The sequence below is a fragment of the Mycobacterium sp. 141 genome (assembly GCF_000382405.1).
In the GTDB taxonomy this organism is placed as follows: Bacteria; Actinomycetota; Actinomycetes; order Mycobacteriales; family Mycobacteriaceae; genus Mycobacterium.
Window position 1 is genome coordinate 1 of record NZ_KB908255.1, and the last position, 55,542, is coordinate 55,542.

Annotated in this window: 59 protein-coding genes and 1 pseudogene (1 of these 60 only partly in view); 24 read left to right on the forward strand and 36 right to left on the reverse strand. The window is 65.6% G+C overall.

Translation table 11 applies throughout. The features are described 5' to 3' along the window. Positions 1-94: 94 nt before the first annotated feature. A complete protein-coding gene (gene dapA / locus H276_RS0100005; RefSeq protein ID WP_019969257.1) occupies positions 95-997 on the forward strand; it encodes a 4-hydroxy-tetrahydrodipicolinate synthase in 903 nt (300 codons plus the stop codon). 9 nt (positions 998-1,006) lie between these two features. Next, positions 1,007-2,683, forward strand: coding sequence for a ribonuclease J (locus H276_RS0100010; RefSeq protein ID WP_019969258.1), 1,677 nt, complete (start codon positions 1,007-1,009; stop codon positions 2,681-2,683). On the opposite strand, the gene H276_RS0100015 is transcribed toward H276_RS0100010, so the two are convergent. Continuing rightward, a complete protein-coding gene (locus tag H276_RS0100015) occupies positions 2,680-3,117 on the reverse strand; it encodes a hypothetical protein (protein WP_019969259.1) in 438 nt (145 codons plus the stop codon). The genes H276_RS0100010 and H276_RS0100015 overlap by 4 nt on opposite strands. Beyond that, positions 3,114-3,725, reverse strand: a complete 612-nt coding sequence (locus tag H276_RS0100020; protein ID WP_036460375.1) for a metalloregulator ArsR/SmtB family transcription factor — start codon at positions 3,723-3,725, stop codon at positions 3,114-3,116. The genes H276_RS0100015 and H276_RS0100020 overlap by 4 nt, the downstream gene beginning before the upstream one ends. A 48-nt stretch (positions 3,726-3,773) precedes the next feature. Here H276_RS0100020 and H276_RS0100025 point away from each other — a divergent pair, with 48 nt between their 5' ends. Then, positions 3,774-4,376, forward strand: a complete 603-nt coding sequence (locus tag H276_RS0100025) for a DUF2249 domain-containing protein (protein ID WP_019969261.1) — start codon at positions 3,774-3,776, stop codon at positions 4,374-4,376. A gap of 14 nt (positions 4,377-4,390) precedes the next feature. Here H276_RS0100025 and H276_RS0100030 read toward each other — a convergent pair whose 3' ends face one another. Together H276_RS0100030 and H276_RS0100035 are read right to left on the reverse strand one after the other, a co-directional pair. Further along, positions 4,391-5,263: an SAM-dependent methyltransferase gene (locus H276_RS0100030; protein WP_026356397.1), complete on the reverse strand. Its 873-nt coding sequence runs from the start codon at positions 5,261-5,263 to the stop codon at positions 4,391-4,393. 177 nt (positions 5,264-5,440) lie between these two features. Further along, positions 5,441-5,755: a putative quinol monooxygenase gene (locus H276_RS0100035; protein ID WP_019969263.1), complete on the reverse strand. Its 315-nt coding sequence runs from the start codon at positions 5,753-5,755 to the stop codon at positions 5,441-5,443. A 120-nt stretch (positions 5,756-5,875) separates the two neighbouring features. Here H276_RS0100035 and H276_RS0100040 point away from each other — a divergent pair. Next, a pseudogene (locus H276_RS0100040) lies at positions 5,876-8,485 on the forward strand (DNA translocase FtsK 4TM domain-containing protein); the annotation flags it as partial. Positions 8,486-8,632: 147 nt separating this feature from the next. Here H276_RS0100040 and H276_RS0100045 read toward each other — a convergent pair. Then, a complete protein-coding gene (locus H276_RS0100045; RefSeq protein ID WP_026356399.1) occupies positions 8,633-9,115 on the reverse strand; it encodes an amino-acid N-acetyltransferase in 483 nt (160 codons plus the stop codon). Between the two features lie 81 nt (positions 9,116-9,196). Here H276_RS0100045 and pgsA point away from each other — a divergent pair, with 81 nt between their 5' ends. The 5 genes from pgsA to H276_RS0100070 all read left to right on the forward strand — a co-directional run bounded on the left by pgsA (position 9,197) and on the right by H276_RS0100070 (position 12,454). Next, positions 9,197-9,802 carry a CDP-diacylglycerol--glycerol-3-phosphate 3-phosphatidyltransferase gene (gene pgsA / locus H276_RS0100050; RefSeq protein ID WP_026356400.1) on the forward strand — a complete coding sequence of 202 codons (606 nt, stop codon included), beginning with the start codon at positions 9,197-9,199 and terminating at the stop codon, positions 9,800-9,802. After that, entirely contained in the window at positions 9,780-10,268 is a 489-nt protein-coding gene (locus H276_RS0100055; RefSeq protein WP_019969267.1) for a CinA family protein, read from the forward strand. Before pgsA ends, H276_RS0100055 begins: the two co-directional genes overlap by 23 nt. A gap of 83 nt (positions 10,269-10,351) precedes the next feature. Continuing rightward, complete coding sequence (gene clgR / locus H276_RS0100060) at positions 10,352-10,663, forward strand: transcriptional regulator ClgR (RefSeq protein ID WP_019969268.1); 312 nt, start codon at positions 10,352-10,354, stop codon at positions 10,661-10,663. A gap of 150 nt (positions 10,664-10,813) precedes the next feature. Next, positions 10,814-11,617 (forward strand): phage shock protein PspA, encoded by an 804-nt coding sequence (pspA, locus tag H276_RS0100065; protein WP_019969269.1) that lies wholly within the window; start codon positions 10,814-10,816, stop codon positions 11,615-11,617. 18 nt (positions 11,618-11,635) lie between these two features. After that, positions 11,636-12,454 carry a phage shock envelope stress response protein PspM gene (locus H276_RS0100070; protein WP_026356401.1) on the forward strand — a complete coding sequence of 273 codons (819 nt, stop codon included), beginning with the start codon at positions 11,636-11,638 and terminating at the stop codon, positions 12,452-12,454. Positions 12,455-12,472: 18 nt separating this feature from the next. Here H276_RS0100070 and H276_RS0100075 read toward each other — a convergent pair whose 3' ends face one another. Both H276_RS0100075 and H276_RS0100080 read right to left on the reverse strand, forming a co-directional pair. Then, the gene (locus tag H276_RS0100075; RefSeq protein ID WP_019969271.1) at positions 12,473-12,889 is read right to left on the reverse strand and encodes a DUF5313 domain-containing protein; all 417 of its coding nucleotides are present in this window, start codon (positions 12,887-12,889) and stop codon (positions 12,473-12,475) included. A gap of 12 nt (positions 12,890-12,901) precedes the next feature. After that, complete coding sequence (locus tag H276_RS0100080) at positions 12,902-13,363, reverse strand: limonene-1,2-epoxide hydrolase family protein (protein WP_019969272.1); 462 nt, start codon at positions 13,361-13,363, stop codon at positions 12,902-12,904. A gap of 42 nt (positions 13,364-13,405) precedes the next feature. On the opposite strand from H276_RS0100080, the gene H276_RS0100085 reads away from it, so the two are divergent. The 3 genes from H276_RS0100085 to H276_RS0100095 are packed head-to-tail and all read left to right on the forward strand — an operon-like array spanning position 13,406 to position 15,024. Beyond that, the gene (locus H276_RS0100085) at positions 13,406-14,578 is read left to right on the forward strand and encodes a glycosyltransferase (protein WP_026356402.1); all 1,173 of its coding nucleotides are present in this window, start codon (positions 13,406-13,408) and stop codon (positions 14,576-14,578) included. Between the two features lie 9 nt (positions 14,579-14,587). Further along, positions 14,588-14,779 carry a DUF3046 domain-containing protein gene (locus tag H276_RS0100090; RefSeq protein WP_019969274.1) on the forward strand — a complete coding sequence of 64 codons (192 nt, stop codon included), beginning with the start codon at positions 14,588-14,590 and terminating at the stop codon, positions 14,777-14,779. Between the two features lie 41 nt (positions 14,780-14,820). Beyond that, positions 14,821-15,024, forward strand: a complete 204-nt coding sequence (locus H276_RS0100095) for a hypothetical protein (protein WP_019969275.1) — start codon at positions 14,821-14,823, stop codon at positions 15,022-15,024. Between the two features lies 1 nt (position 15,025). Here the strand turns inward: H276_RS0100095 and hypD are convergent, their stop codons facing one another. From hypD to H276_RS0100185, 17 genes are all read right to left on the reverse strand, one after another. Next, positions 15,026-16,150, reverse strand: a complete 1,125-nt coding sequence (gene hypD, locus H276_RS0100100) for a hydrogenase formation protein HypD (protein WP_018600635.1) — start codon at positions 16,148-16,150, stop codon at positions 15,026-15,028. A 20-nt stretch (positions 16,151-16,170) separates the two neighbouring features. Next, the gene (locus H276_RS0100105; protein ID WP_026356403.1) at positions 16,171-16,443 is read right to left on the reverse strand and encodes a HypC/HybG/HupF family hydrogenase formation chaperone; all 273 of its coding nucleotides are present in this window, start codon (positions 16,441-16,443) and stop codon (positions 16,171-16,173) included. A gap of 28 nt (positions 16,444-16,471) precedes the next feature. Then, on the reverse strand, positions 16,472-17,563 hold the full coding sequence (gene hypE / locus H276_RS0100110) for a hydrogenase expression/formation protein HypE (RefSeq protein WP_019969277.1): 1,092 nt from the start codon (positions 17,561-17,563) through the stop codon (positions 16,472-16,474). Continuing rightward, entirely contained in the window at positions 17,560-18,234 is a 675-nt protein-coding gene (locus H276_RS0100115; protein ID WP_019969278.1) for an SIS domain-containing protein, read from the reverse strand. Before H276_RS0100115 ends, hypE begins: the two co-directional genes overlap by 4 nt. Beyond that, a complete protein-coding gene (locus H276_RS0100120) occupies positions 18,231-18,962 on the reverse strand; it encodes a sedoheptulose 7-phosphate isomerase (protein WP_019969279.1) in 732 nt (243 codons plus the stop codon). Before H276_RS0100120 ends, H276_RS0100115 begins: the two co-directional genes overlap by 4 nt. Continuing rightward, positions 18,959-19,708, reverse strand: a complete 750-nt coding sequence (locus H276_RS0100125; protein ID WP_019969280.1) for a DUF6390 family protein — start codon at positions 19,706-19,708, stop codon at positions 18,959-18,961. The genes H276_RS0100120 and H276_RS0100125 overlap by 4 nt, the downstream gene beginning before the upstream one ends. A gap of 3 nt (positions 19,709-19,711) precedes the next feature. Beyond that, entirely contained in the window at positions 19,712-21,991 is a 2,280-nt protein-coding gene (gene hypF / locus H276_RS0100130; protein WP_026356405.1) for a carbamoyltransferase HypF, read from the reverse strand. Further along, the gene (locus tag H276_RS0100135) at positions 21,988-22,242 is read right to left on the reverse strand and encodes a HypC/HybG/HupF family hydrogenase formation chaperone (RefSeq protein WP_019969282.1); all 255 of its coding nucleotides are present in this window, start codon (positions 22,240-22,242) and stop codon (positions 21,988-21,990) included. The genes hypF and H276_RS0100135 overlap by 4 nt, the downstream gene beginning before the upstream one ends. A gap of 3 nt (positions 22,243-22,245) precedes the next feature. Next, positions 22,246-22,722 (reverse strand): hydrogenase maturation protease, encoded by a 477-nt coding sequence (locus H276_RS22340; protein ID WP_026356406.1) that lies wholly within the window; start codon positions 22,720-22,722, stop codon positions 22,246-22,248. Between the two features lie 144 nt (positions 22,723-22,866). Beyond that, the gene (locus tag H276_RS0100150; protein WP_019969285.1) at positions 22,867-24,189 is read right to left on the reverse strand and encodes a hypothetical protein; all 1,323 of its coding nucleotides are present in this window, start codon (positions 24,187-24,189) and stop codon (positions 22,867-22,869) included. Then, a complete protein-coding gene (locus tag H276_RS0100155) occupies positions 24,186-24,842 on the reverse strand; it encodes a DUF6084 family protein (protein WP_019969286.1) in 657 nt (218 codons plus the stop codon). The genes H276_RS0100150 and H276_RS0100155 overlap by 4 nt, the downstream gene beginning before the upstream one ends. Beyond that, a complete protein-coding gene (locus H276_RS0100160) occupies positions 24,839-25,468 on the reverse strand; it encodes a DUF5947 family protein (RefSeq protein ID WP_019969287.1) in 630 nt (209 codons plus the stop codon). The genes H276_RS0100155 and H276_RS0100160 overlap by 4 nt, the downstream gene beginning before the upstream one ends. Further along, complete coding sequence (locus H276_RS0100165) at positions 25,465-26,361, reverse strand: NifU family protein (protein WP_019969288.1); 897 nt, start codon at positions 26,359-26,361, stop codon at positions 25,465-25,467. Before H276_RS0100165 ends, H276_RS0100160 begins: the two co-directional genes overlap by 4 nt. 3 nt (positions 26,362-26,364) lie before the next feature. Then, positions 26,365-28,161: a nickel-dependent hydrogenase large subunit gene (locus H276_RS0100170; protein WP_019969289.1), complete on the reverse strand. Its 1,797-nt coding sequence runs from the start codon at positions 28,159-28,161 to the stop codon at positions 26,365-26,367. 93 nt (positions 28,162-28,254) lie between these two features. After that, positions 28,255-29,310, reverse strand: coding sequence for a hydrogenase expression protein HypE (locus H276_RS0100175; RefSeq protein ID WP_019969290.1), 1,056 nt, complete (start codon positions 29,308-29,310; stop codon positions 28,255-28,257). Positions 29,311-29,397: 87 nt separating this feature from the next. After that, positions 29,398-30,240, reverse strand: a complete 843-nt coding sequence (hypB, locus tag H276_RS0100180) for a hydrogenase nickel incorporation protein HypB (protein ID WP_019969291.1) — start codon at positions 30,238-30,240, stop codon at positions 29,398-29,400. A gap of 1 nt (position 30,241) precedes the next feature. Further along, a complete protein-coding gene (locus H276_RS0100185; protein WP_019969292.1) occupies positions 30,242-30,571 on the reverse strand; it encodes a hydrogenase maturation nickel metallochaperone HypA in 330 nt (109 codons plus the stop codon). A gap of 195 nt (positions 30,572-30,766) precedes the next feature. Between H276_RS0100185 and recA the strand changes: the two genes are divergently transcribed. Together recA and recX are read left to right on the forward strand one after the other, a co-directional pair. Beyond that, positions 30,767-31,816, forward strand: a complete 1,050-nt coding sequence (gene recA / locus H276_RS0100190; RefSeq protein WP_018600599.1) for a recombinase RecA — start codon at positions 30,767-30,769, stop codon at positions 31,814-31,816. Continuing rightward, positions 31,785-32,342 carry a recombination regulator RecX gene (gene recX, locus H276_RS0100195; protein ID WP_026356407.1) on the forward strand — a complete coding sequence of 186 codons (558 nt, stop codon included), beginning with the start codon at positions 31,785-31,787 and terminating at the stop codon, positions 32,340-32,342. Before recA ends, recX begins: the two co-directional genes overlap by 32 nt. 16 nt (positions 32,343-32,358) lie before the next feature. On the opposite strand, the gene H276_RS23745 is transcribed toward recX, so the two are convergent. The 6 genes from H276_RS23745 to H276_RS0100225 form a co-directional block, all read right to left on the reverse strand. Further along, positions 32,359-33,336, reverse strand: a complete 978-nt coding sequence (locus tag H276_RS23745; RefSeq protein ID WP_019969294.1) for a hypothetical protein — start codon at positions 33,334-33,336, stop codon at positions 32,359-32,361. Beyond that, entirely contained in the window at positions 33,329-34,318 is a 990-nt protein-coding gene (locus tag H276_RS0100205; RefSeq protein ID WP_019969295.1) for a hypothetical protein, read from the reverse strand. Before H276_RS0100205 ends, H276_RS23745 begins: the two co-directional genes overlap by 8 nt. A 211-nt stretch (positions 34,319-34,529) precedes the next feature. Beyond that, positions 34,530-35,438, reverse strand: a complete 909-nt coding sequence (locus H276_RS0100210; protein WP_019969296.1) for an amino acid ABC transporter permease — start codon at positions 35,436-35,438, stop codon at positions 34,530-34,532. Continuing rightward, positions 35,438-36,118 (reverse strand): amino acid ABC transporter permease, encoded by a 681-nt coding sequence (locus H276_RS0100215; protein WP_019969297.1) that lies wholly within the window; start codon positions 36,116-36,118, stop codon positions 35,438-35,440. Before H276_RS0100215 ends, H276_RS0100210 begins: the two co-directional genes overlap by 1 nt. Before the next feature lie 15 nt (positions 36,119-36,133). Further along, positions 36,134-36,949 carry a glutamate ABC transporter substrate-binding protein gene (locus H276_RS0100220; RefSeq protein WP_019969298.1) on the reverse strand — a complete coding sequence of 272 codons (816 nt, stop codon included), beginning with the start codon at positions 36,947-36,949 and terminating at the stop codon, positions 36,134-36,136. A 26-nt stretch (positions 36,950-36,975) separates the two neighbouring features. Further along, complete coding sequence (locus H276_RS0100225; protein ID WP_051111354.1) at positions 36,976-37,704, reverse strand: amino acid ABC transporter ATP-binding protein; 729 nt, start codon at positions 37,702-37,704, stop codon at positions 36,976-36,978. Between the two features lie 81 nt (positions 37,705-37,785). Here H276_RS0100225 and H276_RS0100230 point away from each other — a divergent pair, with 81 nt between their 5' ends. Next, positions 37,786-39,399 carry a MiaB/RimO family radical SAM methylthiotransferase gene (locus tag H276_RS0100230; RefSeq protein WP_019969300.1) on the forward strand — a complete coding sequence of 538 codons (1,614 nt, stop codon included), beginning with the start codon at positions 37,786-37,788 and terminating at the stop codon, positions 39,397-39,399. Then, a complete protein-coding gene (locus H276_RS0100235) occupies positions 39,387-39,974 on the forward strand; it encodes a hypothetical protein (protein ID WP_019969301.1) in 588 nt (195 codons plus the stop codon). The genes H276_RS0100230 and H276_RS0100235 overlap by 13 nt, the downstream gene beginning before the upstream one ends. 25 nt (positions 39,975-39,999) lie before the next feature. Here H276_RS0100235 and H276_RS0100240 read toward each other — a convergent pair whose 3' ends face one another. Then, complete coding sequence (locus H276_RS0100240) at positions 40,000-41,331, reverse strand: DUF349 domain-containing protein (RefSeq protein ID WP_051111355.1); 1,332 nt, start codon at positions 41,329-41,331, stop codon at positions 40,000-40,002. Positions 41,332-41,562: 231 nt separating this feature from the next. On the opposite strand from H276_RS0100240, the gene H276_RS0100245 reads away from it, so the two are divergent. From H276_RS0100245 to hflX, 4 genes are read left to right on the forward strand one after another with little or no spacing between them, the layout of a single operon-like run. After that, positions 41,563-42,249, forward strand: coding sequence for a hypothetical protein (locus tag H276_RS0100245; protein ID WP_026356409.1), 687 nt, complete (start codon positions 41,563-41,565; stop codon positions 42,247-42,249). Next, the gene (gene miaA / locus H276_RS0100250) at positions 42,246-43,163 is read left to right on the forward strand and encodes a tRNA (adenosine(37)-N6)-dimethylallyltransferase MiaA (RefSeq protein ID WP_026356410.1); all 918 of its coding nucleotides are present in this window, start codon (positions 42,246-42,248) and stop codon (positions 43,161-43,163) included. Before H276_RS0100245 ends, miaA begins: the two co-directional genes overlap by 4 nt. 19 nt (positions 43,164-43,182) lie before the next feature. Then, entirely contained in the window at positions 43,183-44,049 is an 867-nt protein-coding gene (dapF, locus tag H276_RS0100255) for a diaminopimelate epimerase (RefSeq protein WP_026356411.1), read from the forward strand. 45 nt (positions 44,050-44,094) lie between these two features. Beyond that, a complete protein-coding gene (gene hflX, locus H276_RS0100260; protein ID WP_019969306.1) occupies positions 44,095-45,495 on the forward strand; it encodes a GTPase HflX in 1,401 nt (466 codons plus the stop codon). A gap of 15 nt (positions 45,496-45,510) precedes the next feature. Here hflX and H276_RS0100265 read toward each other — a convergent pair whose 3' ends face one another. After that, complete coding sequence (locus tag H276_RS0100265; RefSeq protein ID WP_019969307.1) at positions 45,511-47,031, reverse strand: PE-PPE domain-containing protein; 1,521 nt, start codon at positions 47,029-47,031, stop codon at positions 45,511-45,513. A gap of 228 nt (positions 47,032-47,259) precedes the next feature. Here H276_RS0100265 and H276_RS0100270 point away from each other — a divergent pair, with 228 nt between their 5' ends. Both H276_RS0100270 and H276_RS0100275 read left to right on the forward strand, forming a co-directional pair. Continuing rightward, a complete protein-coding gene (locus tag H276_RS0100270; RefSeq protein WP_019969308.1) occupies positions 47,260-48,420 on the forward strand; it encodes an acyl-CoA dehydrogenase family protein in 1,161 nt (386 codons plus the stop codon). Between the two features lie 166 nt (positions 48,421-48,586). Continuing rightward, positions 48,587-50,830, forward strand: a complete 2,244-nt coding sequence (locus H276_RS0100275) for an LGFP repeat-containing protein (protein WP_026356413.1) — start codon at positions 48,587-48,589, stop codon at positions 50,828-50,830. Positions 50,831-50,847: 17 nt separating this feature from the next. Here the strand turns inward: H276_RS0100275 and lexA are convergent, their stop codons facing one another. Continuing rightward, positions 50,848-51,561, reverse strand: a complete 714-nt coding sequence (lexA, locus tag H276_RS0100280) for a transcriptional repressor LexA (protein ID WP_019969310.1) — start codon at positions 51,559-51,561, stop codon at positions 50,848-50,850. 217 nt (positions 51,562-51,778) lie between these two features. Here lexA and H276_RS0100285 point away from each other — a divergent pair, with 217 nt between their 5' ends. Both H276_RS0100285 and nrdR read left to right on the forward strand, forming a co-directional pair. After that, entirely contained in the window at positions 51,779-52,264 is a 486-nt protein-coding gene (locus tag H276_RS0100285) for a LysM peptidoglycan-binding domain-containing protein (RefSeq protein ID WP_155942903.1), read from the forward strand. Between the two features lie 160 nt (positions 52,265-52,424). Beyond that, positions 52,425-52,877, forward strand: a complete 453-nt coding sequence (gene nrdR, locus H276_RS0100290; RefSeq protein WP_026356415.1) for a transcriptional regulator NrdR — start codon at positions 52,425-52,427, stop codon at positions 52,875-52,877. A gap of 7 nt (positions 52,878-52,884) precedes the next feature. Here the strand turns inward: nrdR and H276_RS0100295 are convergent, their stop codons facing one another. From H276_RS0100295 to H276_RS22350, 3 genes are all read right to left on the reverse strand, one after another. Continuing rightward, complete coding sequence (locus tag H276_RS0100295; protein ID WP_019969313.1) at positions 52,885-53,571, reverse strand: PhzF family phenazine biosynthesis protein; 687 nt, start codon at positions 53,569-53,571, stop codon at positions 52,885-52,887. A gap of 63 nt (positions 53,572-53,634) precedes the next feature. Next, positions 53,635-54,657, reverse strand: coding sequence for an alpha/beta fold hydrolase (locus H276_RS0100300; protein ID WP_019969314.1), 1,023 nt, complete (start codon positions 54,655-54,657; stop codon positions 53,635-53,637). Positions 54,658-54,692: 35 nt separating this feature from the next. Next, positions 54,693-55,542 carry the 3' portion of a proteasome assembly chaperone family protein gene (locus tag H276_RS22350; RefSeq protein ID WP_036460433.1) on the reverse strand. 188 nt of this gene lie beyond the right edge of the window, so only the last 850 of its 1,038 coding nucleotides appear in the window; the start codon falls outside the window, past its right edge — the gene reads right to left on this strand; its stop codon occupies positions 54,693-54,695.

Consider the following 55,542-nt stretch of genomic DNA (forward strand, 5'->3'; position numbering starts at 1 on the left):
GGAGTGGCCCGTCTGGAATGGCCACGGGAGGCATGCCGGGGTGACCGGACGACATCGCGACGGAAGCGTGAAGGGGAGCGGGTAATCTTGGCGCGTGAGCACCAGCGGAATTGACGTCACCGCCCAGTTGGGCACTGTGTTGACCGCAATGGTGACGCCGTTCAAGTCCGACGGCTCGCTTGACCTCGATACCGCAGCCGAGCTGGCCGTTCACCTGGTCGACACCGGTTGTGACGGTCTGGTGGTGTCGGGGACCACCGGTGAATCGCCGACGACCACCGACGACGAGAAGGTGGCGCTGCTGCGCGCGGTGCTCGACGCGGTTGGTGACCGGGCCCGCATCATCGCCGGTGCCGGCAGCTACGACACCGCACATAGCGTGCACCTGGCCAAGGCCAGCGCCGACGCCGGCGCGCACGGCCTACTGGTGGTCACGCCGTATTACTCCCGGCCGCCTCAGGCGGGGCTGGTCGCGCACTTCACTGCAGTCGCCGATGCCACCGATCTGCCGATCCTGCTCTACGACATTCCACCGCGGTCCTCGATTCCGATCGAGTGGGACACCATCCGCAAGCTCGCCGAACACCCGAACATCGTGGGTGTCAAGGATGCCAAGGGCGACTTGCCGGGCGGGGCGCAGATCATCGCCGAGACGGGCCTGACGTACTACTCGGGCGACGATGCGCTCAACCTCCCGTGGCTGGCCATGGGTGCGGTCGGTTTCGTCAGTGTCTGGGGTCATCTGGCCGCGGGGCAGTTGCGGGACATGTTGTCCGCGTTCAATTCCGGTGACGTCGCCACCGCCCGCAAGATCAACGTCGCGCTGGGCCCGCTGGCCGCCGCGCAGTCCCGGCTGGGGGGTGTGACGATGTCCAAAGCAGGTCTGCGGTTGCAGGGCATCGATGTCGGTGAACCCCGGCTGCCGCAGATCCCGGCTGCGCCGGACGAGATCGAGGCGCTGGCCGCCGATATGCGTGCCGCAACGGTGCTCAGGTAGGGCGGGCCGTTGAGCACCGATCTCGCACCGCCCGAGCCGCTGGCCCCTGGAGGGCTTCGAGTCACCGCGCTGGGCGGCATCAGCGAAATCGGGCGCAACATGACCGTTTTCGAGCACTTAGGTCGGCTGCTCATCGTCGACTGCGGGGTGTTGTTCCCGGGTCATGACGAGCCGGGTGTCGACCTGATCCTGCCCGACCTGCGGCACATCGAGCATCGGCTCGACGATGTCGAGGCGCTCGTCGTCACCCATGCGCACGAGGATCACATCGGCGCTATCCCGTTCCTACTCAAGCTGCGGCCCGACATTCCGGTGGTTGGCTCGAAGTTCACCATCGCCCTGGTGCGCGAGAAATGCCGCGAACACCGGATCAAACCCGTGCTCGTGGAGGTTGCCGAACGGCAGAGCAGCACGCACGGCGTTTTCGAATGCGAGTACTTCGCCGTCAACCACTCAATTCCCGGGTGCCTGGCGGTCGCCATCCACACCGGCGCGGGCACGGTGCTGCACACCGGCGACATCAAACTCGACCAGATGCCCCTCGACGGTCGTCCCACCGACCTGCCCGGTATGTCGAGGCTGGGGGACTCCGGTGTCGACCTGTTTCTGTGCGATTCCACCAACTCCGAACAGCCGGGTGTCAGCCCGTCGGAGAGCGAGGTGGGCCCGACGCTGCACCGGTTGATCCGCGGTGCCGACGGCCGGGTGATCGTCGCGTGCTTCGCTTCGAATGTCGACCGGGTGCAGCAGATCATCGATGCGGCAGTGGCTCTGGGCCGCAAGGTGTCGTTCGTCGGCCGATCCATGGTGCGCAATATGGGCATCGCCCGTGACCTGGGCTACCTGCGGGTCGAAGACTCCGACATCCTCGATATCGCTGCGGCGGAGATGATGCCGGCGGAGAAGGTGGTGCTGATCACCACCGGAACCCAGGGCGAGCCGATGGCCGCACTGTCGCGAATGTCGCGCGGTGAGCACCGCAGCATCACGTTGACTGCGGGCGACCTGATCATCCTGTCGTCGTCGCTCATTCCGGGCAATGAGGAGGCCGTTTACGGCGTGATCGATGCGCTGGCCAAGATCGGCGCCAGAGTGGTCACCAATGCCCAAGCGCGCGTTCACGTTTCCGGGCACGCCTATGCGGGCGAGTTGCTGTTCCTGTACAACGGTGTGCGCCCGCGCAACGTGATGCCGGTGCACGGCACCTGGCGGCATCTGCGGGCCAACGCGGCGCTGGCCGCACGTACCGGGGTGCCGCGGGAGAACATCGTGATCGCCGAAAACGGCGTCAGTGTGGATCTGGTCGCCGGCAGGGCATCGATATCCGGGGCGGTGACGGTCGGCAAGATGTTCGTCGACGGGCTCATCACCGGCGATGTGGGCGACGCGACGCTCGGTGAACGACTCATTCTCTCCTCGGGTTTCGTGGCTGTGACGGTCGTCGTGCATCGGGGGACCGGGCGTCCCGCGGGGCCGGCGCATCTGCATTCCCGCGGCTTCTCCGAGGACCCCAAGGCACTGGAATCGGTTGCGCAGAAGGTCGAGCGGGAACTGGAAAGCCTTGCCGCCGATAACATCACCGATCCGACCAGGATCGCGCAGGCGGTGCGTCGCACGGTCGGCAAGTGGGTGGGCGATACCTATCGTCGGCAGCCGATGATCGTGCCGACCGTGATCGAGATCTAGCCCGCCAGGAGCAGAATTCCGCCGATAAGCAGGCCGACGATCTTGACGGCCTCCAGCGCGACGTAGACGTAGTGCACGCGGGAACGCCCGATCGGCGCTTGACCCGGGATGGCGGTGAGCACGACGTCGGAGCGTTGCGTCAGCTTGGGGCGCACCGCCAGCAGTTGCACCGCGAGCGAGGCGATGGCGATCACGAATGCGGCGGTGGCCGCAGCTGACGGTCGATCGATCGCGAGAGTGACGATGACGATTGCCGCAAAGACTATTTCGGTTGCGTTGAGAGCGCGGAACACCAGCCGTCCAATGCCGAGCCCGATCTGCAGGGTGACGCCCGGCGCGCGGAACTTCAGCGGAGCCTCCAGGAACGAGATCGCCAGCACCATGCCGATCCAGCAGTAAGTGACGGCGACTGCCACGGCTGCGGCGGTGTTCATCGGGTATCTCCTTCGGTGGTGAGGTGAACCAGACAGACGTCTGGTTCGACGAATGCGTCGAGCCGGTCCACGCTGACCGGTGACCGCCAGCTTTCCAGGGCGCCCTGCATGAGGCCTAGATGGATCGGACATACCACTGTCGCGCGGGTTTCGGCGAGCGCGAGGAATGGGCAGTGTCGCAACCGGACCTCATCACTCACGGATCGTTCAGGGGCGAAGCCGAATTCGTCGAGCAACCCCACCAGAGCGCCCGCCGGGGTATCCGACTTCGGTTGGGGGACCCCGCGTCCCCACGCACGACCGATGTCGAGAGCCCGCGCGCCGGGATCCTGCTCTGCCGCCAGGCCCTGGGTGAGGATGTCGGCAAGCACGAGGTAGCGGGTCGGACCACCGGGATCCATGCGGCGGGCCGCGCGGAACAACTGGGGTGGGCGGCCCGGTCCGCGGTGATCGGCGTCCACCCGCTCTACTTGTCCCGCATCCAGGAGCGCCTCCAGGTGGAACCGGGCGGTGTTGGGGTGCACGTCGAGCGCATCGGCAAGCTCGATGATGGTCATGGGTGCGGAAGCCGAACGGAGGATCTCGAGGACGTCGGCGCGTCGACTCATCACAGTCCTCCTGGTTTTCACAATGCTGATCTGTATAAACTTTAACTCATGACCGAGCACGAACTCGACGTCCGGGGGCTGCCCAAGCCGGACAAGCACCCCGCGATCTTCGCCGCGTACGCCAGCCTGCCGGTAGGTGCCGCGCTCATCCTGGTCAACAACCACGACCCCCGGCACCTGCACGACGAGTTCGAGGTGGACCACCCCGGGAGCTACGACTGGGAGTACGTCCAGTCGGGCCCGCAGGTCTGGCGCATCAGAATCACCAAACTGGCGGCAAACCCATTACCGCGCGTACTGACCAACACCAATGCCGCGAACCCTGCCGCCACCGATATGACCGGTGCGGTGTGGAAGCTGCAGATGCATGACCGCGGGCTCGATTCCAACATCATCGTGTTGGCTCCCGGTGCGGGCATCGATGCGCACACGGGCCCCGATCTCGACGTGCTCATCCACGTGCTGGGCGGATCCGGTCGGCTCATCACCGAGCTTGGCGGCGTCGAGTTACGCCCGGGGGATGTCGTGTGGCTGCCGAAGCGGTCCCGCAGGCAGTTCGCGGCAGGCCCGGATGGGTTGCGGTATCTGACCGTGCATCAGCGGCGGCAGGCATTGGTGTTGGAGCCCGCCGTGCCGGCGAAGGTGGGCTGAGCGAGCGCGGTCGGTTACTGTCGCAGCGCGTAAGCCGTCCACTCCACTTGTGACGCACCGAGTTTGCGTCCGGCAGGGTTGACGTAGTGCTCGATCAGATAGTCCGGGCCGGCCTGCTCGATCAGCTGCCAGCCGTACGGCTCGATGAACGGCGCGATATCTTCGGGGTTCAGCCCGAACCGCCAGATCTGCCGGCGAACGCAGAACCTGCGATACAGCGATTCGGCGCCGTAGCGGTGGGTACCGTCGATGAAATCGGCACGGACATAGGTGAACACCAACCGGCTGCCCGGTACGGCCGTGCCCAGGTAGTCGAACGTGGCCCGCACGCCGGCCTCGGTGAGGTACTGGGTCACACCCTCCCATGCGAAGAACGTGCGGTCCGACGTGTGGTGGCCGTACCTGGAGAGTTGGGTAGCGAGGTCGTCGTGTTCGAAGTCGACGGGTATCAGTCGCACCGAATCCGGAACCGCGCCGAGCGCCCGGCGCACCACGGCGCGTTTGCGGTCGATGTTGACCGGAAGGTCCACCTCGAAGACCGGGATGGCGCTGTGCCGCGCCAGTCGGTAGGCGCGGGTGTCCATGCCGGCGCCGAGGATCACCACGGCGTCGATGTCGGGAAGTGCGGCGTCGAGCTTCTCGTCGATGAATCGCTTGCGGCAGGACAAGTTTGCCCACAGACCGGGCTGGGACCGTTCCGCGGCGCGGATGGACCATTCGCGGGGCATGCGCCAGCGCATCAATCGGGTCATGGCGCGCAGCGGCGTCGGCAGAAATGACTCTGCCAGATCGTCGTCAACCAGCCGCCGTGGACCCTCGTACTGCTCAGTGGCGGCCAACACCATTGGGCCTAAAGCAGTTTGAGCTACGGGATCTGTGCGGCTCATCGCTTGTTGACGATACCCGCGGTCACCGGCACCCACGTCGATCAGCCCGGCCGCTGAGCTGATCAGGACGATCGAACCACCCTCGCCCTGCTCCACCATCGTCGGGAACGCCACCTCGACGGTGTTGTGTGCGCCGGTCTCCTCGACGAGGGTGACCGTCGCGGCCGTCGGCCACCATCAGGGCCGCAGCTGGCCCTTGGCCGGGTCCCCGGCGACGACCGGCTGCAGCACCTTGATGTCGGGCGCACCGTCGAGGAGTTCACCGACCGTGCCGAACAGGGTTCCGATCGCGGGGGCCGTGCTGTGCGTCTTCAGTGCGTCGGCGTCGGTCCACTGCTCGACGAAGACGAAGGTGCCGTCGGCCTCGTGCAGCGAGTACAGCTCACACCCCGGCTCGTTGTGCACCGCCTCGATGGCCTTCGTACAGGCGTCTCGCACGGCCTCGACCGACTCGGGCTTGGCCTTCATGGTGGCGACGACGACAACTGGCATGGGGCAGACTCCTCGGTGGCATGGCCGGACAGGTGTCCAGCCTACTCATGCCGGTGCGGTCTGGGTCATACCCGTTGTTGTCACGCCACATTGACCCAGATGACGATGGCGAAGTGTGGCCTATCTGTGACCTGTGTGGCAGATGGTGAATATGAGGCCACTGCGACTAGGCTGACAGGCATGGCTAACAAGACCGCGGCGCGATCTGGAGCCCGTTCGAGCAGGTCAAAGCCCGGCTCACGATCCGGGCGTCAGGCGTCACCCCGCCCGGCTTCAGCGCAGCGGAAGCCGGCTCGTCGCTCCCAGTCGTCTCCGGTGGCCGTCGCCGGACAGAAACTCGGCCGTGGTGCGCGAGCCGGGTGGCTGATGCTGGCCAAAGGCGCTGGTTCGACCGCACGCTCGGTCGGCCGGGCGCGCGAGATCGAACCGGGACATCGGCGTGATGGGCTGGCGCTGGCACTTCTGGGTGTCGCCGTGGTGGTCGCGGCCAGTTCTTGGTTCGATGCGGCCCGTCCGGTCGGTGCCTGGATAGACACCGCATTGCGGACCGTCGTCGGTGAGCCCGTCGTGCTCGTCCCGATCGTGCTCGCCGGTGTCGCCGTCGTGTTGATGCGCACCGAACCCGACCCGGATTCGCGCCCGCGGATGATGCTGGGCTCGGCCATGATCGCGCTGCCGGCGCTGGGTCTGTGGCACCTGTGGGCGGGGTCTCCGGAGGACCCCGCCGGACGCCGGCTGGCGGCCGGATTCGTCGGATTCGCCATCGGGGGACCGCTCTCCGACGGACTGACCGTGTGGATCGCCGCGCCGTTGCTCTTCATCGGTGTGCTGTTCGGCGTGCTCCTGATCACCGGCACAACGATCCGCGAAGTGCCAGCGACATTGCGCGCGATGTTCCGGACCCGTGCATTCGATGACGACGCCGAGTACGACGAGTACTACGACGACGAGTACGCCGATGCGGAGCCGGACGACGACTTCTCCGACGGCTACTACGACGACCCGGTGTACACCCCGGATCAGGCCAAGACCTGGCCCACCGCCGCCATCGAGGCGCCCAAGGCGCTGACCGGCACGCCGATGGAGAACTACCCGCTGGCCGAAGAGGCCGAAGCGCCAACGGTTCCCGAGCCCGCTGTCAAACCGCGCCGCAAGAAGGCTGTTGAGCCGAAGCCGGCCAAGAAAGCCGACGACACTCTCGTGGTCGACCGGGTGGTCGAGGGCCCGTACACGCTGCCGTCGCTGGATCTGTTGGTCGCCGGTGACCCGCCGAAGCTGCGCACAGCGGCCAACGATCAGATGACCGACGCCATATCGTCGGTTCTCGAACAGTTCAAGGTCGATGCTGCCGTCACCGGGTGCACCCGCGGCCCGACCGTCACGCGCTACGAGGTGGAACTCGGGCCGGGCGTCAAGGTCGAGAAAATCACCGCGCTACATCGCAACATCGCTTACGCCGTGGCCACCGAGAGCGTCCGCATGCTGGCACCGATCCCGGGCAAGTCGGCGGTGGGCATCGAGGTACCCAACACCGACCGTGAGATGGTGCGGTTGTCCGACGTGCTCACCGCGCCGTCGACACGTCGGGACCACCACCCGTTGGTGATCGGACTGGGCAAGGACATCGAGGGTGACTTCATCTCGGCCAACCTGGCCAAGATGCCGCACCTGCTGGTAGCCGGCTCGACCGGTTCGGGTAAGTCCAGTTTCGTCAACTCGATGCTGGTCTCGCTGCTTGCGCGGGCCACCCCGGACGAGGTCAGGATGATCCTGATCGACCCCAAGATGGTGGAACTCACGCCCTACGAAGGCATTCCGCACCTGATCACGCCGATCATCACCGAGCCGAAGAAGGCCGCGGCGGCGCTGGCTTGGCTGGTCGAGGAGATGGAACAGCGTTACCAGGACATGAAGTCGTCCCGGGTGCGCCACATCGACGTGTTCAACGAGAAGGTGCGCACCGGCGAGATCAGCACGCCGCTGGGCAGCGAGCGCGTGTACAAGCCCTACCCGTACATCCTTGCGATCGTCGACGAGCTCGCCGACTTGATGATGACCGCGCCGCGCGACGTTGAGGACGCCATCGTCCGCATCACGCAGAAGGCCCGTGCCGCAGGCATCCACCTGGTGCTGGCCACCCAGCGGCCGTCGGTCGACGTCGTCACCGGTCTGATCAAGACCAACGTGCCGTCCCGATTGGCGTTCGCGACTTCCTCGCTGACCGACAGCCGCGTCATCCTGGACCAGCCGGGCGCCGAGAAGCTCATCGGCATGGGTGACGGCCTGTTCCTGCCGATGGGCGCCAACAAAGCGCTGCGTATGCAGGGCGCGTTCATCACCGATGAGGAGATCCACGCCGTCGTCGAGGCCACCAAAGCTCAGGCCGAGCCGGAGTTCGTCGACGGCGTCACGGCAGTCAAGGCAGGCGAACGCAAGGATGTCGACCCCGACATCGGCGACGACCTCGACGTCTTTCTGCAGGCTGTCGAACTCGTGGTGTCCTCGCAGTTCGGGTCCACCTCGATGCTGCAGCGCAAGCTGCGCGTCGGCTTCGCGAAGGCAGGCCGCCTGATGGACCTGATGGAAACCCGTCAGATCGTCGGGCCGTCCGAGGGCTCCAAGGCCCGCGAGGTGTTGGTCAAGCCCGACGAACTGGCCGGCACGCTGGCGCTCATCCGCGGCGGAGCCGACGCCAACGGCGCCGAACCCGAGGAGGACGAGGAGTTCTGAGCGGTTGCACGGCCCTGCGCGCCGGTTTGTCACGCTGGAGTGGCGCTCGCCCCCGACGGTCACTCCAGCGTGACAAACCGCCGAAAGGACGAATCGGCCTAAAGAACGTCCGGTCGGTACTTTTCGACAGTGTCGGTCAGCGCCGCTTCACAGCGTCAACAGCATTCGGGTGTTCCCGAGGGTGTTGGGTTTGACGTAGGACAGGTCGAGGAACTCGGCGACACCGGTGTCGTATGAGCGACGCATCTCCTCGTACACCTCCGCGGTCACCGGGGTGCCGTCGATCTCCTGGAAGCCATGGCGGCCGAAGAATTCCACCTCGAAGGTCAGCACGAAGATCCGTTGCAGGTGTAGATCCCGCGCCGCGTTGAGCAACTGCTCGAGCAGAACGTGTCCGACTCCGGTTCCGCGGACCTTGGGATGCACCGCGACAGTGCGCACTTCCCCGAGGTCTGCCCACAACACGTGCAGCGCACCGCAGCCGACCAGCTCACCGTCGGCCTCCACCACCCAGAATTCCTGGACCGCCTCGTACAGCGTGACCAGGTTCTTTTCGAGGAGAATCTTGCCGGCGTAGATGTCCACGAGGTCCTTGATCCGCGGGACATCGGAGGTGCGGGCCCGGCGCACCACGGGGCTGGCCGCCGGTGGCGCGCTGGCTTCGTTCACAGCTGGAAGAGTATCGGTTTCGCCAACCGATATTCTGTTTCGGTGCCAGGCCCACCTTCTACCGATCCGGTGGTGCCGCATGCCCTGGTGGCCAGTCTCCCCAACATCCTCACCGGAGTCCGGCTGGTATTGGTGCCGGTCTTCCTGCTGCTGCTGTTCGTCGGTGACGGTCATGAAACGGTCTGGCGGTTGGCCGCTTTCGCGGTGTTTGTGGTCGCGGTGATCACCGATCGGTTCGACGGGTCGCTGGCGCGCAGCTACGGCGTGGTCACCGAGTTCGGCACCCTGGCCGACCCGATCGCCGACAAGGCCCTGATCGGTTCGGCGTTGGTCGGTCTGTCGCTGCTGGGCGACTTACCGTGGTGGGTCACCGGCGTGATCTTGGTGCGTGAGATCGGAATCACGATCCTGCGTTTCATGGTGTTGCGGCATGGTGTCATCCCGGCCAGCCGCGGTGGCAAGCTCAAGACGCTGGTGCAGGCCGTGGCGATCGGGTTGTTCGTGTTGCCGCTGCACAACTGGCCGGCGATGTGGCTGACGGTGGCGTGGGTGACAATGTGGGCGGCGGTGGTGCTGACCGTGGTCACCGGCGCTGACTATGTGGTTTCGGCGATCAGGAACTCACGTGGACGATCCACTCGTAACTGACGATGCACGCACGCTCGTCGCCGATTTGACGGTGAACGGCCAGAGCGTGGCCACCGCCGAATCACTGACCGGTGGACTGCTCGCAGCCACGCTGGCCGGCGTGCCCGGCGCCAGCGCCGTGCTGCACGGCGGTCTTGTCACCTACACCGAGAACACCAAGATCTGGCTGGCCGGCGTGGCGCCGCAGGTGCTCGACGCCGTCGGACCGGTTGCGGCACCCACCGCACGGGCACTGGCAGTCGGCGCGAGACAACGGTGCGCCGCCACGTGGGGCGTTGGCCTGACGGGGGTGGCGGGCCCCGAACCGCACGGCGGGCACGCGCCGGGAACAGTGTTTTTGGGTCTGGCCGGGCCGGTCGACACCGAGGTGGTCGAGCTCAGGCTGTCCGGTTCGCGCTGGGATATCCGGGTGGCCGCGGTCAACGAGGCGATCTCCCGGTTGCGCCGGCTCGTCGAGCAGCAGTGAGTTTTGTGCGGCGGGAACCATCCCGGTGGGTCACAGCGTTTGGCAAGTGACGACCGTCAACTAGGTACCCGAAGGAGGGCGCGATGACGGAATTGCTGCGTGAAGTGATCGGTGACGTGCTGCGTGACGCCCGCACCGAGCAGGGTCGCACCCTGCGTGAGGTCTCGGATGCCGCCAGGGTCAGCCTCGGGTATCTGTCGGAGGTGGAACGCGGCCGTAAGGAGGCGTCCAGCGAATTGCTCAGCTCCATCTGCGATGCCCTCGACATGCGGCTCTCGCGTGTGCTGACAGACGCCGGGGAGCGCATGGCTCACCGCGAACAGTCCCAGCTGGCTCATATCGACGCCGCGACCAAGGTGGTGATTCCGCAGCCGGCAGTGATGGCGGTTGCCTGAGCGGGCACGCATCCGCGCGAAACGCCCGCGGGGGCTGTGGCGGTCTGCTCGAACCCGATAAGTTGGCATCTGACGCACGATGACCCGACCGACAAGGGGTCACCCTGGCCCGGGCAGTCGGGCCCGACTCAACAAAGGCGGAACGAACCCATGGCCAATCCGTTCACCAAGGCATGGAAGTACCTGATGGCGCTGTTCAGCTCCAAGGTCGACGAATATGCCGATCCGAAGGTGCAGATTCAGCAGGCCATCGAGGATGCGCAGCGCCAGCACCAGGCGCTGACCCAACAGGCCGCCCAGGTGATCGGCAACCAGCGTCAGCTGGAGATGCGGCTGAACCGCCAGCTGGCCGACATCGAGAAGCTTCAGGTCAACGTCCGGCAGGCGCTGACGCTGGCTGACCAGGCGACTGCCGCGGGTGACGCCGCCAAGGCCACGGACTACAACAATGCCGCCGAGGCCTTCGCCGCGCAGCTCGTGACCGCCGAACAGGGCGTCGAGGATCTCAAGACCCTGCACGACCAGGCTCTGCAGGCCGCCGGTCAGGCGAAGAAGGCCGTCGAGCAGAACGCGATGATGCTGCAGCAGAAGATCGCCGAACGCACCAAGCTGCTGTCGCAGCTTGAGCAGGCCAAGATGCAGGAACAGGTCAGTGCGTCGCTGCGGTCGATGAGCGACCTCGCCGCGCCCGGCAACACCCCCAGCCTCGACGAGGTCCGCGACAAGATCGAGCGGCGCTACGCCAACGCGATCGGCTCGGCGGAGCTCGCCCAGAATTCGGTGCAGGGCCGCATGCTGGAGGTGCAGCAGGCCAGCGTGCAGATGGCCGGACACTCCCGATTGGAGCAGATCCGCGCGTCGATGCGCGGCGATGCCCTGCCTGCCGGCGGTAACACTGCTGCGCCTGCCGCCAATCCGGAACAGGCGACGCCCGAAAATCCGCTCGGCCAATAACGTGCCGGGGGTGTGATCATGGCTGTCAAGACCGGTCGAGTGGACGCCTGGTGGTCGTTGGTGCAGCGAGGTATCGACACCGCTGCCGACCTGTCCGGCGCGTTGGCCGAAAAGCTCAGTGCCGCCGCCGACCCGCGGGCGAAGCTGTTGCGCAAGCGGCGGTGGACACGGCGTCTCGGCGTGTTTTTCACGCTTGCCTGCGGGTTCTGGGTGCTGGTGACGACGGTGCTCGCGTCGTGGAGCACCCCGGTCTGGGTTCTGATCATCACCGGCGTGATCGCCGCGGGCGCGGCGTTCCCCGCGACCTTGCTGTGGCTGCGCTACCGCTGGCTGCGTTCGGAGCCGTTACCTGCCGAACGCCCGGTCGCCGGCCGACGGCTACCGCCGTGGGGTTCGGCCGCGCGCCAGCCGATGTCAACCCTGTTGGCCTCCGAGCGCGGCATGTTCTCGCTACTCGGGGTGATGGAACGCGGCCAGATGCTGCCCGCCGACGAGCTGCGCGAGCTGACCGCGGTGGCCAACCAGACCGCCCGCACCATGGCGGCCACCGCGACCGAGGTGGTGTCGATGGAACGGACCATCAGCAATGCGCCGCAGTCCCGCCGGCACCTGGTGCCCACCATCAACGCGTTCACCGCGCAACTCCACGACGGTGTTCGTCAGTACAACGAAATGGTCACTGCTGCAGCGCAACTCGTCTCCGCGGCAAACAATGGGCGGGCGTCGACGGCACCGTTGTCCCAGCAGCGCTACCGCAATGAGCTGACCGACGCCACCGACCGGCTCGGCGGGTGGGCGCAAGCGTTCGACGAACTCGGGCGGTTGCGTCAGGCCTGACGGGTCAGGCGGGTGTGCTCACACTGCGGAGCTGCTGGGCGGCCCCGACCGGGGACCGTACTTCTCGATATAGGCCTCGTGGATGTGCGCGTTCTTCTCGCGCGCGATCTTGTCGATCAGGTTGGGGTCGAGGCCGTGCACCCGCAGCATGTGACGGCGCCAGATCTTGTTCAGTGCATGCGAAAAGTAGATGAACGGGATCAGGATCGGCACGGTCATGCTCAGGTGTACGTACAGCGTCGTGTCGATCAGCCAGAATGGAGCCAGGATCAGCAACGCGGGCACGAGTACGCGCAGCATCATCCGGCGTGTGGCGCCCTTGCCGGTAAGGTCTTCGCGCACCCAGTCGAGCATCGAATCCGGCAGCCGGCGTCCGCAGCAATACTTCAGGAACTGGATGAGATTCGGCCGGGTGCGTTCGGTCGTCTTGCCCATGATCTATGTCTCCTATAGCGACGCGCGCAGCGACGGAATGAATATCCCGGCCAGACCACGGACAGTCGCCTTGGCCGTGTCCAGGAAGTCGAAGTAGTCCCGCCACAGCGTGATCCGGCCTTCGTGTACCTCGAACACCCCGCACACCCAGAACTGCAGCCGCAACGGTCCGAAGATCAGGGCGTCGGTGCGTTCGGTGAGCACCGAGGCACCATCGGCGGCGATGCGGTGGATTTTCACCTCGAAACCGACGCGGCCCTGCATGGAGCGGAACAATTTGACCGTCCGGTTGCGCCCGTAGATCGTCGGCAATCCGACGTTCTGATAAACCAGGTTCTGGGCCAGCGCGTTCTCGGCGGTGTCGAAGTCCTCGTCCTGGAGTGCGTTGAGGAAGATCTCGACCGTGCCGGCGGGGCCCTCGTGTGCTCCTCCCGTCCGCGGTGTCTGCACCGCAGCGGTTGATTGGTCAGTCATGGCCGAAGCCTAGTTCTCCTGGGCTGTGGCAGGGTAATCCGGATGCGCATAGCGGTGGTTGCCGGGCCCGATCCAGGGCACGCCTTCCCGGCCCTGGCGTTGTGTTTGAAGTTCCTGGCCGCGGGAGACGCGCCGACCCTGCTGACCGGGGTGGAATGGCTGGAGACGGCGCGCGCCGCCGGTGTCGAGGCGATCGAACTCGGCGGGCTCGACCCCACCGCGTGCGACGACGACACCGACGCCGGGGCAAAGATCCATCGACGTGCGGCCCGGATGGCGGTGCTCAACGTCCCTCGGCTCCGGGAACTTGGCCCTGACCTGGTGGTTTCTGACGTGATCACGGCCTGCGGCGGGCTGGCCGCCGAATTGCTCGGGGTGCCGTGGGTCGAGCTCAGCCCCCATCCGCTGTATCTCCCGTCGAAAGGTCTGCCGCCCGTGGGGAGTGGTCTGGCGCCAGGCGTCGGGCTGCGTGGCCGATTGCGCGACTCCGTGATGCGCGCACTGACGGCGCGGTCCTGGCGGGCCGGGCTGGCGCAGCGCGCGGAGATCAGGGTGGCCATCGGTCTGCCGCCGACCGACCCGGGACCGCTGCGCAGATTGATCGCGACGCTGCCTGCACTCGAGGTGCCGCGCCCGGACTGGCCGGTGGAGGCGGTCGTGGTCGGACCGCTGCATTTCGAGCCGACGGACGCGGTGCTGGCGGTGCCGCCCGGTCCGGGCCCGGTCGTGGTCGTGGCGCCATCCACCGCGACCACCGGGACGCAGGGGGTGGCCGAGCTGGCATTGGAATCGTTGCGGCCCGGGGAGACCCTGCCTCAGGGGTCGCGGCTGGTGGTGTCGCGGCTGGGCGGTGCCGATATCGGGGTGCCGCCGTGGGCTGTGGTCGGGCTGGGGCGACAGGACGAACTGCTCGCCCACGCCGATCTGGTCATCTGTGGTGGTGGACACGGCATGGTGTCCAAGACCCTGCTGGCCGGCGTGCCGATGGTCCTGGTACCCGGCGGTGGGGATCAGTGGGAGATCGCCAATCGCCTGGTGCGCCAGGGCAGTGCCCAGTTGGTGCGGCCGTTGACAGCCGAGGCGCTGACAACAGCTGTCGGCGAGGTGCTCGGCTCGCCGGCGTATCGCCGGGCCGCGCAGCAGGGCGGGGCGTCGGTGGTCGGTGTGGCGGATCCGGTGCGGGTGTGCCACGACGCCCTGGCTTCCGCTGGGTAGGTTGGGCACGTGCGGTTGACGGAATTCCATGAGCTGGTGGACGGCCGGTTCGGCACCATGCGGGGGCGGTCCATTCTCGTCGACCATGTGCTGAGCGGTATGGGGCACACGGCCGCTCAAGCCATCGAGGCGGGTGCGGAACCGCGTGACGTGTGGCGCGCCCTGTGCGCCGACTTCGACGTCCCACGCGATGAGTGGTAGCGATGTGTGACGTAGCTCATCTGTGCGGGTATACCGGAGTTATGCGACTAGGTGAGCACCCTCAACGCACGCCGCTCTACGGCGTGTTGCTGGTCATCGCCGCGGTTCTGTTGTGCTGGCTGGTCGCGTCGACGTTGGGTGGATGGCAGTCCGCGGTCGGGTACTTCCTGGCCATCGCCGTCGGCGCGATCGGGTTCGTCATGACGCTGCGGGATCTCGACAACTTTCCGAACTGGCGTCGCTGAGTCACCGCTGGATCAGCAGCTGTGCGGTCTCGCGGTGTAGCCGGCCGAAGTTGTAGTACGCGGCGCACGCACCTTCCGGCGACACCATGCACGTTCCGATCGGTGTCTCAGGTGTGCACGCCGTTCCGAACACCTTGCATTCCCAGGGCTTGATGACACCCTTGAGAACCTCACCGCATTGACAGGCCTTGGGGTCGGCCACCCGCACCCCCGGCATGTCGAATACCAGCTCGGCGTCGTACTCGGCGTAGTCGCGGTGAACCTTCAGCGCGCTCTGGGAGATGAATCCGAGTCCGCGCCATTCGAAATGGGGTCGCAATTCGAATGTCTCGGCCATCAACTTCAGCGCCTGGGTGTTGCCTTCGGGTCGCACCACGCGCGTGTACTGGTTCTCCACTTCGCAACGGCCGTCGCGGATCTGCTGCAACAGCATGTGCACCGAGGCCAGGATGTCGAGTGGTTCGAACCCGGCGACCACGATGGGCTTGCCGTACACCGCGGGGACGAATCGGTACGGCCGCAACCCGACCACGGTGGAGACATGTCCGGGCCCGAGGAACCCGGACAGCCGCAGATCAGGCGATTCGAGGATGGCCTTGATCGGCGGCACGATAGTGACGTGGTTACAGAAGACGCTGAAGTTGCGCACGCCCAGGGTGCGGGCCCGGACGAGCGTGACGGCCGTGGACGGCGCGGTGGTTTCGAAGCCGACCGCGAAGAACACGACGTGCCGATCGGGATTGTCACGGGCGATCTTGAGCGCGTCCAGCGGTGAGTAGACGAATCGCACGTCGGCTCCGCGGGCCTTGGCTTCGATCAGGTTCCCACGTGAACCGGGTACACGCATCATGTCGCCGAAGGTGGTGAAGATGATGCCGGGCTGCTCGGCGAGCCACATCGCGTCGTCCACCCGGCCCATCGGGATCACGCAGACCGGGCAGCCGGGGCCGTGCACCAACTCGATGGTTTCGGGGAGCAGGTGTTCGATGCCGTGGCGGTAGATCGTGTGGGTGTGTCCGCCGCACACCTCCATGAATTTGAACTCATCGCCGCCGGCCAGTTCGGTGATCGATTTGACCAGGGCTCGTGCGGCAGCCGGGTCGCGGAATTCGTCGACGAATTTCATGGCAGTTACCTTCTTGGGGTTCAGGCGATTTCGGACGAGTTGAAGGCGTCGATCTCGGTGAGGTAGTCGGCGCCCATCTTCTGCACCTGATCGAGCGTCAGGGTGGCCTCGTGTTCGTCGATCTTGGCCATCGCGAACCCGACATGGACCAGCACCCAGTCACCGACCTGCAGGTTGTCGTCCGCGAGCAGCCTTACGCTGATGATTCTGCGCACACCGTTTACGTCGACTTTGGCCAGATGAGCTTCGGCGTCGACGAGATCGACCACCTGACCGGGAATTCCAAGACACATCGTGGAAGCTCCTATCTCTCTGTTGTTCTCAGCAAATGCGTGGCAGCGGGTCGCCGACGAGCATGTCGACGATCCGGCTGCCACCGAATGATGTTCGTAACGCAACGATCCCGTGTGGCTCAGAGACGATCTCGCCCACCACGGCGGCGTGCACGCCCTGAGGGTGCGCACGCAGGGCGGCCACTGCCGCATCCGCTTCATCGGGGGCGACAACCGCGAGGAACTTGCCCTCGTTGGCCACGTACAGCGGGTCGATGCCGAGCAGATCGCAGGCGCCGAGCACCTGCGGTTCGATCGGGAGGCGGGCCTCGTCGAGAACCACCGCGAACGGACGGTCCTTGACGAGTTCGTTGCACACGGTGCCGACACCGCCGCGGGTCGCATCCCGCATCCACCGAGTCGACGGAGCCGCCTCCAACACTGCTTCGACCAGTTCGTGGACGGGTGCGGTGTCCGAGGCGATGTCGGCGTCGATGGCGAGGTCACCGCGGGCGAGCATGACTGCCATCCCGTGTTCGCCGATCGTGCCGGACAACAGCACCTTGTCGCCGGGTTGTACGCATTCGCGCGACAGCCGCCGGCCGTGCGGAATCACACCGACACCTGCGGTGCAGATGTACATGCCGTCGGCCGCACCCTTTCCGACCACCTTGGTGTCGCCGGTGACGATCTGTACTCCCGCGTGAGCGGCGGCTTCGGCCATGTCGGCGACGATCTCGCGCAGCTCGCTGATCGGGAAGCCCTCCTCGATCACGAATCCTGCCGATATCCAGTACGGCCGGGCTCCGGAGACGGCGAGGTCGTTTATGGTCCCGTGCACCGCCACGTGTCCGATGGAACCGCCTGGGAAGCGGTGCGGTGCAACCACATACGAGTCGGTAGAAAATGCAAGGCGATCACCGGACGGAGTTGTCAGCACCGCTGCGTCACCGAGCTGCTCGAGTTCGGAGTTGCGGAATGCCTCCACGAACACCGCGTCGACCAGTGCCGCAGAAGCTTTCCCGCCCGCGCCGTGGGCCAGGGTGACCACGTCGTCGAGGAGCCGTGGGCGCCGCTGACGGAACTTGTCGATCCGTTCCAGCACCCGGTCCTCGCGTTGCGTCGCCGCCGTAGTGGTCATGATGCGCGCTCCCGGATCCGGGCCAGCTGTTCCTGGGCGACCGACCAGAGCCGGTAGCCGAGCATGGCGTGGCTTTCCTGTATGCGGTGAATGCTCTGGCTGTGCACGGTGAAACAGAAGTCGAGATCCTCGGCGGTACTCATCCGACCGCCGTCGTGGCCGGCAAATCCGATGGTGAGCAGTCCGCGGTGCTTGGCCTCGGTGATCGCTGTCATGAGGTCCTCGGAGTTGCCCGATGTCGACAGTGCGATGGCGACATCGCGGTCGCGGGCATGGGCAATGATCTGGCGTTTGAAGATCAGTTCGAATCCGACATCGTTGCCCAGTGCGGTGACGACGGCTTCGTCGGCGGCCAGCGACCACGCCGGTACCGGCCGGCCGCGCGCCGGGCGGCTGAACAGCGTGGCCAGGGTGGCAGCATCGGTGGAGCTGCCCCCGTTGCCCAGCGTGTACAGCCTGCCGCCGCGGGCGAATCTGTCGGCCATGGCCTGGCCGGCCTGCACCAGTCCGGGATCGTATTCCTGCAGCGATTCCTGTTGCAGCCGAGCACTTTCGGCGGCCTTGCCGCGCGCCGAGGCCGCGAGATCGTCGAGCAGCGCCCTGGCGTCGGTCTCCTCGGACTCGATGAACGGGTAGAGGAATCCGGTGCGTTCGGATTCGTTCGTGGTCATGAGGCCTGCTCCGTTCCCAGTGTGGCGATCCCGGTGCCGGCGTGCACGAGGATCAGGTCGTCGGGTACCACCTCGCCGAGCAGTGCGACATCGACCCACTGTTCGCCATCGCAGGTACGAACGAGCGCCGGACTGTTCGAGTCTTGCGGTGCCAGAATCACTTCCGCGATTTGGCCCTCGTCACTGCATGTCACGCACACTTCTTCGGTGCACTCGCCGTCGGGACTTTTGAGCAGTCCAGGGTGTTCGAAGCACACGTGGGTGAGCTCCCACAGCAAGTGATACATCAAGACGAAACGGCCGGTCGCCGGCACCATGGGGTCATCGGACTCGATCCACAGAATGTGATGGGCGGCGCCGGCCGGTGGCCGGGGACCCGACCCGATCCAGACGGTGGTGACGCCCCATGCGGCTGCCCGTCGCATGGCATCGATGACCGCGGGTTCGTCGGCGGATGCGACGGCCAAGAGCAGGTCGCCGGGCTGGCTGGCCACCCTGGCCGCCGCCACCGGGTCCGGTTCGACGAGGGCGACGGACGGCAGTGCACGTTTGCCCATGATGACCGGGTGGACGAATTCGACGGCCACGTGATGCGCGTGCGGTTCCCATTGCGGCGCAATGACCCACAGGGTGGCGCCGTCGTGAAATCTGCGGGCGACATCCAGGGCGGCGGCCGCCAGATCGGCAGAGAGCTGGCTGTCGACGAACGGTTGTGCAGTGACGGTCATGAGTGACCTACCTTTCGGACGGCGTTTACCATGTCCAGGGTTGTGGCGGTCGCTTCGATCAGCGCCGCGCGCTGCGTGCCGGTCAGGGTGTCGCACACCCAGTCCCAATGAGCCGAGACGAGGGTGCCGGGTTCGGGTGTGGTGATGAACGACGCGCCGTCTCGGCTCCAGCGCACCCGCTCTGGACGCTCGCCCCCCAGGGCTAACACGCCGTCGTCGAGGACGAGGGGACACGCGTCGATCACCGCATATTCACCGTCGACGGATGTGACGGTGCCCCAACGTATCCGGCAACTCTGCAACACCCGCAGTGCCGTGGTGGGCTCCCGGTCGAGGAAGCGCACCCACGGGTAGACGACGAACACATGAAAGCTGTGGTGTGCCAGGACGGCCGACGAGGATCCGACATCGTCCAGCAACCCGGTCGCCTGCCCCGAAAACGTCCCGCGCAGAGTATCGAGCAGGGCGGCGGGGTCGACGCAGTGCAACTGCGGCCCGCCGACCCAGTATCCGCCGACCACGTCGGCGTCCAGCGGGTCTTTTCCCATGGCGCGCGCCATGGTGCGCAGGTATGGCCAGGCGCCGTCGAATGCCTTGGCATGGCGCGCCAGCGCGGCCGCGTCGTCCCCGTGCAACAGCACGCCGGACTCGTCCGGCCCGCAGTACCCCAGCTCGTTGGGCGGATACGCGTAACGGGCGAACAGCCGTGATCCGGCAGGCAGGGTATGCAATCCGACGACGCTCATCGCTCAACCCGCATTTCCGACCAAGAGCTGACCCAACGCGATGCCACCATCGTTCGGCGGCACGTGGCGGTGGGTGATGACCTGAAACCCTTTGGCGCGCAGACCCGCCAGCGTCAGATGCAGCAGCAGCGCATTCTGGAACACGCCCCCGGACAAGGCAACGGGTTGGCCCGGGGTCGCGCGAGCGACGGCCAACTCGACGATCAGACCGGCCACCGCGTGATGGAACCGGGCGCCGATCACCCCGACCGGTACGCCGCAGCGCATTTCATCGAGCACCGCCTCGAACACCGGCCCGGGATCGAACACCATGGGATGTCGACCGGTGTCGACGGCGAACGTGTACGGGGTCGTGCCGGGGTCGACGTTTCGCGACAAGCCTTCCAGCTCGATGGCCGCCTGTGCTTCGTAGTCCACCACCTGCCGCACACCGATCACCGCCGAGACGGCGTCGAAGAGCCGGCCCATGCTCGAGGTCGGTGTGCATCCGGTGTGCGTGCGCAACTGGTGCTCGAGCACCTTCAGCTCATCGGCCGGGCAGGCTCGCACCGGCGGAAGGTCGGTGTCCCACTCGAGTCCGGCTGCCCACAGATGTGCCAGGGCCATTCGATAGGGCCGTCGTACGCTGATGTCGCCGCCGGGCATCGGTACGTACCGCAGCTGTGCGAGCCGCTGGAAACCCTTGTAGTCCGCTTCGAGCAGTTCGCCGCCCCACACCGCACCGTCAGGGCCGTAACCGGTTCCGTCGAAGGCGAATCCGAGCACCGGACGGTCCAGGCCGTTTTCGGCCAGCACGGCCGCGATGTGGGCGTGGTGGTGTTGCACCGTCCGCACCGGTCGACCGTCGGCGTTGCGGTGCGCCCAGGCGGCCGAACGATACGCGGGATGAGCGTCGGCGACCAGGATTTCGGGTTTGACGTTGGTCAACGCCTCGAGGTGCGCGACGGCATTCCCGAAAGCGGAGAGCGTGGCCAGATCGTCCATGTCGCCGATGTGTGCGCTCAGCCAGGCGTAGCGGTGTTCGGCGACGGCGAGGGTGTTCTTCAGATCTGCCCCCACCGCGAGGGTGGCCGGTACCGATACGGGCAGGGCAACGGGCAGTGGAGCGTAACCGCGCGAGCGCCGGATCGGCAGTTCGAAGCCGTCGACGAGGCGGATCACCGAGTCGTCACAGGGCACCAGGATCGCCCTGTCGTGGGTCAGCCAACCGTCGGCCAGCGACGAAAGTCGCCCCAGTGCATCGTCATCGGTGAAGCAGATCGGTTCGCCACTGAGGTTGGCCGATGTCATGACCAGCACGTGGGGCCCCGGTTGGTCGCCGGGTAGGCCGAAGAGCAGGGTGTGCAGCGGGCTGTAGGCGAGCATCACGCCGAGATCGGGATTGCGCGGCGCGACGGATTCGGCGACCACGGCACTTCGGCGCCGGGACAGGAGCACGATCGGGCGGGCCGGCCCGCACAGCAGCCGGACTGCGGCGTCGTCGACATCGACGATCTCTTGCGCGCCGGCAAGGTCGGGAACCATCACCGCAAAAGGTTTGTCGCCGCGGCGCTTACGGCGCCGCAGTTCGGTGACAGCACGGTGATCGCCTGCGTCGCAGGCCAGGTGGTACCCACCGATTCCTTTGACGCCGAGGATGCCACCGTTGCGCAGCAGGCGACGGGCAGCCTGCAATCCGGATTCGCCGGTGGCCGTGCTGCTCCCGGCGTGAAACGCCAGGGCCGGGCCGCAGTTGGGGCAGCACACCGGTTGGGCGTGAAAGCGTCGGTCGGCAGGGTCGGCGTACTCGCGAGCACAGTCGGCGCACATGTCGAATTCGGCCATCGTCGTTGCTGCACGGTCATAGGGCAGTGACGCGATGATGGTGAAGCGGGGGCCGCAGTTGGTGCAGTTGACGAAGGCGTGCCGATATCGGCGATCGGCTGGATCCCGCTGCTCGGCGGCACATTGGGTGCACATCGCGACATCCGGCGACACCAGCGTGCGGCCACCGTCGGACCGCGAGGTGTCGGCGATGACGAATCCCGTTCCGCCGGCGACCGGGAGGCTCGCGGTCTCGATCGACTCGACGACGGCCAGCGGTGGGGGACTGTCGCGCAGACGATTCAGGAATGCGCCGATCGCGGCGGGCTCACCTTCGATCTCGATGACCGCACCCGAGCTGTCGTTGCGTACACACCCGGTCAGGCCAAGCGCTGCGGCGGTGGTGTACACGAACGGCCGGAAGCCCACCCCCTGAACCACGCCGTGGACACTTACTTCAAGCCGTCGCCGCACGCTCATGGCGACACTCCCGAGTCGCGACCGCGGCCCATGAGTTCCAGTCCCTGCATGGCCGCGTCGGCGCCCGCCGCATCGGTCTTCTCGACGACGAAGCCCATGTGGATGATCACCCAGTCGCCGGGGCTGAACGTCTCGTCGGCAAGCATGCCGACGTTGACTTTGCGATGCTCGCCCGCGACGTCGACCAGAGCGAGTTGGCCACCGTAGCCTTCCAGCATCCGTACCACCTGCCCCGGGATTCCCAGACACATGATTCAGCCCTCCCGGTTCGACAATCGCGCGGTGGCGGCTTCGACCGCCGCAACCGCGCCGGGGATTGCGGCGGTGACGGCATCTGACAGACCGATGCCGTCGGCGACAGTCTCGACTTCGCAGCCGATCACAACGGTGTAGGGCGCCGTGCCGCCGAGTGCAGTGAGGCCGGCAAACACCGCTGCCGGGTCCATCGCGTGGGCATCCAGACCCGCGGTGCCGGACAGGCTTGCGAGATCGGCTTCGAACACGTGCAGTGTTCCGGGTGAGCCCTGGCTCGGCAGCGCGTCGACCAGGATCAGCGCATCCCAATCGTCGAGCAGGTCGTATGCGAGATGCATACCGCCGATACCATAGTCGCGCAGGCGAATTCCAGCGGCATCTGGTCGTTGTGGGACATGCCGTAGCACCTCGGGGCCGAATCCATCGTCTCCGAGGAAAATGTTGCCGATACCGGCGATCAGTACTCCGGACGTGATCGCACCGGCTACATGCGACGCATCTTCAGATACCGCCGCGCATCGGGAATCGACCTCAGGCCGACCAATGCTCCGGCGATGACGACTGCTGCCACCACCAAGACGGTGACCCAACCCACGACTGCCATTGCGACTCCTCTCATTTCATTGCACCAGCGGTTCGACTTCATCGGGCGAGAAGTACAGGTAGCGGCCGTACCACTCGTGGAGGTCGGCTGCCGGGTCATCGTCGAGCACGACGCCGAGATGGTGCTCACCGTCGACGTCCTCGTGGACCGAGGCCACCCGCGCGATCCTGTCGACGAAGAACAGATCCTGGGCGTCGGCCCGGCGTGAAGGGTGCAGCCGGACGCGACTGCCGCGGCTCACCGGAACGCCGTTGACCAAGATAGCGTCGACAGCAGGGTCGACCGCGTTGTCGGCCAGTGGATCCCACCACTGGATTCCGTCGGGGATTTCCGGGATCAATCCCGACGGTGCCTCGGCTGCGTGCGGATTACGCAGCACACCATGAAGATTCAGCATCGCTTCGGGCGACATCGAATCACACCGGTCGATGATGGCTGCTGCGCGTGGATCGGTGGCGCGGGCATGTGCTTTCTCGTCATCGGTCATCGTCATGATCCGCAGTGTGAGGATCTCGTCGATCTCGGTCGAGTCGTACAGCGCGCCCCTGCTCTGTTCGGCGATCTCAGGGTGGTCGTAGAGGATGATCGGTGACACCAGCATGAGCCGGTTCTCGTCGGGTGGTCCGGCGAGAACCGGGAAGCAGCGGTGGTGATGGCATCGGGAAGCCGCGGCGCTCGCGTCTGCGGGCGGGTCCAGCAGAGAGACGAATTCTCCGTCGGCGACCTCGACCACGGCGTGTGTGCCGATCAGCGACACGGCAATGGCGTCGTCCTTGCCGGATGCCGGTGGGGCCGTGTTGCCCACCGTGAACGTCAATCGCAGTAGCCCCTCGTCGGATTCGAGGGCAAGATCCAGTTCGCCGCACAGCTCCCGCCGGGAACGGACCAGCCTGCCGCCTTCGACCGGCTCGATGTCGGTGCCCGGTGGCACTGAGATACCGCACGTGTGCGCGGAGCCGAGGTTGGCGGTATCGAACGGGCCGAAGCTGATCTCCCGCTCGACCGCCTCGTCCCAGCTCAGCCAGGACTGTCCGGCGGTGATCAGTTCATCGACGGCTTCGAAGCGTTGAGCGCGGCGACGTTCGGCGGTGCGACGCTGAAGTTGAAGGAAGCGAACGACGATCGAGATCCTCGGCCGGCCCTGCGGACGGATGAGCAGCTGTGCCGACAGGCGGTTGTCCTCACCGATCCCGGTGCGTGCGGCGTCGGTAGGGCCCAGCACACCGAACTGCCAGCGAGACTGGTTCTTCTGTGAGTCCGCCCGATACGGGTACAGCAGGTAGCCCTCGTAGAGAACGGCGTCGGCCACCGCCCTGACATGTTCCCAGGTGCCGCTCATGATGTTTCCCGCGTGGACATCAGGGCGGTGATCGCCTCGTCGAAGGACAGCAGTCCACGTCGAGACTTGAAGGTGGCCAGGGCGTCGAGAGTATCGCGGTCCAGACGCAGCCATCCGGTGTGCGGGAAGTGCTGCGCGATCAGATCGCGCCACACGGTGACCGGCATGTCGAATCGGTCCTCACGGTTCCACGGCACCTGCGTAACGGCGAAACCGCGTGAGCCCTGGCTGAATACGGTGCCGCTGAACAAGAACTGGAGCGGTACCGTGCCGTCGCGCAACGCGTGCAGGTACTTTGATGCCGCCACCTCGAAGTCATAGGTGCATTCCAGCGTCATCCCGAGCTGCGTCGTGTCGGTGAATCCCGGCACCACGGCATTGCTGTGCTGCCACAGGAACGTGCGCTGCGTGGTGCTCCAGCGTTCGCGTGGGCCGAACAAGTCGAGCAGGCCCTCGGCCTCGGCGTCGGTGTAGTTCCGCCGCGCCGGTTCGATGCGAATCTGAGCGCGTAACGCGATGGCATGAACAGGATCGTCACCGATCGCCGCCACGCCGATCCGTGCGGTCAGAATCGGGGTCACCGCAAACGGTTCGGGGGAGATGTCGAGTACGGCGAAGGTGACTTCGGTTGCCGGCACCGCCGGGCCGGTCATCGCGCCACCGCCCGGCTGCGGGTACCGAGCGCGATGAAGAACTCGTCGATGTAATGGCGGACGTCCTGACCGCCGTCGAATCCGCGCCACAGCATCCGCAATCGGCCGACGAACTCATAGCATGCATCGATGGGTACCAAATAACAGGTCGGAGAGCATGTCTCATCGTCGGGAATGCGGATCAACACCGCCTCGGTGTCGTCGGCGGCCAGATCGACTCTCGGCTCGACGACTCTCACGGTGTTCCAAGAGTCCAGGTCGAGTTCGGATTCGGTGGCACCTGCCGGGCCCGGGTAGAACGCGACCACGTGCCCCAGTGTCGAGTTACGGAAGAAGAATGCGAGACCGACGGGAATCTGCAGCGCTTCCCAGTTCCGCCGGCTCAGGCCACAATCGGGAAACACCAGATAGCGGTCGGGGACAGCGCGGTAGCGCAGTTTGGCCTCGGTGTCGGTGAACAGCAGATAGCAGCCGCGACAGACGCACATCAATTGGCGGCCTTCGACATTCACCACATGCTGATGTTCGTCGGCGATGGCTTCCGAACACATTTCGCACCGCTCGCCCGGCTGTGCCGGTGAGCCGCGACCGGCGCGGATCCGGGCCAGTACGTCAAAGGCGGTCACGATGCGATCTCCTGAGCGATGGCCATCGAAAGCACACCGGCGCGGCGCAGCACCGGAATTGGCTCCAAGTGGTGATCGGCTGCGCCTGTGGTTGCCAGCCCGGCATGCACGACGTCGAAGCCGCCCCCGCACTGCGGGCAATGCAGCACAGCGTCGGTGAGTGTCGCTCCCGCCATCGGCAGGTTGCAGTCAGGACAACGATCTCGGTAGGCGAAGAACTCCGCGCCGATCCGGCACACCAGCACGCGGGTGTCCGCGACGGCGAAGCCGCCCACTTCGCCCGGAGCCAACTCATCGAGCTCGGGTACGGGCTGCCAACCGGCATGCCCGTTGGTATGCACTCGCGCCATCAGTGACTGCGCGGATATGAGCTGTTGAGCACCCTCGTCGGGCACCACCTCGATCGACGAGATCTCCGGGGCGGCGGCCTTGATCGCGTCTTCGATCGCCAGCTCGAGGGTGGCCGCCGAGGACGGACAGCTCTTGCAACTCCCGGCGAAGCGCAGGCGGACCACTTCGCCGTCGACTTCGAGCAGATCGACGTCGCCGCCGTGAGATCCGAGATACGGGCGCACCGAATCGAGCGCGTCGGCGATGCGGTGCTGCACGGAATGCGGATGTAACCCGTGTACCAGCAACAGGCTCGCCACCAGATCGTCAGCAGCGATCACCTCCACCAAGTGCGGATCCGCAGCCGTGGCGATGTGCAGCAACCGCTGCAGACCGGCTCCGTAGAGATCGGTTACCTCGCGAACCAGTTGCTCGGCACGCTCAAGTGCGGCAACGCCGTTCGCGGCGCTGGCATCGAGCAGTGTCTGGATGCGTTCCCCTGCCGTACGCCAGCGTGCTGCATCGTCGGGATTGTCCGGGACTGGCGTCGCGGTGGGCGGCATATGTCATTCCCCGGTTGCGGATTGGGTGGGAGAATGCATGAGCTCCAATGACTTTCCGTTGCCCAGGTACATGTGCACCCCACAGGGCAGACACGGGTCGAAACTCCGTACGGTGCGCATGACGTCTATGCCCTTGAAGTGTTCGCGGTCGTTCTCCTCGAAGATGGGCTGGCCCTGGACCGCATCCTCGTACGGCCCGGGTGTGCCGTAGCTGTCCCGCGGGTTGGCGTTCCACGGCGTCGGGGGATAGGGATGATAGTTGGCAATCTTGCCGTCCCGGATGACCATGTGATGGCTCAGCACGCCTCGTACCGCTTCGGTGAAGCCGCAACCGATGGCCTCGTCGGGAACCTCGAAGTGCTCCCACGTCTTGGTGCGGCCGGCCCGGATCTCGCCGAGTGCCTTTTCGGCGAAATGCAGCGCGCACGCCGCGGCATAGGCCTGGAAGTAGGTGCGGGCGCGGTTGCGTTCGATGGTGTTGCTGCCCTTGTCCGGAATCTTCCACTCGAGCTCGACCGGGCCTTTCAAGGCGGTTTTCGGCAGGTTGATCTTCACGCTGTTGCCGGTGGCCTTGACGTAGTCGATGTCGACCAGCCCGGCCAGCGCGGTCGCCCACAGGCGGGCCAGGGGTCCACCGCCGGTGTCCAGCGCCAGGTAGTCCTTGCCGTCGTACCACCGCGGTGACATCACCCAGCTGTAGTTCTCGTCGAAGTCGCGCTTCTGCGGCCTGGGGTTGGTGTGCTGGTTCCAGGGATGACGCCGGTCGACGGGGTTGCCCAGCGGATCGGTCTTGACGAACATCTCCTGATCGGTCCAGTCCTCGTAATAGCTGTGGCCCAACAGGATCCGGATGCCGAGGTTGATGTCCACCAGTGAATGGGTGACGAGTTTCCCGTCGACCACCACACCGGGCGTGACGAACATGGCGTTGCCCCAACGTTCCATGTCCTTGTATGCGAAGTTGCAGACCTCGGGATCCTGGAAGGAACCCCAGCACCCCAGCAGAGTGCGGCGTAGGCCCACCTGGTCGTAGCCGGGCAGGGCTTCATAGAAGAAGTCGAACAGGTCGTCGTGCATCGGCACGACCTTTTTCATGAACTCGACGTAACGCATCAGCCGCGTCATGTAGTCGGTCATCAGCTGCACTGTGGCGGTCGTGCCGATGCCGCCGGGATACAGCGTCGACGGGTGCACATGGCGACCCTCCATGAGGCAGAACATCTCTCGCGTCCACCTGCTGACCTGCAGGGCTTCTCGGTAAAATTCGCCGGTGAACGGATTGAGTGCCCGCATGATGTCGGCGATGGTGCGGTGTCCGTGCGCCTCTGCGTGCGGTGCGGCGGTGTTCTCGGCCTTGGCCAGGACGCCGGGATTGGTTTCGGAGACCATCTTCTCGCAGTAGTCCACCCCGACCAGATTCTCTTGGAAAATGTTGTGGTCGAACATGTATTCCGCAGCTTCGCCGAGGTTCACCAGCCACTCGCCGAGATGTGGCGGTTTGACCCCGTAGGCCATGTTCTGGCAGTAGCACGAGCAGGTGGCGTGGTTGTCGCCGCAGATACCGCAGATACGACTGGTGATGAAGTGTGCGTCGCGGGGATCCTTGCCCTTCATGAAGATCGAGTAACCGCGGAAGATCGACGAGGTGCTGTGACATTCCACGACTTCACGGTTCTCGAAGTCGATCTTGGTGTAGATGCCGAGGCTGCCGACGATACGCGTGATCGGATCCCATGCCATCTCCACCAATTGACCCGGTTCGCGCTTGACGTGTGACGGCTCGGGGATGATGGTTGTCATCGAACTTCTCTTTCAAATAGGCAGATAAAGCCTGGAATACCAACGGTTCCGGTGGTTGACCGACGAAGCGGGGCGAGATGGCCCGCCGGGCGTCTACCAGGTGCGGGCTGCTCCGGTTTCCAACTGCGTACCGCGATGGCGCCACTTGGGCTCCTTGTCCACGGTGCGTCCGGTGACGTGGCGCAGGCTACGGATCACCGATCCGTAGAGCCCGGACGCGGTCGTCGAGACCTTGCCGCCGGGTGGTTCGTCCATGAACGGCATGAACTTGTCCGGGAAGCCCGGCATGGTGCACCCGATGCAGATGCCGCCGACGTTGGGGCAACCGCCGATCCCGTTGATCCAGCCGCGCTTGGGCACGTTGCACTTGACCACGGGACCCCAACACCCCAGTTTCACAATGCATTTCGGCGATCCATACTCGGTCGCGAAGTCGCCCTGCTCGTAGTAGCCGGCACGGTCACAACCTTCGTGCACGGTGTTGCCGAACAGCCACTTGGGGCGTAGTGCTTCATCCAACGGGATCATCGGCGCCTGGTCGGTGGCCATGTACAGCAGGTAGGTCAGCGTCTCGGCGAGGTTGTCCGGTTGGATGGGACAGCCCGGCACACAGACGATCGGGATACCGGCCTTGCTCTTCCAGTCCCAGCCGAGGTAGTCGGGAACCCCCATGGCGCCGGTCGGATTGCCGGCCATCGCGTGGATGCCGCCGTAGGCGGCGCAGGTGCCCACCGCGACCACGGCCGTGGCCTTGGGGGTAAGCCGATCAAGCCATTCGCTGGTGGTCATCGGCTGATTGGTGGTCGGATCGTTGCCGAACCCGCACCAGTAGCCCTCGCTCTTGATCTGCTCGTTGGGGATGGACCCTTCGACAACCAGGACGAAGGGGTCGAGTTCGCCTCTGTCGGCTTTGAAGAACCATTCGAGGAAGTCATCGGCACCGCCCGCCGGGCCACATTCGAAGTCGATCAGTGGCCAATGGACGGCGATCTTGGGTAGCCCGGGAAGGGCTCCGAGAGCAATTTCTTCGATGCTCGGTTGAGTGGCTGCAGTCAACGCCACCGAGTCACCGTCACAACTTAAACCTGCGTTGATCCACAACACGTGGATCAACGCCTCTTCCGCTTTGACTGCTGCCTCTGTTGGCATATGTCACAGCTTCCTGGGAACTCGGGCTGGGAGTCCCAATGTTTGACCTGAACGCGTACCGAAACTTCTGCCGCGCTGGATTCTGGATTACTCTCGCAAGTTTGTATTGTCAACGGCCGTTGCTGGCAACGTGACGTTTGCGCGCGCGTCGATCCAGGCGTACCACGGCTCCAGTCCGTCCCCCCGCGTCGCCGAAACCGGCAGGATGGCCACTCCGGGATTGACCGATCGTGCACGCTTGCAACAGGTTTCCATATCGAAGTCGACGTAGGGGAGTAAGTCGATCTTGTTGATGACGACCAGGTCGGCGGCCGCGAACATGTGCGGATATTTCAGCGGTTTGTCAGCCCCCTCGGTCACCGAGACGACGACGATCTTGTTGTCTTCGCCAAGGTCGAACAGGGCCGGGCAGACCAAGTTTCCGACGTTCTCGATGAACAGCACCGAATCGGGATCGGGGTCGAGTGCGTCGAGGGCACTGTGCACCATGGCCGCATCCAGATGACAGCCCGCTCCGGTGTTGACCTGAACCGAGCGGGCACCCGCGGCCCTGATCCGGTCGGCATCGAGCAGCGTCTCCTGGTCTCCTTCGATCACCGACATGGGCCGATGGGACCCGAATTCGCGGATAGTGCGCTCGAGCAGTGTCGTCTTACCCGCACCCGGCGAACTCGTCACGTTGAGAGCCAGGATGCCGCGCCGCCGCAGCCACCGGCGATTCTCATCGGCGATGAGGTCGTTCTTGGCAAGCACCTTCTGTTCGAGGGTGACGGTCTCCGTCGAGGTGGTTTCCACGTGCCCGCCGTGGTGGTGGTGGTCGTGTCCGTGGTGTTCTTCGCTCTGATGAGGGTCGTGATGGTGGTCCTGGCCGGGGATGGTGATCACCGGGCCGGCGTGGCCATCGTCACCGCAGCCGCAGGTTGCGCACATGTCAGCTCACTTCCATCGAGAGAATTCGCAGATCCCGGCCGGCGGTCACCTCGACATCGGCGCTCCCACACCGGCACAGCAGGATCAGGTCGGGGAGTTCGAAATCCGTCCCGCACCCGCGGCAATGTGCCGTGCCGGGCCGGATATCGAGGTCCAGGCGCGCGCCGTCGGCCACCGTGCCCTGGGCGACCAGGTCGAAGCAGAACAGCATGGAGTCCGGGACGACGGCACACAGCGCTCCGACTTCGAGTCGCACACTGTGCACCCGCCGACCGGCGGCGTGCTCGCACACCGCATCGACAACGCTCTGGGTTATCGCCAACTCGTGCATCGCTGCCCCGTTCAGGCCAGGTGTTCCCACGATATGCCTCAATCGCCGAGAGTTCGGCGTGTCCACTTGAGATCGAACATTTGTTCGCTACTGTGGGGTGCAGTTGGACCGAGCTGACTTGTCGGTGCCTTGGCCTAGCGTCACGGCCAACCGATCGGAACACCGGTCAACACGACTACTTGGAGAGGCACCATCATGGCGCAGCAGGCACCTGACCGCGAAAAGGCCCTCGAACTGGCGATGGCCCAGATCGACAAGAGCTTCGGCAAAGGCTCGGTGATGCGCCTCGGCGACGAGGTCCGCCAGCCCATCTCGGTCATTCCCACCGGATCCATCGCGCTCGACGTGGCGCTCGGCATCGGCGGCCTGCCGCGCGGCCGGGTCGTGGAGATCTACGGCCCGGAATCCTCGGGCAAGACGACGGTGGCGTTGCATGCGGTGGCCAATGCCCAGGCTGCCGGCGGTATCGCGGCGTTTATCGACGCCGAGCACGCCCTGGATCCCGAGTATGCCAAGAAGCTCGGGGTGGACACCGACTCACTGCTGGTCTCCCAGCCCGATACCGGTGAGCAGGCGCTGGAGATCGCCGACATGCTGGTGCGCTCCGGGGCGCTGGACATCCTCGTGATCGACTCGGTAGCCGCGCTGGTGCCACGCGCCGAAATCGAAGGCGAGATGGGTGACAGCCACGTCGGCCTGCAGGCCCGCCTGATGAGCCAGGCGCTGCGAAAGATGACCGGTGCTCTGAACAACTCGGGCACCACCGCGATCTTCATCAACCAGCTCCGCGAGAAGATCGGCGTGATGTTCGGGAGTCCCGAAACAACAACGGGCGGAAAGGCTTTGAAGTTCTACGCCTCTGTCCGCCTGGATGTCCGGCGCATCGAGACGCTCAAGGACGGCACCGACGCGGTGGGTAACCGCACGCGCGTCAAGATTGTCAAGAACAAGGTTTCGCCGCCGTTCAAGCAGGCCGAGTTCGACATCCTCTACGGCCACGGCATCAGCCGTGAAGGCTCACTCATCGACATGGGTGTCGAGCACGGCTTCATCCGTAAGTCCGGGTCCTGGTTCACCTACGACGGTGAGCAGTTGGGCCAAGGCAAGGAGAATGCCCGCAAATTCCTGTTGGAGAATGTCGATGTCGCCAACGAGATCGAGAAGAAGATCAAGGAAAAACTCGGTATCGGTGCCGTCGTGACCGCTGAAGCTGATGATGTCCTTCCCGCCCCGGTCGACTTCTGAGGCGGCCGACACTCGCGAGGAGCAGACGCAGGATCCCCGCAAGCGCGAGGAGCAGGCGCGGGACCTGTGCCTGCGGCTGCTCACCGTGCGGGCACGCACCCGGGCGGAGTTGGAGATTCAGCTCGCCAAGCGGGGCTATCCCGACGATGTGAGCGCCAGGGTTCTCGACCGGCTGGCCGAAGTCGGGTTGGTCGATGACGAGGACTTCGCCGAGCAGTGGGTTCGGACCCGGCATGCCAATTCCGGAAAAGGCAAGCGCGCCTTGGCTGTCGAGCTTCGCAAGAAGGGGGTCGACGGCGACGTCATCTCCGCGGCACTGGCCGATCTGGACCCCGCTGCCGAACGTCAACGGGCCGAACAATTGGTTCGCGACAAACTTCGTCGCGAGCGGCTGAGCGATGACGACGATGTGAAAGTGACGCGCCGGCTGGTGGGCATGTTGGCCCGTCGTGGCTACAGCCAGTCCATGGCGTTCGACGTGGTCAGCGTCGAGCTGGCCAGTGAGCGGGAGCGTCGCCAGGTATAGCGGGGTGACACGGGGGCTAGTTCCGTTGCTCCGACTCGTTGGACATCGAGTCGGTGTTGGAGGCGATGTCGGGCGTGCTCGTAACCAGCAGCCACACCAGGGTGGCCAATCCTGTGAAGACGCCCTGAACCGCCAAGAGAAATGCCACGTACTCGTGCCAGGCGGACAGGACATCGCCGCAGCCCTTGCCATCCCACGGCAGCGTCGAGAGTGCGAGCGCCAGGCCGGCCGCTATCACCGTCACAGTGGCGACTGTCGCGGCGCGCTGGCCGGCGTCGGCCAACGTTCGGCGGAAGTAGTTGAATTCGACACCGAGCGCCAGGACGAGTACCGGAAGCACTCCGACCACCTGATGGAAGAAAGTCGGACTGATCGCTCCTTCGCACAGCTGAGACAGCAGCGCGATCTCATCCGCCGCGGGCATAGTGGCAATCTCCGCGGCCGTGTTCGCGTCGAGCGTCCGCACCGTGTCGACGTCGAATACGTCGATGAAAGCGCTTGCGGCTAAATAACAAGTCCACGTTCCCAGTAACAGCGGCACGATGGCCCGCACCCGCGCCCAGTCGGTCGGCAGAGCCACCTGACGGGCGGTGCTGAGTAGCGTGAATGGATCGGCGTTGAGCGACGCCGCCGTGGTCAAACCCATCGCCGCGGCGTAGATGGTCGCGATCAGCAGGTCGATCTGAACGGATTGGTGTGACACCAGCCGCAATACGTCGATGCCCAGAAGGATGGCGACCCCGATCGACCACCATCTCCACAGTCGTGGCGTGTTGCCGTCGGTGCGGGTGATTTCGCGTTTCATGACCCCGACCGCGCCCAGCACCAGCGCATCGACGACGATGACGGCGATCCGCCATTCCGCGTCGCCGTTGCCCGCGACCGGGTACACACCGGAGATCAGCGGCTCGCTGTAGGAGAACGCAAAGAACATCAGAAAGACGACCCCGAACACTGCGTGATCGGAGCGCGCGGATACGGCCGGCTCAGACATTGTGGGTTCCAACGGTTATTCGTCGGTCGGGGCGACTGGCCATCAGCAACCAGATCAGTGTTGCGAGGCCGGTGACAACACCCTGAACAGATACGACGAAGGTCAAATACTCGTGCCAATAGGCGAGGACGTGGCCGCACCCCAACCCTTCCCACGGCAGTGTGGACAGCGCCAGCACGAGACTGATCGACATGATAGTGACGGTAGCCGCAGCTGCGGCCCGTTGAGCGGGCTCGACCAGTTCACGGCGGAAGAAGTTGAATTCGACGCCGAGAGTGAGCAGCAGGAGTGGGATCACCGCGACTACTTGCTGGAAGAACGCCGGGCTGACCGCCCCCTCGCACAGCGTGGCGAGCGCGCCGAGCCGCTCGTTCAGCGGCATAGCGGCTACTTCGGCCTGCAGCTCAGGATCGAGACTGCGCATGGTGTCGAGGTCGAAGTAGTCGTCGAACGCTGTGGCGGCGAGGAAGCACGCGAACGTGCCGACCATCAACGGGACGATGGGGCGCACGCGTGCCCAGTCGGTGGGCAGTGTCGACCGGCGGGTGGCGCTGACCAATGTCAGCGGATCGGCGTTGAGTGACACCGCCATCAGCAGCCCCATGATGGTGGCGAATGCGATCGACGAAACGAAGTCGATCCACAGCGAATGGCTTTCCGGCAGAAGGCATAAGAACACGTTGAGGGTGACGACAGCTCCGAACAAGCTCCACCACCATCGCCACAGTCGCGGCGGCTCACCGTCGGCGTGGGCGATAAAGAGTTTGAGCCGGCCGACGACGGCGAGCACGGCTACGTCGAGTCCGACCAGACCGATGATCCAGCCCGCGAGGTCGTGGTGGTCGGTGGCCTCGAGTACAGCGAACACGATGTCTTCGCTGTAGGAGAAGACGGACAGCAGGAGCGCCACTACTGCCAGCACGGCACGATTGCGTCGATGGTGGGTCAGTGCTGAGCGGTGATCGCTGTCCTGATCGGACATCACCGACCCCCTCGTCAAACTGTGTAGGCACACATTAGCGGCTGAGCCGGGCAAACGCGGGAGTTTCTGCGCGGTATGCCCGGCGCGCAGAAAGGCATGACCTGCGCGATCTCGTTTCCCCTGAGCGCAGCGGCGCGAGAAGCGAAAACTTTTCTTGGACAAAGAGAATCACACGAACGCCGGCACGTGCGGCATCGCGGTCGGATTCGGCCTAGCCGCGGGACTGGTCTTGCTGTGCCTGTAGCACCTGCGCGCCGGGTGCGCCTTCCTGCTCGATGGCTTCGGCTTCGAGCGGGGCGGGCCCTCGGCTGGACCGGCGCAGCCGGTGTTCCAGTTGCGTGGCTACTGCCGACAACGTGATGTTCACACTGATCATCAGGATCGCTATGACGACCAGCGCGGGCAGATAGTTACCGTATGCCGAACCGATATTGGTGCCCTGACGCACCATCTCCACGAAGGTGATCTGGTATCCGATCGCGGTGTCCTTCAGGACGACCACCAACTGCGATACCAGCACTGGGAGCATTGCGGTTATGGCCTGCGGAAGCAGGATGAACCGCATCGACTGACCCCACGTCAGCCCCAGTGACAATCCTGCCTCGCGTTGCCCCCGAGGCAGCGAGTGAATGCCGGCGCGGACGATCTCGGCGATAACTGCGCCGTTGTACAGGGTCAGCCCCGTGATCACCCCGGCCAGCGCGAGATACTTGGACGGGAACACGTCGAACTTCGCGTAGAGGAAGTACGCGAAGATCATCATGATCAGCACCGGGATGGCGCGGAAGAACTCTACGATCACCGAACTCAACCAGCGGATCGGAGCGATCGGTGCCAGCCGACCTACGCCCAGGAGCAGGCCCAGTGCACCGGCGAGGACGATCGACACCGCGGCCGCGGTCAGCGTGCCCTCGACGCCGGGCAGCACGAAAGTACGCCATAGGTCGGCGGTCAGGAACGGTTTCCACTTCTCCGGCTGCAACTGGTCTTTCGCCGACATCCGCGCTATCACGAACGCCAGCAGGCAGCCGACGGCCACGACGGTCAGTGCCGTGAGAATCCAGTTGCGCACCTTGGCCCGTGGCCCGGGGGCGTCGAAAAGCACTGATGCGGTACTCATTACCGCACCACCGCGAGTCGCTTACCCAGCCACCCGAAGAACAATCCCAACGGCAATGTCAGGACAAGAAATCCGACCGCGAAGATGGTGCCCACCGCCAGCAGCGCGGCGGTGTTCTCGATCATCTCCTTCATCAGCAGCGCGGCCTCGGCGACTCCGATAGCCGAGGCGATAGTGGTGTTCTTCGTCAATGCGATCAGCACCGAGCCCAGCGGAATGATGACGGCTCGGAAAGCCTGGGGGAGCAGGATGATTCGCAGATTTTGACCGAAAGTCAGACCTAGCGAGCGGGCTGCCTCGGCCTGGCCCAACGGTATGGTGTTCACCCCTGAACGCACCGTCTCACACACGAAAGACGCCGTGTAGACGGTCAATCCGAGTACCGCCAATCGGAAATTGCTGTCGACGATGGACGTTGGCGAGTTGGCGTCCACCAGCCTGATACCCAGCGTCTGCCCGACGCCGAACGAGCAGAACAGGATGATCAACGTCAGCGGGGTGTTGCGCACCAGGTTGACATAGGTGGTCCCGATCCAGTTCATCACCGGAGTTGGCGCCAACCGCATCGCTGCCAGTACGGTACCCAGAACCAGCGCTCCGACCGCGGAGTACACCGTCAGCTGGATCGTCGTCCAGAATGCCGCGAACACCTCGTCGCGGTACTGAGTGAAGATCTCCACGGCCGGGGCCGAGCCTCAGGAGCGGTCGATGGCGGGCGGTTCGGGTGTCTTGATACCGGCCGGGCCGAGATTCTTCTCGAACGCTGTCTTCCAGGCGCCGCTGGACTCCATCTTCTCGATCGCGTCGTTGATCTTGGTGCGCAGGTCGCTGTCGCCCTTCTTCAGGCCGACCCCGTACCTCTCCGTGGTGAACGTGTCGCCGACGACCTTGAACGCGCCCGGGTTCTGGGCGGCGTAACCGGCCAGGATGACCTCATCGGTGGTCACTGCGTCGACGGCGCCGTTCTTGAGTGCATCAATGCACGCCGAGTACGTGTCGAACTGCTGCAACTGAACCTTCGGATACTCCTTCTTGATGTTCTGCGCTGGAGTGGAGCCCGCCACCGAGCACAGTTTCTTGTTGTTCTCCAGTGACGCCGCTCCGGTGATGTCGTTGTTGTCCGCGCGCACCAGCAGGCTCTGTCCGGTGATCAGGTAGGGGCCGGCGAAGTCGACCTTCTTCTTGCGATCGTCGGTGATCGAGTAGGTCGCCACGATGTATTTCACCTGGCCGTTCTCGATGAGCGTCTCCCGCTGTGGAGACGGGGATTCTTTCCATTCGATCTGGTCTTCGTTGTAGCCGAGTTCCTTGGCGATGTACTTGGCCACATCTACGTCGAAGCCGACCATGGTGCCGTCCGGCTTTTTCTGACCGAGTCCGGGCTGGTCGAACTTGGTTCCGATGACGATCTTGTTGTTGTCTCCTCCGCCACCACCGCACGCGGTGGCCGCGAGCGGAAGGGCTACGGCTAATGCGATGGCACCGGCCAGGCGGATGGGCTTGATAGGCATGAGGGAGGGTTCCTTTCGCCGAGGCGTTAGTGGTGGAGGATCTTGCCGAGAAAGTCTTTCGCCCGATCCGATTGCGGGTTGTCGAAGAATGCCGTGGGTTCGGAGTCCTCGACGATCGCGCCGTCGGCCATGAACACCACCCGGTTTGACGCCCGGCGGGCGAAACCCATCTCGTGGGTCACGACGACCATCGTCATGCCCTCTTGCGCCAGTGCCGTCATCACCGCGAGCACCTCGTTGATCATCTCCGGATCCAGCGCGCTGGTCGGCTCATCGAACAGCATGACCTTCGGATGCATCGCCAGCGAGCGTGCGATCGCCACCCGCTGCTGCTGGCCGCCGGAGAGCTGCGCCGGATATTTGTCGGCCTGATCGGCCACCCCGACGCGTTCCAGCAACGCCATCGCAGACTCGCGGGCCTTCGCCTTGGAAGTCTTGCGCACCTTGGTCGGGCCGAGCGTTACGTTCTCCAGGATCGTCTTGTGTGCGAACAGGTTGAACGACTGGAACACCATTCCGACGTCGGAGCGCAACTGCGCGAGCCGGCGGCCCTCGTTCGGTAGTAGCTGACCATCGACGGTGATGGTGCCCGTATCAATGGTTTCCAGTCGATTGATGGTGCGGCACAACGTCGATTTGCCCGAGCCTGACGGTCCCAGGACCACCACCACCTGACCGCGGCCGACATCGAGGTTGATGTCCTTCAGTACGTGCAGGGAACCGAAATGCTTGTTGACGCCCTGCATCGAGATCATCGGGACCGAAGTCGCGGTGGACATGGGTGCAGACCCTACCCAGGGAACGCTCAGCTGGGGGCGTATCAGCGCCCCCGTAACATGTTCGTCGTGACTTCCACGGTGGCGCGCGGCGCTCAGACACCCCACGAGGGGGAGTCCGGTGTGCGTACCTACCAGGTCCGCACGTACGGCTGCCAGATGAATGTGCACGATTCGGAACGGCTGTCCGGTCTGCTCGAATCCGCTGGTTACCGGCGTGCCGCCGACGACGCCGACGCCGACATCGTCGTGTTCAACACGTGCGCCGTGCGGGAGAACGCCGACAACAAGCTGTACGGAAACCTGAGCCATCTGGCCCCGCGCAAGCAGTCCGATCCGAACATGCAGATCGCCGTGGGCGGCTGCCTGGCGCAGAAGGATCGCGACGCGGTGCTGAAGAAAGCCCCGTGGGTCGATGTGGTCTTCGGCACCCACAACATCGGTTCACTGCCGACCCTGCTGGAACGTGCCCGGCACAACCGCGAAGCCCAGGTCGAGATCGTCGACGCGCTCAAGGAGTTTCCGTCGACCTTGCCGGCAGCGCGGGAATCTGCTTATGCCGCATGGGTTTCCATTTCCGTCGGGTGCAACAACACCTGCACGTTCTGCATCGTGCCGTCGCTTCGCGGCAAGGAGGTCGACCGCCGACCGGGCGACATCCTGAGCGAGGTGCAGACATTGGTCGACCAGGGTGTGATCGAGATCACGCTGCTCGGTCAGAATGTCAACGCCTACGGCGTGTCGTTTGCTACGGACGAGCGCTTGCGCGAGGACCCGACCAACTGGGACGAGCGCTTGCGCGAGGACCCGACCAACTGGGCAGAGTTGCCCCGCGATCGCGGCGCATTCTCGAAACTACTGCGGGCCTGCGGAAACATCGACGGTCTTGAGCGGGTCCGGTTCACCTCGCCGCATCCGGCCGAGTTCACCGACGATGTCATCGAGGCGATGGCCCAGACCCCGAATGTGTGCCCGACGTTGCACATGCCGCTGCAGTCCGGCTCGGACCGCATCCTGCGGGCCATGCGGCGGTCCTACCGGGCCGAGCGCTACCTCGGCATCATCGACAAGGTGCGTTCCGCAATCCCGCACGCCGCGATCACCACCGACATCATCGTCGGGTTCCCGGGGGAGTCCGAAGAGGACTTCCAGGCCACTCTCGACGTGGTCGAGCGGGCCCGGTTCGCGTCGGCGTTTACCTTCCAGTACTCGATCCGGCCCGGCACCCCGGCCGCCACCATGGCCGACCAACTCCCCAAACAGGTTGTCACCGAGCGCTATCAGCGCCTGATCGAACTGCAGGAGCGAATTTCCCTGCAGGAAAACGAGGCGCAGGTGGGACGCGTCGTCGAGCTGTTGGTCGCCACCGGTGAGGGCCGCAAAGACGCCGCGACCGCGCGGATGTCGGGGCGGGCCCGGGACGGCCGGCTGGTGCACTTCACGCCCGACGGCATGGCGCCCGCCGAGATCCGGCCCGGCGACATCGTGACCACCACCGTCACCGCGGCCGCTCCGCATCATCTGATTGCCGACGCGCCTGTGACACAGCACCGGCGCACCCGCGCGGGAGACGCTCATGCGGCCGGGCAGCGGCCACGCACCGGCGTGGGCCTGGGACTGCCCCGCATCGGGGCCCCGCCTGCCCAACCATTATCGGGAGGATGCAGCTGTTGACCGACGAGCACTTCGACCAGTTCAAAGGTGACCTCGACGCCGTCGAACGCAGGATGGCCCGGGAATTCGATCCTGGCAGCCGGGCTTTGGTGGTGGCGACCCTGGTGTTCGTCGTGCTGCTGTCGTTCGTTCTGCCGCACACCGGTCACAGCAAGGGCTTCGATGTTCTGGTCGGTGACGCCACGGCCGTTGCCGACGGAATCTCACTGCCGTCGCGGGTGTTCACCTGGATGGCGCTGGTCTTCGCTGTGGGTTTCTCGACGCTGGCGCTGTTGACGCGGCGTTGGGCCTTGGCCTGGGTCGCGCTCGCCGGTTCGGCGGTGGCCAGTGCGACCGGCATGTTGGCGGTGTGGTCGCGGCAGACGGCCGTACACCATCCCGGCCCGGGTATCGGGCTGATCATCGCGTGGATCGCCGTGATCCTGCTGACCTTCCACTGGGCCCGGGTGGTGTGGTCGAGGACGGCGGTTCAGCTGGCCGCTGAGGAAGAGCGTCGCCGCGCCGCCGCGAAACGACACCAGCGCGACCTGCTGGATGACCTCAAGCCGACCGACCCCGACAACCCGGACGCCTGACGCGGGGGTCAGCCGAACCCCCGCCCTATCGGCGTTTGCCGAGCGACTCCGCGGCCGCGTCGGCCCACTGGCGCCACTGCTCGGCACTGGCCCGGGCCGCCTCGGCGTCCTTGGTCCGGCCCGCCGCCTCCGCCTTTTGTGCCTGCTTCTCGAACTGCTCGGCGCGGCTACGGAACTGATCGGCACGCGCCTTGGCCTCCGGATCGACGCCACCGGTCGGGGCATCGCGGATCTTCTTCTCGACCACCCGCAACCGGCGCTCCAACTCCGCGCTGCGTTCGCGAGGCGCCTTGCCGATCGCATCCCACTTGTCACCGATCGCACGCAGCGCGGCCCGGGCGGCGTCCAGATCGGCGGTGTCGAGTTTCTCGGCCTCGGCCAGCAGCGCTTCCTTGGCCGCAGCATTGGCCTCGAACTCGGCGTCGCGTTCGGCGTGGGCGGCGTTGCGAGCGGAGAAGAACGTGTCCTGAGCAGCCTTGAACCGCTGCCACAACGCGTCGTCGACATCCTTGGCCGCACGCCCGACGGCCTTCCACTGGTTCAGCAGGTTGCGGAATGCGGCGCCCGTGGCACCCCAGTCCGTGGAGTCGGCCAGCTGCTCGGCCTTCTCACACAGCTCTTCCTTGGCTTGGCGGGCGCCGGCCCGGCCACGGTCGAGCTCGGCGAAATGCGCGCCGCGGCGGCGGTTGAACGTTTCCCGTGCGGCCGAATAGCGCTTCCACAGCGCATCGTCGATCTTGCGGTCCAGCCCCGTGACAGAGCGCCACTCGTCGAGGATCTCCCGCAGCCTGTCACCGGCGGCCTTCCACTGCGTGGCATTGGCGGCCAGCTCCTCGGCCTCGGCAGCCAGCGCCTCCTTGCGGGCCGTCTGCGCGGCGCGCTGCTCGTCGCGCTGTGCACGCTCGGTCGCCGCGGCGGAGTCGGCCTGGTCGAGAATCGCGGCGAGCCGTGAACTCAACGCGTCAACATCCCCGAGAACTGCTGCGGTGGGCAGGGTTTCGGCCAGTGCCGCGGCGGCCGACTTGATCTTGCGGGCATCCCCGGTGCCCGAGGACAGTCGGTGTTCAAGCAGCCCGACCTCAGTATGCAGATCATCGAAGCGGCGGCCGAAATGTGCGAACGCCGACTCGTTGTCGCCGGCCTGCCAGGACCCGATGATCCGTTCACCGGACCCGCTGATGAGCCACACCGTGCCGTCGGGATCAACCCGGCCGAACCGGTGGGGATCGCTGGCCGGCGCCACGGGAACAACCGGGGCGGTCGTGGTGGGGTGGGGAACGGGACGCGGCGACCCGGGCCGGGGGATGGGTTTCGGAGTGGGTTTGGGGGTGTGCCCGCCTGGCTCGCTGGTGGTCATATCGGCTCCCTGTACTTCCCCGCGGTCGACCCGCGCATCTGCCGCGCGACGCGGCGCCCAATAGCTGTCAGTGTTCATCGCTATTCAAGCAGGTCGGCTTGCGCCATGCCCATGCCTTTCGGGTCAATGGGCTGACAAACTCGCGGTCGGCACCTGTGAGCATGGGATGACGAGGACTGATGGCCAGGCCTGCCGGCCGCGGCGGCGGTGGCTGCGCACTAGTTTGGGGTGGTGCTGAGCGCCATCGCAATCGTCCCGTCGGCGCCGATCCTGGTACCCGAGCTGATGGGTGCGGCCGCTGATGAACTGACCGACCTCCGCGCGGCCGTCGTCGCGGCAGCCCACACGCTGCCAGCCCGTTGGGTGGTTGTCGGAGTCGGGAGCGCCGACACCGTCATCGGTCCCGACCTGGCCGGCACGTTCGCCGGCTACGGCGTTGACGTGGCGGTCGCGCTGCAACCCCGCGGCCCGAAAACGCCGACTGAATTACCGCTCTGCGCGCTCGTCGCCGGCTGGATCAGGGACAAGGCGAGCCCCGAAGCGCGCGCCGAGGTGCGGGTGTACGCGCGCTCGCATCCTGTTGACGTGGTACTGGCACGCGGCCGCCGGCTGCGTGCCCTGATCGACGAATCGGCGGACCCGGTCGGCGTGCTGGTCGTGGCCGACGGCGCACACACGCTTACTGCGGCGGCGCCGGGCGGCTACGACCCGGAGTCCGGTGTGGTGCAGCGTGCCCTCGACGATGCCCTGGCCCGCGGCGATGCCGCGGCCCTGCTCAGGCTCCCCGAGTCGATCGTGGGCCGGGTCGCGTATCAGGTGCTGGCCGGGCTCACCGAGCCTGCCCCTGCCGGGGCGCGTGAGCTCTACCGCGGAGCGCCCTACGGCGTCGGGTACTTCGTCGGGGTGTGGCACCCGTGAGGCCGATAGCGATCATCGGGCCGACCGGAACCGGCAAGTCCGCGTTGGCGCTGGCTCTGGCCGAGAGATTGAGCGGCAAGATCGGCGTCGAAATAGTGAATGCCGATGCCATGCAGCTCTACCGTGGCATGGACATCGGCACCGCCAAACTGACAGTCGCCGAACGCCGCGGCATCCCGCATCACCAACTCGACGTGCTCGAGGTCACCGAGACCGCCACAGTGGCTCGCTACCAGCAGGCTGCGGCGGCGGACGTGGAAGCCATCGCGGCGCGCGGCGCGGTGCCCGTCATCGTCGGCGGTTCGATGCTCTACGTCCAGTCGCTGCTGGACGAGTGGGCGTTTCCGGCCACCGACCCCGCGGTGCGGGCACGGTGGGAGGAGCGGCTGGCCGAGATCGGGGTGGCGGCCCTGCACGCCGAGCTGACCGAGGTCGATCCCGCGGCAGGGGCTTCGATCCTGCCCACCGACGGCAGACGGATTGTGCGGGCGCTGGAGGTGGTGGAGCTGACCGGGCAGCCGTTCGCGGCGTCCGCACCGCGCATCGGGGTGCCCCGCTGGGACACTGCGATCATCGGATTGGACTGGGACACCACAGTCCTCGACGAGCGGCTGGCGCAGCGCACCGACAAGATGTTCGCCGACGGTCTGGTGGACGAGGTGCGGGCGCTGCGCGAGCGCGGTTTACGCGACGGTGTGACGGCCGCGCGGGCGCTGGGGTACGCCCAGGTGCTGGCCGACCTCGACGCCGGCGGCGACGGTTCGGCCGCTGCGGAGCCGACGTTCATCGGCACCCGCCGCTATGTGCGTAGGCAGCGGTCCTGGTTCCGCAGGGATCACCGGGTGGCGTGGCTGGACGGCGCCTCCGACGCGACGGTCGAGCACGCCGAGCGGATCTGGCGACACGTATCCTGATCAGGTGATCTTCGGCGGCGTGAGTTTCGTGAAAGGCCACGGCACCCAGAACGATTTCGTGGTGCTGCCCGACCTCGACGCGCGCCTGTCGCTGCAGCCCGACGCCGTGGCCGCGCTGTGCGACCGCCGACGCGGTCTGGGCGCTGACGGCGTACTGCGGGTGACCACGGCCGGCGCCGCCCTGGCTGCCGGCGTTTTCGACCGGTTACCCGACGGCGTTGCGGCCGACGACTGGTACATGGACTACCGCAATGCCGACGGCTCCATCGCACAGATGTGCGGCAACGGGGTCCGCGTGTTCGCCCACTACCTGAAGGCCTCGGGCCTGGAGGCCGCCGACGAGTTCGTCGTCGGCTCGCTGGCGGGGCCGCGCCCGGTGGTGCTGCACCACGCCGACGCCGACACAGCCGAGGTCACCGTCGAGATGGGCAAGGCCAACCGGTTCGGCATCGGCTCGGCCGTGGTCGGCGGCCGCAGCTTCTCGGGCCTGGCCGTCGATGTCGGTAATCCCCACTTGGCCTGCGTGGGGATCGATCAGGCGGATCTGGCTGCCCTCGACGTGGGTTCGCCGGTGTCATTCGACTCTGCGCTGTTCCCCGACGGTGTCAACGTCGAGATATTGACCGCGCCGGTCGATGGCGTCGTGAGTATGCGGGTACACGAACGCGGGGTCGGCGAGACGCGATCCTGCGGCACCGGAACCGTCGCCGCAACGGTGGCTGCGCTGGCACATCACGGTGCCGACACGGGGACCCTGCAGGTGCGCATACCCGGCGGGGAAGTGAGTGTGACCGTCACCGAATCCACCAGCTATCTGCGGGGACCGTCGGTCCTGGTGGCGCGCGGCGAACTGTCCGAGGCCTGGTGGAACACTGCGCACGCGTAATTGGGGTGCGGACCGGGTGGTCGACGTGACAATCTGGAAGCACATATGACGTACCCACAGACACCCAGCACCGGTGAACTTGCCCTCCAGGATCGCGCCTCACTGCGCCGCGTCGCCGGGCTATCCACAGAACTGACCGACGTCTCCGAGGTCGAATACCGACAGCTACGGCTGGAACGAGTCGTGCTCGTCGGCGTGTGGACCGACGGCACCTCGGCCGACGCCGACGCCAGCCTGGCCGAGTTGGCGGCGCTGGCCGAGACCGCGGGCTCAGAGGTCCTCGAAGGGCTCATCCAGCGTCGCGACAAGCCCGATCCGTCCACCTACATCGGTTCCGGTAAGGCCGCCGAGTTGCGCGAGGTGGTGCTGGCGACCGGGGCCGACACCGTGATCTGCGACGGCGAGCTCTCGCCGGCTCAGCTGAACTCCCTGGAAAAGGTGGTCAAGGTCAAGGTCATCGACCGCACCGCGCTGATCCTCGACATCTTCGCCCAGCACGCGACCAGCCGCGAGGGCAAGGCGCAGGTGTCGCTGGCCCAGATGGAGTACATGCTCCCGCGGCTGCGCGGCTGGGGCGAGTCGATGTCCCGGCAGGCCGGCGGTCGAGCCGGCGGTGCCGGCGGCGGCGTCGGGACCCGCGGTCCGGGCGAGACCAAGATCGAGACCGACCGCCGGCGGATCCGCGAGCGCATGTCCAAGCTGCGCCGCGAGATTCGCGACATGAAGAAGGTCCGTGACACCCAGCGCAGTCGCCGGCTGACCTCCGACGTCGCGTCGGTGGCGATCGTCGGCTACACCAACGCCGGTAAGTCGAGCCTGCTCAACGCGTTGACCGGGGCCGGGGTGCTGGTGGAGAACGCGTTGTTCGCCACCCTCGAACCCACCTCGCGCCGTGGGGAATTCGACGACGGACGCCCGTTCGTGCTGACCGACACCGTCGGGTTCGTGCGGCACCTGCCCACGCAGTTGGTGGAAGCGTTCCGGTCCACCCTCGAAGAGGTCGTGGACGCCGACCTGCTCGTGCACGTGGTCGACGGCTCCGATGCCAACCCGCTGGCTCAGATCAGCGCGGTGCGGCAGGTGATCAGCGACGTGATCGCCGAGCACGACGGGCGCCGGGCGCCGGAACTACTGGTGGTCAACAAGATCGATGCCACAGGGGACTTGGCGTTGGCCCAGCTGCGCCGTGCGCTGCCCGACGCGGTATTCGTCTCGGCGCACTCCGGTGACGGGTTGGACCGGCTGCGGCAACGGATGGGGGAGTTGGTCGAGCCGACAGACACCATGGTCGACGTGACCATCCCGTACGAGCGTGGCGACCTGATGGCCAAACTGCACGCCGAGGGCCGCATCGACGCCACCGAACACGGCACCGACGGCACCAGGGTCAAAGCGCGCGTGCCGATCCCGTTGGCGGCGAGCCTGCGCGAGTTCGCGACGTTCTGAGAGCCGACTCGCGGATCAGGCCGCGGGCTTGGCTACCTTGGTGCCGCCGTCGTCCTTGTGGGTGGTCTTGATGCCGGTGCTGCTCTTGGGGGTGACCTTGGTGCCGTCCTGACCGAGCGACTTGCGCACTGTGCTGCCGAGTGACTTCGCCAGGTCATGGACCGGATGTTCGTTGACTCCCAACGTCTTCCGCAGCGACGGCCGGTCCGTTTGGGTGGCCGCGGCAGCGGTTCCGGTTGCGCCCTTGGTGGGTTTGGCGATGGCGCTGAGCCGTGGCGACGGCTTGAGATCGGTTGTGGCGGTTACTTTTTGGACGTCCGGTGTGCTGGTGGCCGTGATCGGGGCGGGTGCGGTGTCGGTGGTGGTCGGCGCTGTGATCACGGTTTGGGTGGGGTCGGTCCATCCGGGTAGCGGGGCGAGCCCGGGTTGGCTCGCGGCGGCGATGCCTTCGGGGATATCGTTGACGAGGTCAACGGCCAGCGTGACAGGGTTGATCTTCGGGACCAGCTGAAACGGCGTCGGAGTTCCGTAATCGCTTCTGTCGTAGCCGGTTTCGATGAGTGTCTGCACCGTCGGGGAGATCAGGTTGACGACCGGCACCACGATCTCGGACGTGCCGGTCGCCGCGCCGAGGTCGAGTAAGGGCTGCATGATCGGGAGGTATTTCGCCGGCAGCGTGATGTAGTAGGTGTCGCCCTCTTGCTGACAGTGGGTCGCCTCACTGCAGTCGGCCTTGGCGTTGGCCACTGCGGCCTGTACCTGTTCAGGCGTGTAGCCGTAGGGCGTGGCCGACGCCGGGTCGGTTCCATCAGGTGCCAGATAGGTGCCGTGGACGTACCCGAACCCGGCGAGCGCGTTGGCCATGGCCAATGGGTTGAGCACCCACGACGGAGCATCCGAGACACCGTCGTACTGCAATGCGATGTCGTAGGTCGTGATGCCGGTGTCGGTGGGAGTCGGCTGGCCGAACGTTGCATCCAGCACCGGCACCGTTCCGAGCATCGCGAGCCGTTCGAACAGCCCGCCGTTCGGCCGGTTCGGGTCGCCGATCAGGACGAACGTCAGGTCGTCCTTCTGGTCGGTAGGCAGATCGGCCAACTGACCCTTGACGATGCCGGCAACAGTGGCGCCTTGCGAATAGCCGAAGACGATGACCGGGTGGTCGTCGGTCGGATTGTTGGACCCCACGAGCTGGCTGGTCAGGCTGGTCACGCCGCTGGCCACTGAGACGTTCCACTTCGCGCCTTGCAAACCGCCCCAGCCAGGGAATGGAAACGGCCAGAACTGGGCGATGTAGGGCACCGGCACCGGCGTCGTGCATCCATCCGCCCCGCAGGTACCGCCCGGCTCCACGTAGTAGGCGACAGCATTGCCCATGTAATTGTCGGAATCCTTCGGGTTCGGTGTCCCGGTACCCGGGACCACCAACGGCGTCACCGCGGCATTCAGTGCGACCTCGGCCGCCAGCGTCGTCGTCACCCCGAGGACCGCGGAACCGAACATCGCCACGCCAGCCACCAGCAGGGAACGGGTCATAGAACTAGCTGAGATCCGCATCCGGTCGTCTCCCCTTCCGCTGACGCCGACATCAGCGCTCACGGGATTTTTGCATCGTGACGCAACGAGCACATAGAAATCGAGCGAACCTGCCGGTATTGGCTTGCGCGGTGAACACGACACGGCCCGCCCACCTCCAGTGTGGCCGACCATCCGGTTGGTATAGGTTGGGCCCAAGTTCGAAAACCCGGTACCGGAGGTCACACCATGGGTGGTGTTGTGAAGTACGAGCGCACGCTGTTCGAACCCGAACACGAACTTTTCCGCGAGTCGTACCGAGCGTTCCTGGAACGGCATGTCGCGCCGTATCACGACCAGTGGGAGAAGGACAAGATCGTCGACCGCGGCGTCTGGCTGGAGGCCGGCAAACAGGGCTTTCTCGGGATGGCGGTGCCCGAGGAGTACGGCGGCGGCGGGAACCCGGACTTCCGCTACAACATGATCATCACGGAGGAGACGGTGGCCGGCCGTTACAGCGGCATCGGCTTCGGGCTGCACAACGACGTCGTCGCCCCCTACCTTCTGCGGTTGGCCAACGAGGAACAGAAGCAGCGTTGGCTGCCGAAGTTCTGTACCGGGGAATTGATCACGGCGATCGCAATGACCGAGCCGGGTACCGGTAGTGACCTGCAGGGCATCAAGACCCGCGCGGTGCGCGATGGTGACCACTACGTCCTCAACGGGTCCAAGACGTTCATCACCAACGGCATCCACTCCGACCTGGTGATCGTTGTGGCGCAGACCGACCCGGAGCAGGGTGCCCTGGGCTTCTCACTGATAGTCGTCGAGCGCGGCATGGAGGGTTTCGAGCGCGGCCGGCACCTCGACAAGATCGGTCTGGAGGCCCAGGACACCGCCGAGCTGTCGTTCACCGACGTGAAAGTGCCAGTGGAGAACCTGCTCGGCGAGGAGGGGCAGGGGTTCGTCTACCTGATGCAGAACCTGCCGCAGGAACGCATCTCGATCGCGATCATGGCCGCGACGGCCATGGAGACGGTGCTGGAGCAGACACTGCAGTACACCAAGGAACGTAAAGCGTTCGGCAGGCCGATCGGCAGTTTCCAGAACAGCCGTTTCCTGTTGGCTGAACTGGCCACGGAGGCCACCGTGGTGCGGATGATGGTCGATGAATTCGTCCGGCTGCACCTCGACGAAAAGCTCACCGTGGAGCAGGCCGCGATGGCCAAGTGGTATTCGACCGAGAAGCAGGTCAGCCTCATTGACCGTTGTCTGCAGCTGCACGGAGGCTATGGATACATGCGTGAGTATCCGATCGCGCGTGCGTATCTGGATGCCAGGGTTCAGACGATCTACGGTGGCACCACCGAGATCATGAAGGAGATCATCGGCCGTAGTTTGGGTGTCTGACCCGGCCAGAATCTTCCGAATCGCCCGTATCGAGGCCCGCAAAGTGGATAAATCACGGAGTTTTGATCCGTGATCGGCCACGTTCCTTGGTTATCGTCGTCCACTGAAGCAGAGTTGTCCGGCGAGATACATTCTGCGGGACTTTGCCGAACAGCGGGGAGGATGCATGACGCGACCGGGAGCAAGGCTGAACGGGACCGTTCGGCGGGTGACGACCGGTCTGTTGGCGCTGGCCGTCGCCGGCCTGTTGGCGCCAGTGGCGGCGGCGAGCCCCGAATCCGATGCCGGCGCCGCCATCTCTGCGGCCTGGGATGCCAGCGGTGGCGACAACGGACCGCTGGGGGCGCACAGCGGTGACGTCTATGCCGTCGGCTCGGGATTCGGACAGGACTTCGCCACCGGGAAGATCTTTTTCACTCCTGCGACCGGGGCGCACTACGTCATGGGCGCCATCCTGGACAAATACGAGTCGCTCGGCGGTCCTGCCGACAGCGATCTCGGATTCCCCACCATCGACGAGGGTGCCGGACGGGCGCCGGACAGCCGCAATTCCACGTTCAGTGCTTCCGACAGACCGGTGATCTTCTGGACTCCGGCGACCGGAGCGCACGTGGTCCGGGGGGCAATCAATGCCGGCTGGGACAAGCTGGGGGGGTCCGCCGGTGTTCTGGGAGTGCCCTCGGAGGACGAGGCTTACCGCGGCGACATCGTTTCGCAGAAGTTCACCGGCGGTGAGTTGTCCTGGAATCCGAAGGCCAAGGAGTTCACCACAGACCCCGCGGATCTGGCAGGTCAACTAGGAGGCCTCACAGTTCCCGACGACCCGACGACGGCCATCAACGCGGCGCATCGGGCCTCGGGGGGCGATATGGGGCCGCTGGGCGCCAAAGACGGCGACCAGTACCCGATCGGTGGTGACGGGATCGGACAGAACTATGCGCACGGCAAGATCTTCTACACCCCCGCCACCGGGGCCAACGCCATAAGTGGTCAACTGCTCGAGAAGTACGACAGCGTCGGCGGCCCCGAGGGGGATCTGGGTTTCCCGACCAGCAGCGAAGCCGACGGCGGTTTCGGGCAGAACAGTCAGACCGTCTCGTTCGCAGCGGCCGACAAGCCCGTCATCTTCCTGACTCCCGATTACGGCGCGGTGATCGTGCGCGGTGCGATGAACGCGGCCTGGCAGAAGCTCGGCGGCGGCCACGGTGACCTGGGCGCACCGATGTCGGATCAGACCGAGAACGACAACGTGGTCACGCAGAAGTTCAGCGGAGGAGCCATCTCCTGGGACCGCTCGGACAACACCTTCACCACCGAGCCACCCAACCTGGCATCCTCGCTGGCGGGTCTCGAGATTCCCGGCCTCGACACTTCCCAGATCCACGGAGCGCCGCAGGCCTCTCACTCTGAACCGGGCAAGCCGTTCGCGTGGCATTGGAATTGGTGGTGGCTGCTGGCGGTGATCCCGGTTGTGCTGGTGGCCGGTCTGATCGTCGGTGCCGCACTGTGGCGTCGCGGTCGGGGCCGCGTCGACGACGACTTCGACCACGATGCGTTCGAGGGCGATGACCATTACGACGAGGCCGGTTACGACGAGGGGCGCGACGACGACCGGTACGGGGAAGGGCCGCACCCTCAGGAACAGTACGAGCAGGCCGGTTACCAACAGGGTCATTACGAGGCGCATGACCATGACGTGCAGGACTATGGCGCCACCAATGCAGGGGCACAAAACGTCGATGAGTCGAACCTGTTCGAGCCGGCTGCCTACGGGAGCGGCGACGCCGGTGCGGCGCGGTTCGCCGGACCTCACGAATCCGCTTCGGCGTACACGCCGGCGCCTTCGCCGTACGACGACCCGACCGACATCGCGATGCCAGTCGGCCAGTGGGTTCAGTCCACTCGGGTCGACCCGGTCGGTGACGTCGATGACGACGAACCGGCGGAGGAGGCCGTCGAGCTGGTCAGCGACGACGACCGTGACCATGACGAGGATGACCTCGATGAGCAGGATGACGCCGATGCTGTGGGTGCCTTCGGCGAGGAACTGTACGGAGCTACGTACTCCGCCGGTGAGCCCGACTTCGATCCCGACAGTTTCGATTCCGACAATGTCGATACCGCGCCGACGCCCATCCTGACGCTCACACCCCAAATCGATCCGGATCCCGAGACACACAGCGGACGCCACGCGGCGATCGAACTGGATGGGCCGGTGGCCAGCGCTACAGCCCTGCACCTGCCGTTGGATGATCTGCAGCGGGCGCCCCAGGGCTACCCGATCAAGGCCGACACAAAATCAGGCCTGTACTGGTCGCCCGACAGCCGCGAATACGACGACGCGGTCGCCGAAATCTGGTTCGCCAGTGAAGAATTTGCTCGGACGAACGGATTCGTACGGGCCGACTGAGCCCGCACGATCCGGTCCTAGATCTTGCGGATGACGGTGACGACCTTGCCCAGGATGGCTGCGTCGTTACCCGGGATCGGATCGTAGGCGGGGTTGTGCGGCATGAGCCACACTTGGCCGCGGGTCCGCTTGAACGTCTTGACGGTCGCTTCGCCGTCAATCATCGCCGCGACGATGTCGCCGTTGTCAGCCACGTTCTGCTGGCGCACCACCACCCAGTCACCGTCGCAGATCGCGGCGTCGACCATAGAGTCACCGACCACCTTGAGCAGGAACAGCGAGCCTTCGCCGACAAGCTCACGAGGCAGGGGGAACACGTCCTCGACCGCTTGTTCGGCCAGGATCGGACCGCCCGCGGCAATGCGACCCAACACCGGTACGAACGTGGGCTCCGGCAAGGCATCCGATCCCGCCACGTCAGTGGCCACCAGCGGGGCGACCGCCGGATCGTCTGCGGCTCGCACGTCGACTGCGCGTGGCCGGTTGGGGTCGCGCCGTAGGTAGCCTTTGCGCTCGAGCGTGCGTAACTGATGTGCGACCGAGGATGTCGACGTCAAGCCGACCGCGTCGCCGATCTCCCGGATGCTCGGGGGGTAGCCGCGACTGGTGACCGACGCACGGATCACCTCGAGGATGGTCCGCTGCCGCTCGGTGAGGCTGGCGTCGGGGGTGCGGCGCCGACCGGCGCCCTCGTTGTCGGCGGCCGGGCTGTCGGTGCTCTCGTCGCTCATGGCGACGAATCTAGTCGCTGAACTGCCATTGATCAAACATGTGTTCGAGGCGTGTTGTCCGCTTGCTGCCGAAGCTGCCGGAGCTTTGTCGACGAGGACTTGTCGGTACCCCGGCTTATCGTTTGGCAACAGTTCGATCACACGTTCTATTGTTCGAACACCTGAGCGAGTACATTCGAACACAGAAGCGAACCCGTCCGACCTGAAAGGCAGTCAGATGGCCATCCTCCACATTCCCGCAGAGACCCGCGCATCTGTGTTGGCGAGTCGGCCCCGTCCGCTGCCGCCGCAGCATGACGTGCGTCCTATTCGCCGGCCCCGGTCGGTACACCGTCCCACTCCGATGCGTCCGGGTGGAGCGGCACTGCGTTATCGCGGCACCGGGGTGCTGATGTCGCGGGCATCGCATCGCCGCAAGCCGATCACACCGATCACCACGGTCCTGTTGGCGCTGGTGGCTGCCGCAATCACCGTGTGGCTGGGCCTGGTGGCGCAGCTGGGCGGCGTGGTCGGGACGTCCGCGCCGATACCCGGCGAGCTGGCTGTGGTTCAAGTACATGCCGGTGAGTCTCTGCAGCAGGTAGCCCGGCGGGTGGCACCCGATGCGCCCGTGTCCGAGGTTGTGGAGCAGATCCGCGACCTGAACCAGCTCAAGTCGGTGGCTGTGGAGGCCGGTCAGACCCTCATCGCACCGGTCGGCTGACCATGCCATGAGGGCTGAAACAGGCTGCTGTGCAAAGGTGCTCGCGACATGCTCGGCTACGTCAGTGCCGTTGGGCCCGGCGTGGGGGGTCCCGCCGGCGGCGCGGGTAGGCTCAAGAGCACTCGAGCTTGTGGTCTGGCGGAACGACGAAGGAGCGGTGATGCACTGTCCCTTCTGCCGTCATCCCGATTCGCGGGTGGTCGATTCCCGGGAAACCGATGAGGGGCAGGCCATCCGGCGCAGGCGATCGTGCCCCGAATGCGGTCGCCGATTCACCACGGTGGAGACCGCGGTGCTGGCCGTGGTCAAACGCAGCGGCGTTACCGAACCGTTCAGCCGGGAAAAGGTGGTGCGTGGCGTAAGGCGGGCCTGCCAGGGCCGACAGGTCGACGACGATGCGCTCAATCTGCTGGCCCAACAGGTCGAGGACGCTGTGAGGGGCTTAGGCACGCCGGAGATACCCAGCCATGAGGTCGGCCTGGCGATCCTGGGACCTCTGCGAGAACTTGACGAAGTGGCCTACCTGCGATTCGCCTCGGTGTATCGGTCGTTCACCTCGGCCGAAGATTTCGAACGGGAGATTGAGGCGCTGCGCGCGCACCGATCTGACTGACCGTTCCCTAGTCCAGCTGGGTGGGGCCGTCGTTGGCGACACTGCCTGCCACCCGAACCCAGCCTTCGGGGCTCCACCGCGTGTAGATCACCGAACCCTTGCCCTGGATGATCGTCAGATCGCAGCTGAGATAGTCGGTCATCCGCACGGCGGCCGATCCGGTGGCTTCATCCTCGGGGATGCCCAGATGCGGGGCGAACATCCGTGAGCGCAGTACACCCTGATCCCGGTCGATCCACGTCCACAGGTAGTTCTCGACATCGTCGGAGAAGTCGTCGGGCTGCACGGCCATCAGCTCGTCGATGGAGGTCAGGTCATGGATGACGAACTCCGGAGCCCATTCCGAGCGGGCGTTCACCGCGGCCAGGTCATCATCGTATTCAACCTGCACGATCCCGGCCGGCACCTGCAAAGTCTTGACCGGCTTTCCGATGTCGCGTAGCCACCACGAGGCTCCCACGGTCGGGTGTCCCGCGAATGCCAGTTCCGCTGTCGGCGTGTAGATCCGGGCGTGGGCGGAGTTGCCGCCCGGCGGCGGAACATCGACGAAAATCGTTTCGCTGTAACCTAATTCGGTGGCAATCCGCTGGCGGTCGGCGGGGTCCACGGTGCTGTTGTCGACCACGCCGAGCGGGTTGCCGAACTTGCCGTCAGAATCGGTGAACACACGCAGTACGGTCACATCAATGGCCATAAGCCGATGTTACGTGGTTACGGTCACCGGCGACGTGTCTCCGGGCCGGCTTCGCGGACAGGGCTAGGTGGCGCTGCGTTCGTCGGCTTCCATGGCGTCGAGCACAGCGACCTGGGTGTCGAGGGATCCCGAGATGGCGGCCTCGCTGATCCCGGTGCGCAACAGGTTTCGCAGTATTTCCTGGTCGTGGACAGCAGGTTCGGTGGAGTCGATGAACCGTTCCACTGTCTCGACGAAACGGTCGGGATCGTCATGGAATGGAAAATGCCCGGATCCCTCGAAGATCTCCAATCGGGAACCGGGCATTGCCGCATGTGCCATCAGCGCGTGACTGACCGGAATCACGGAGTCCAAGGCGCCCCAGATGAGTTGCACGGGAACGGATTCGGTCAAGTAACAGCGGTCCAGCATGGTGACGACCTGGCCCCGCCAGTCCACCACTGCACGCAGCGTGCGGGCGAACGCGGACGAAGCGGTTGGCTCAGGCAGATCGGCCAGGATACGCAACATGTCGGGGATGTCGCGTCCGATACCGGTGGAGCCCAACAACGTTCCCGCGGCGCGACCGATGATCTGCAGCGCGGGCAGGACAAGTGGCAACCGCAACAAGGCCAGCGCCTCGCTACCCATCGGCAGTGCGGCGATACGCAGTGCGAGATTGACGTCCTTGGTCACCCCGCCGGCACCGACGAGAACCAGGCGGTCGACCAACTGCGGGAACTGGTAGGCGAATTGCATCGCCACCCCACCGCCGAGCGAATGGCCGATCACGGTGACCCGGTCGATGTCGAGGACGCTGAGCAGGTCCCGCATGCCGTTGGCGTAGGCGGCGACGGAATAGTCCGCACGGGGTTTGTCCGAGCGGCCGTGCCCGAGCAGATCCGGTGCGATGACGGTGAACCGCTGCGCCAGCGCGGTCTGCACGGTATGCCAGGTGGTCGAGTTGTCGCCGATGCCGTGGATGAGCAGGATCACCGGACCGGACCCGGCCACCCGGTACGCACGCCGATACCCGTGGACCGTGCGAAACTCCAGTACTGGCGTGACCTTGCGCACCGACCGCAGATTGGGCTTTCGCTCCGTCATGTTCGCCAGCCTCGCTGTCGGCCCTGCCGCGGGTCCTATGGGTGGTTCGGGTCTACATCGTCCGGGCCGTCCGTGTACCGGTCGCTCCGATATCTGTCGTCCTTGTACTTGTCGTCTTTGAACTTGTCACCCGTCTGTTGGGCGAGGAAACGTTCGAACTCGGCACCCAACTCGTCGCCGCTAGGCAGTTCATCGTCCCTCGCAAGTAGAGATCGATTCTCCTGTGCAGCAACGAAAGCATCGTACTGTCGCTCCAGCGCCGTCACCACTTGGGCCACCTCGGTGCTCGCCTCAACCTGCTCGTTGATCTTCCCGTACACCTCGGCGCCGGCTTCGGACAGCGCGGCGAGCGGTAATTGCAGCGAACCGGTTCTCGCCACCTCGGCCAGCAGCGCCTCGGCTGCGGGCGGATACTCGGTCTGGGCCAGGTAATGCGGAACGTGGACGGTGAACCCGACCACCTCGTGACCGTGCTGGGCCATCCGGAATTCCAGGAGATTGGACACACTGGCAGGCACCTGCACCTCGCCGACCCATGGGGTGTGCTCGGCGATCAACTCCTTGTTGTTGGCGTGCGCGGTCAACGTAATGGGACGAGTGTGCGGCACCGCCATCGGGATGGTGCCGAGACCGATCGTCTGACGGACGCCGAGCCGCTCGGCGAGCAACCGGACCGCGGTGATGAATCGCTCCCAGCGCAGGTCCGGTTCCATACCGGCCAGCAGCAGAAACGGCGTGCCGACGCTGTCGTGCAGGGCGTAGAGGTTGAGTTCGGGGTCTTCATAGCCGGTGAAATGGTCGGTCTTGAACATCATCAGTGGCCGGCGCGACCGGTAGTCGAGTAGTTCGTCGATGGCGAACGAGGCGACCAGCTCGGTGTCGAGG

Bases quoted from the DNA above. Each gene is read 5' to 3' on its own strand.
- H276_RS0100275 (WP_026356413.1), top strand. From the start codon at position 48,587: ATGACGCGACCGGGAGCAAGGCTGAACGGGACCGTTCGGCGGGTGACG.
- H276_RS0100025 (WP_019969261.1), top strand. From the start codon at position 3,774: ATGACCGAGCACGAACTCGACGTCCGGGGGCTGCCCAAGCCGGACAAG.
- H276_RS0100020 (WP_036460375.1), bottom strand. From the start codon at position 3,725: ATGAGTCGACGCGCCGACGTCCTCGAGATCCTCCGTTCGGCTTCCGCA.
- H276_RS0100095 (WP_019969275.1), top strand. From the start codon at position 14,821: ATGCGACTAGGTGAGCACCCTCAACGCACGCCGCTCTACGGCGTGTTG.
- H276_RS0100105 (WP_026356403.1), bottom strand. From the start codon at position 16,443: ATGTGTCTTGGAATTCCCGGTCAGGTGGTCGATCTCGTCGACGCCGAA.
- H276_RS0100165 (WP_019969288.1), bottom strand. From the start codon at position 26,361: ATGCCGCCCACCGCGACGCCAGTCCCGGACAATCCCGACGATGCAGCA.
- H276_RS0100125 (WP_019969280.1), bottom strand. From the start codon at position 19,708: ATGAGCGTCGTCGGATTGCATACCCTGCCTGCCGGATCACGGCTGTTC.
- H276_RS0100170 (WP_019969289.1), bottom strand. From the start codon at position 28,161: ATGACAACCATCATCCCCGAGCCGTCACACGTCAAGCGCGAACCGGGT.
- H276_RS0100285 (WP_155942903.1), top strand. From the start codon at position 51,779: ATGGCCATCCTCCACATTCCCGCAGAGACCCGCGCATCTGTGTTGGCG.
- H276_RS0100155 (WP_019969286.1), bottom strand. From the start codon at position 24,842: ATGACCGGCCCGGCGGTGCCGGCAACCGAAGTCACCTTCGCCGTACTC.
- H276_RS0100230 (WP_019969300.1), top strand. From the start codon at position 37,786: ATGTTCGTCGTGACTTCCACGGTGGCGCGCGGCGCTCAGACACCCCAC.
- H276_RS0100265 (WP_019969307.1), bottom strand. From the start codon at position 47,031: ATGACCCGTTCCCTGCTGGTGGCTGGCGTGGCGATGTTCGGTTCCGCG.
- H276_RS0100235 (WP_019969301.1), top strand. From the start codon at position 39,387: ATGCAGCTGTTGACCGACGAGCACTTCGACCAGTTCAAAGGTGACCTC.
- H276_RS0100185 (WP_019969292.1), bottom strand. From the start codon at position 30,571: ATGCACGAGTTGGCGATAACCCAGAGCGTTGTCGATGCGGTGTGCGAG.
- H276_RS0100295 (WP_019969313.1), bottom strand. From the start codon at position 53,571: ATGGCCATTGATGTGACCGTACTGCGTGTGTTCACCGATTCTGACGGC.
- H276_RS0100015 (WP_019969259.1), bottom strand. From the start codon at position 3,117: ATGAACACCGCCGCAGCCGTGGCAGTCGCCGTCACTTACTGCTGGATC.
- H276_RS0100070 (WP_026356401.1), top strand. From the start codon at position 11,636: ATGGCTGTCAAGACCGGTCGAGTGGACGCCTGGTGGTCGTTGGTGCAG.
- H276_RS0100135 (WP_019969282.1), bottom strand. From the start codon at position 22,242: ATGTGTCTGGGAATCCCGGGGCAGGTGGTACGGATGCTGGAAGGCTAC.
- H276_RS0100115 (WP_019969278.1), bottom strand. From the start codon at position 18,234: ATGACCACGAACGAATCCGAACGCACCGGATTCCTCTACCCGTTCATC.
- H276_RS0100210 (WP_019969296.1), bottom strand. From the start codon at position 35,438: ATGAGTACCGCATCAGTGCTTTTCGACGCCCCCGGGCCACGGGCCAAG.
- recA (WP_018600599.1), top strand. From the start codon at position 30,767: ATGGCGCAGCAGGCACCTGACCGCGAAAAGGCCCTCGAACTGGCGATG.
- H276_RS0100220 (WP_019969298.1), bottom strand. From the start codon at position 36,949: ATGCCTATCAAGCCCATCCGCCTGGCCGGTGCCATCGCATTAGCCGTA.
- recX (WP_026356407.1), top strand. From the start codon at position 31,785: ATGATGTCCTTCCCGCCCCGGTCGACTTCTGAGGCGGCCGACACTCGC.
- clgR (WP_019969268.1), top strand. From the start codon at position 10,352: ATGACGGAATTGCTGCGTGAAGTGATCGGTGACGTGCTGCGTGACGCC.
- lexA (WP_019969310.1), bottom strand. From the start codon at position 51,561: ATGAGCGACGAGAGCACCGACAGCCCGGCCGCCGACAACGAGGGCGCC.
- H276_RS0100175 (WP_019969290.1), bottom strand. From the start codon at position 29,310: ATGCCAACAGAGGCAGCAGTCAAAGCGGAAGAGGCGTTGATCCACGTG.
- hflX (WP_019969306.1), top strand. From the start codon at position 44,095: ATGACGTACCCACAGACACCCAGCACCGGTGAACTTGCCCTCCAGGAT.
- H276_RS0100030 (WP_026356397.1), bottom strand. From the start codon at position 5,263: ATGAGCCGCACAGATCCCGTAGCTCAAACTGCTTTAGGCCCAATGGTG.
- H276_RS0100080 (WP_019969272.1), bottom strand. From the start codon at position 13,363: ATGACTGACCAATCAACCGCTGCGGTGCAGACACCGCGGACGGGAGGA.
- H276_RS0100225 (WP_051111354.1), bottom strand. From the start codon at position 37,704: ATGATCTCGATGCAGGGCGTCAACAAGCATTTCGGTTCCCTGCACGTA.
- hypE (WP_019969277.1), bottom strand. From the start codon at position 17,563: ATGACCACTACGGCGGCGACGCAACGCGAGGACCGGGTGCTGGAACGG.
- H276_RS23745 (WP_019969294.1), bottom strand. From the start codon at position 33,336: ATGTCTGAGCCGGCCGTATCCGCGCGCTCCGATCACGCAGTGTTCGGG.
- hypD (WP_018600635.1), bottom strand. From the start codon at position 16,150: ATGAAATTCGTCGACGAATTCCGCGACCCGGCTGCCGCACGAGCCCTG.
- H276_RS0100150 (WP_019969285.1), bottom strand. From the start codon at position 24,189: ATGAGCGGCACCTGGGAACATGTCAGGGCGGTGGCCGACGCCGTTCTC.
- pspA (WP_019969269.1), top strand. From the start codon at position 10,814: ATGGCCAATCCGTTCACCAAGGCATGGAAGTACCTGATGGCGCTGTTC.
- H276_RS0100270 (WP_019969308.1), top strand. From the start codon at position 47,260: ATGGGTGGTGTTGTGAAGTACGAGCGCACGCTGTTCGAACCCGAACAC.
- H276_RS0100085 (WP_026356402.1), top strand. From the start codon at position 13,406: ATGCGCATAGCGGTGGTTGCCGGGCCCGATCCAGGGCACGCCTTCCCG.
- hypF (WP_026356405.1), bottom strand. From the start codon at position 21,991: ATGAGCGTGCGGCGACGGCTTGAAGTAAGTGTCCACGGCGTGGTTCAG.
- H276_RS0100035 (WP_019969263.1), bottom strand. From the start codon at position 5,755: ATGCCAGTTGTCGTCGTCGCCACCATGAAGGCCAAGCCCGAGTCGGTC.
- H276_RS0100205 (WP_019969295.1), bottom strand. From the start codon at position 34,318: ATGTCCGATCAGGACAGCGATCACCGCTCAGCACTGACCCACCATCGA.
- nrdR (WP_026356415.1), top strand. From the start codon at position 52,425: ATGCACTGTCCCTTCTGCCGTCATCCCGATTCGCGGGTGGTCGATTCC.
- H276_RS0100300 (WP_019969314.1), bottom strand. From the start codon at position 54,657: ATGACGGAGCGAAAGCCCAATCTGCGGTCGGTGCGCAAGGTCACGCCA.
- H276_RS0100240 (WP_051111355.1), bottom strand. From the start codon at position 41,331: ATGACCACCAGCGAGCCAGGCGGGCACACCCCCAAACCCACTCCGAAA.
- H276_RS0100075 (WP_019969271.1), bottom strand. From the start codon at position 12,889: ATGGGCAAGACGACCGAACGCACCCGGCCGAATCTCATCCAGTTCCTG.
- hypB (WP_019969291.1), bottom strand. From the start codon at position 30,240: ATGTGCGCAACCTGCGGCTGCGGTGACGATGGCCACGCCGGCCCGGTG.
- H276_RS0100120 (WP_019969279.1), bottom strand. From the start codon at position 18,962: ATGACCGTCACTGCACAACCGTTCGTCGACAGCCAGCTCTCTGCCGAT.